Below are 55,036 nucleotides of genomic sequence, written 5' to 3'. Positions count from 1 at the left end.
CGAAGCGGTTGCCCTTCAGCGAATAGACGAAACCGTCCGGCGCCTCGTTTGCCCATTTGACGAAGGTCGGCTCCTTGAAGCTCGAATAATAGGTGCCGTTGACCTCGATGCTCGGCACTTGCCGGCTGGCGTAGTTCAGTTGCTTGGCCTTCGACAACTTGTCCGGATAGAAGGACGTGTCCCAGGGCTCGAAGGTCCAGCCGCCCATGCCGGCGCGGATTGTTCCGGATTTGCTCATCGTCGTCCTCCCAGATTTCTAAAGCGATCAGGCCGCTGTGGGCCTGTCGACGGGTTTGGCCATGTCGACCAGTATCCACCCTGGCCGATAGGGATTGGGTCGGCGACCCGTTTCGTGAAAACCATAGGCGAGATAGAGCGCGATGTTCCGTTCCATCTTGGCGTTGGTGTAGAGCCGCACCTCCGGCACGCCCCACAGGCGCGCCTGTTCATCCGCGTGATCGAGCAGCGCGATGCCGAGTTTTTTGCCCTGAAAAGCAGGGGAAACGGCGACGCTGAAGATCATGGCGTGGTCAGGATTGCGTTCCAGTGTGATCAGCCCGGCAAGTACGCCGCCGCTCTCCAGCAGCCAGACCTCGCCCTGGGCAATGCGCGGCGCGTAGTCCTCGGTAACCGGGATCGGTGGTGCGTCGAGTATGGCGTTATAGGGCGCATAGGCCGCTTGCGTCAGCGCGACGACCGCGGCGAGATCTTCGAGATGGGCCAGCCTCACGCCAAAGCGGCTCTGGACCGTGATGAGACCATCCTTGCCCATCACTCCGCCGCTTCGCGCTTGCCTCCGGGGCGCCGCTCCAGAAGTTCCTTGAGGAACTGGCCAGTGTAACTGCGCTTTTCCCGCACGATGGCTTCCGGCGTGCCGGAGGCCACAAGTTCGCCACCGCCGTCACCGCCCTCGGGGCCGAGGTCAAGCACCCAGTCGGCGGTTTTGATCACCTCGAGATTGTGCTCGATGACGACCACCGTGTTGCCCTGGTCTACCAGTTCGTGCAGCACTTCCAACAGTTTGGCGACGTCGTGGAAATGCAGGCCGGTGGTCGGCTCGTCGAGGATGTAGAGCGTCTTGCCGGTCGCCTTGCGCGACAGTTCCTTGGCCAGCTTGATTCGCTGCGCCTCGCCGCCCGACAGCGTCGTCGCCTGCTGGCCGATATGGATGTAGCCGAGGCCAACCTGCTTCAACGTCTCGAGCTTGTCGCGCACGCCGGGCACGGCGGCGAAGAAATCGACGCCTTCCTCGACGGTCATGTCGAGCACGTCGGCGATCGACTTGCCCTTGAACAGGACGTCGAGCGTCTCGCGATTGTAGCGCTTGCCGTGGCAGACGTCGCAGGTGACGTAGACGTCGGGCAAGAAGTGCATCTCGATCTTGATGACGCCGTCGCCCTGGCAGGCCTCGCAGCGGCCGCCCTTAACGTTGAAGGAGAAGCGCCCGGGCTGATAGCCGCGCGCCTTGGCTTCCGGCAGGCCCGCGAACCAGTCGCGGATCGGCGTGAAGGCGCCGGTGTAGGTGGCGGGGTTCGAACGCGGCGTGCGCCCGATCGGCGACTGGTCGATGTCGATGACCTTGTCGAGGAATTCGAGCCCTTCGATGCGGTCATGCTCGGCCGGATGCTCGCGCGAACCCATGATGCGGCGCGAGGCCGCCTTGAACAGCGTCTCGATCAGGAAGGTCGACTTGCCGCCGCCCGACACGCCGGTGACGGCGGTGAAGGTGCCGAGCGGGATTTCGGCGGTGACGTTCTTGAGATTGTTGCCGCGTGCGCCGACGATCTTCAGCCGCCGGTTCTTCTTGGCCTCGCGCCGAATGGCTGGCGTCGCCACCTCCAACGCACCCGACAGATATTTGCCGGTGATCGAATTGGGATTGGCCATCACCTGCTGAGGCGTGCCCTGGGCGATGATTTCGCCGCCATGGATGCCGGCGGCCGGACCCATGTCTACGACATAGTCGGCATGCAGGATGGCGTCCTCGTCATGCTCGACGACGATCACCGTGTTGCCGATGTCGCGCAGGTGCTTCAGCGTATCCAGCAGCCGCGTGTTGTCGCGCTGGTGCAGGCCGATCGACGGCTCGTCCAGCACGTAGAGCACACCGGTCAGGCCCGAGCCGATCTGCGAGGCCAGCCGGATACGCTGGCTTTCGCCGCCCGACAGCGTGCCGGAATTGCGCGACAGCGTGAGATAGTCGAGCCCGACATCGTTGAGGAAGCGCAGGCGCTCGCGGATTTCCTTCAAGACGCGGACAGCGATCTCGTTCTGCTTGTCGTTGAGCTGCGCCGGCAGGTCGGTGAACCACTTGTCGGCGTTGCGGATAGACTGTTCGGTGACTTCGCCGATGTGCTTGCCGGCGATCTTCACCGCCAGCGCTTCCGGCTTCAGCCGGTAGCCCTTGCAGACCGGGCAGGGCGTTGCCGACATGAAGCGCTCGATCTCCTCGCGCATCCAGGCGGATTCAGTCTCCTTCCAGCGCCGTTCGAGATTGGGGATGACGCCCTCGAAGGTCTTCGTCGTCTTGTAGGAGCGCAGGCCATCATCATACTGGAAGGTGATTTCGCGTTCGCCGGTGCCGCGCAGGATCGCTTCCTGGGCCTGCGCGGAAAGATCCTTGAACTTGTCGCCGAGCTTGAAGTTGTAGGCTTTTCCCAATGCTTCGAGCGTCTGCGAGTAATAGGGCGAGGTCGATTTCGCCCACGGGCTGACGGCACCGTCGCGCAGCGACACGTTCTCGTCCGGCACCACGAGATTGGGGTCGATGGCGCGCTGGCTGCCGAGACCGTCGCAGGTCGGGCAGGCGCCGAACGGGTTGTTGAAGGAGAACAGCCTGGGCTCGATCTCGGGGATGGTGAAGCCGGACACCGGGCAAGCAAATTTTTCCGAGAACAGGATGCGCTCATGCGTCTCGTTCTTGGATTTGTTGACCGAATCCTCGCCGGTCTGGCTGGCATCGAGCGGCTTGTCGGCGAACTCGGCGACCGCCAGCCCCTCTGCGAGCTTCAGCGCCGTCTCGATGGAATCGGCAAGCCTCGTGGCAAGATCGCCGCGCACGACGATGCGGTCGACGACGACATCGATGTCGTGCTTGTACTTCTTGTCGAGCGCCGGCACTTCAGCGATTTCATAGAAGACGCCATCGACCTTGACGCGCTGGAACCCCTTCTTCTGCAGCTCCAGCAGTTCCTTGCGGTACTCGCCCTTGCGGCCGCGCACGATCGGCGCCAGCAGGAACAGCCGTGTGCCTTCCTCGACCGCCAGCACCCGGTCGACCATCTGGCTGACCGTCTGGCTCTCGATCGGCAGGCCGGTGGCCGGCGAATAGGGCACGCCGACGCGCGCGAACAGAAGCCGCATATAGTCGTAGATCTCGGTGACAGTGCCGACCGTCGAGCGCGGGTTCTTCGAGGTCGTCTTCTGCTCGATAGAGATGGCCGGCGACAGACCGTCAATCTGGTCGACGTCCGGCTTCTGCATCATTTCGAGGAATTGCCGGGCATAGGCCGAGAGGCTCTCGACATAGCGGCGCTGGCCTTCGGCATAGATAGTGTCGAAGGCGAGCGACGATTTGCCGGACCCCGACAGCCCGGTCATGACGATCAGGCTGTCACGCGGCAAATCGAGATCGACATTCTTCAGATTGTGTTCGCGCGCCCCGCGAATGGAAAGGTATTTATGGTCGGCCATGTCAGGTCGCCGCCTCAGATCTGGAATTTGTGGGATCGGCGGGTTTCCCCGGCCATCCCCTATGTAGGTATTTTTGCCGCCACGTCGAGAGACGCCACAATTCTCGACAGAAGTCGTTTAACCGCCTTTCGCAGGAAGGGGCAAGCGGAAAGAACAAAGGCCGAACACGCTCCTGACAAAGCTGTGCGGAAACTGACCCTGACGTAACCTCCCGGCGATCACATTTTCCGTAACCGGCTATTGATGGTTGACGCGGCCGGCTCACGGGAGCAGTCTCCTCAGGTCAGCGAAGCCGGCCGTCTATCGATGGCCTCGCCGCCCCAAGGCGGCCTGCGAGACGCCGCAGGCATTTGCGATTTGCGCTTCGCGACGGCAATGTCGCAACGGACAAAAGGAGCGGAGCATGACGCCACCGGACAGTCCCCCAGGGCTCCACGTCTCGTTGGAGCCGCGGCAGGCATAAGTGCCAGGGTATAGCGTTTGCGCCACCCGACAGACCGTGACCTGCCATATCCCCCAAAATCAGAGACGTTAGTCGGATCGTCGGCTGAATGCCGCGAAGCATCCGAATTCCAACGCCGGCAGTACACTCCCGGCAAAAATGGATTTGAGATCCAGAAAAGCCCCGTCCGTTTGCCCAGGCACGGCGGGGCTGTTCTTTTGTGCGGGCTCGATTTGGCAGGCTTGTGCTTTTGCCTATCTGGGCGGCTTGATCCCGCCAACGCCGACATCGACGGTGATGCTGCCGGAAATCCTGACATCGGTATTGCCGATCTTGAACTGGCCGTTGCCGCTGCTGGGGAACGCGTCGTCGGGTTCGGGCACCGGGGCCGGCTTGGCGATGCGATAGTCGCCGGTCACGCCGGGCAGGGCACCCTTTTGCACCGACGACGAGGCGTCGTCGGCAAGCGCCGGGCTGGAGGCAAGGCAGACGATGGCGAGCGCCATGGCGGCGGTGACACGGCGCGATGTCCTGGATCGATGAGTGTCGGTCATCTCCCTGTTATAGGGACCTGCCGCCACCGGAACCAGACCGGTATCGTCAAATCTTCGACAGCGGCAGGAATTCGACTTGGCCTTCACGCCGCTTGGGCTTCACGCCGCCTTTTTGCGGGTATCGAAGACATGGTCGACAATGCCCCATGCCTGAGCCTCGCGCGCTGTCATGAAATGGTCGCGGTCAAGCGTGCGTTCGACCTCCTCGTAAGTGCGGCCACAATGCTGGGCGTAGAGTTCGGTCATGTGGCGTTTGGTCTGGCTGATCCGCTCGGCATGGCGCTGGATGTCGGAAGCCTGGCCCTGGAAGCCGCCGAGCGGCTGATGCAGCAGGATGGTGGCGTTGGGCAGCGCGATGCGGCGCCCCGGCGTGCCCGCCATAAGCAGGAACGATCCCATCGAGGCCGCGAATCCCATGCACACGGTCGACACCGGGCAACTGATATACTGCATAGTGTCGTAGATGGCGAAGCCGCTGGTCACCACGCCGCCCGGAGAGTTGATGTAGAGCGAGATTTCCTTGTCGGGATTGTCCGATTCCAGCGACAAGAGCTGCGCGCAGACCAGCGCCGAGACGTCGTCGTTGATCTCGCCATTGATGAAGACGATGCGCTCGCGCAGCAGCCGCGAGAAAATGTCGAAGGCGCGTTCGCCGCGGCTCGATTGCTCGATCACCATCGGCACCAGACTGGCAACACCGCTCATTTTTCTTCTCCGATTTCCCGTGTTCAGGCCGCGCGCAGCAGAAGATGCGGCGTGTTGTTGGCGACGATGGGCTTTCCGGCTCCGTGCAGCGAAAGCCGGCAGCCGGCGCCCGCCATGGCAACAGCCGGCATCGCCTTGCGGGCAAAGCCGTCATGGACGATGCGCAGATGCGTGCCACCGGAAACGGTGCGGGCAAGCGTGAAGGTGACGATGCTGTCGAGCGGATCCCGCCGCGCGGCGTCCCTCGACTGCTCCCGCCAGGAATAGCGCAGCAGGCGCTCGGGCTCGGCGTCGAGGATCTCGCATTCGATCGCCGCGTCGGATCCGGCGAAGGCAAAGCGGCTGCCGGCCTGTGGCCGGATGTCATTGGGCATCATCCAGGCGGCGAGCAGTTCCGGCACGGTCAAAGCCCGCCACACCTTTTCAGGCGGCTCGGCAAGGTCATATTCGAATTCGAGCGCATCTGCCGCGACTTCGCTTTGGTCGTTCATTGATCCATGTCCTTCAAGACCGTCTTCAGCTTTTCGATGCGTTCCGGCCAGAACGTCCGGTAGCGTTCAATCCAGGAGAGCAGTGGGGCAAGCCCCCGCGGATCGGCGCGGTAATAGGCGTTGCGGCCGGCCCGCCGCTCGACCACGAGGCCGGCGCCACGCAGCACCGCCAGATGCTGCGACACGGCCGGCTGCGACACCGTCAGGCCGTTGCGCAGTTCCGACACGCTCATCTCGCTGGTCGCGAGGCGCTCGAAGACGGCGCGGCGCGTCGGGTCGGCCAGGGCGCGGAAAATTTCTGCTTCGATCATGACAAAAGCATAAGTCGATACTTATCGATTTGGCAAGCGCTGTTTTGAAACCCATATCAAGGCCTTGGCCATTGCTGCCATTCCTTGACAATCAGCAGCGGTCCATATAGGAACGAAAAGGGAACAAAAACCTTGTGGGAAAAGCCAGCCTTGGCAGGCGGCTGACGTCGGTAACCTGTAAGGTGCTGCGACAAAAATTTGTTTCGGATGAGCGCGGAGAAATATCATGGCGGGTAGCGTCAACAAGGTCATTCTGGTCGGCAATCTCGGCGCCGACCCTGAAATCCGCCGCCTGAATTCGGGCGAGCCGGTCGTCAATATCCGCATCGCCACGTCGGAAAGCTGGCGCGACAAGAATTCCGGCGAGCGCAAGGAAAAGACCGAGTGGCACAACGTGGTGATCTTCAATGAGGGCATCGCCAAGGTGGCGGAGCAGTATCTGAAGAAGGGCATGAAGGTCTATGTCGAGGGCCAGTTGCAGACCCGCAAATGGCAGGACCAGACCGGCGCCGACAAATACACGACGGAAGTCGTGCTGCAGAAATTCCGTGGCGAGCTGCAGATGCTCGACGCGCGCGGCCAAGGTGAGGGCGGCCAGGTCGGGAGCTATTCCGGCGGTGGCAACAGCCGTGGGTCGGATTTCGGTCAGTCGAGCCCGAACGAAGGGTTCAACCGTGGCGGCGGTGGTGGCGGTGCTCCCCGGGGCGGTGGTGGCGGCGGTTCGTCGCGCGAACTGGACGACGAAATTCCGTTCTGATCGGAAGCCGTACCAAACGGCTAACGCTTGTGCTTGATGTGCCCCGAGGGTCCGGCATGGACTTTCGGGGTTTTGCGTTGTTGATTTGGGATCGAAGGACTGAAAGGGCGTGGCGATGAAGGCACGGGTAAAATGGGTCGAGGAGCGCACCTTCGTCGGCGAGTCGGGTAGCGGCCACGAGCTCGTGCTGGGCACGGCGTCCAGCCCGGAAGGCAAGACGCCGGGACCGAGCCCGATGGAGCTGGTGCTGATCGGCACCGGCGGCTGCTCGGCTTATGATGTTGTTCATATCCTGGAAAAAGGCCGCGAGGCGGTCGAGGACTGCGTGGTCGAACTCGACGCCGACCGGGCCGAAATCGACCCGAAAGTGTTCACCCGCATCCATATGCATTTCATCGTCAAGGGCCGCGCGCTGTCGCGCGACAAGGTCAAGCGCGCGATCGACCTCTCGATCGACAAATATTGCTCTGCCTCGGCCATGATGGCCAAGACGGCCGTGCTTACGCATGATTTCGAGATCGTCGATACGACGGCGAAGTAGGGCAATAGGGATACGGCTCAACCAGCCATCAGCGCCTTGATACCATCGGCCACGAACTGCACCGCCAGCGCCGCCAGGATGACGCCGAGCAGCCGAGTCAGGATCGAGCGGCCGGTCTGCCCGAGGATGCGGTCGATGCGTTCCGACAGCACGAACACCAGATAGGTGATGACGAGGCAGACGAAGATGATGCCGACCAGCGCCGCCTGGGCGGCAAAGCCTTCAAAATGTCCCGACAGCAGCACGGTCGCCGAAATCGCACCGGGGCCGGCGATCAGCGGGATCGCCAGCGGGAAGGCGGCGATGTTGTGGATCATGTCCTTGGTGATGGCGACGTCGCCGATCTTCTCCTTGCGGTCCTGACGACGTTCGAACACCATTTCGAAGGCGATGAAGAACAAGAGAAAGCCGCCGGCGACGCGGAAGGCGGGCAGGGTGATGCCGAACACCGACAGGATCGAAGCGCCGGCCACCGCGAACAGCGCCATCACCAGGAAGCCGATGACCGAGGCGCGCACCGACACCTGCTGGCGTTCCTCCCGGTTCATGCCGCGTGTCACGGCTAGGAACAGCGGCGCCAGCCCGGGCGGATCAATGGTCACGAGAACGGTGACGAAGGCGTTGAACAGGCTGTCGAAACTCGGCATCGCTGACCCCCTCCCACCGGGCTTTGCCCGTATTAGAGCGGCTCAGCGTTTCGTGGAAACGCGGACCCGCTTTATCTCCTTTTTTTGACGCAATTCCGGCGGAAAACCGTTTCACACTTTTCTTGGAATTGGTTGGGGACATTGGTAAAGCAAAGCCCGGCCGGTGGGAACTGTCAGCGGTGTGAATGCCTGGTTCCCTTTTTATGCTGGCGGGACAGCGCCACTCTCGGTCCTGCCGGATAGAGGGGGCGCGAAGGATCGCCATCGATTATTTCGAGCGACTTTTCGAAGACTCATCGAGCTTCATTCTCGCGCTGCGCCAGGAATTCGACTTCGAGGTGCCAGTCCGCGCCGTCCTGCGAGCGCTCGCCGAGCCACCGGAAGGAATTTTCGGTGATGCGCGAAAAGCTCCAGCGCACCGAGGCGCCGGTGCCGTCGGCGCCGACCTGCACGATGGTGTCGCCTTCGGCGCGGCCGAGCTGGCGGCTGAAATACTGGTTGCGCGGGTCGCTCCAGAAGATGTGCCAGGCGTCCGTGCCGGGGTCGTAGACCCTGAGCGTCGTGCCGTAAAAAGTCCATTTGCCCAGCGACAGCGAGGGGCCGGCGTCACGCGCGGGCAGGATCCAGACATCCTGGATGGCGCGGCCCTCCAACACCCAGCCGAAATGCACCTCGCCGCGGCCGGTCAGCACCGTGCCGTCTTCGAGATGGCGCGCGGCGTCAAACGTCCAGGCGCCGACGAAGCGGCCGTAAAGGTCCAGTTTTTCAGCGAGCCCTTCGATCGGTCCGGGACTGTGCAAGGCTTCGGCAAATGAGGATTGGTCGAACATGGCTGCGGCCTCTTCTTGTCAGGAGACCGCGAGGAATAGGCCCTGGCAGGGTTTTGGGCTTGGGAAAAATTGCTATATTTCGGCCATGACGGCGACCGCGAATACGCTTGCATCGGGACCTGGCTGGCACGTGGCGGATGTGATCTGCACGGCCAGCGCCGGCGATCGGCCGGTCGAGGAAGAGCATCGGGATTTCTGCGTCGCGGCCGTCACCAGCGGCACGTTCCGCTACCGCGCCCGGCAAGGCACGGCAATGCTGGCGCCTGGCAGTCTCCTGCTCGGCAATTCCGGCACATGCTATGAGTGCGGGCACGAGCATGGCAGCGGCGACCGTTGCCTCTCTTTCCATTTCGGGCCTGCCTATATGGACCGGATCGTGGCCGATGTACCGGGCGCCAGGACACTCACTTTCGCGGCCCCACGCCTGCCGCCGTCGCCGGCACTGGCGCCGTTGCTGGCCGAGGCGGAAGCCGCGCGCGAGATTGGCGACGCGGATGCGTTCGAGGAACTCGGCCTGCGCATCGCGGGGGTCGCCGTGTCCATGGTGTCCGGCGTCACCGATGTCAGGCCAGGCCCGAGCCGCCGCGATCAGCAACGGGTTGCCGATGCGGTACGGCGGATCGAACTGGACGCCGAGGCTGCGATCTCGCTTTCAGCCCTGGCGGACGGTACCGCGACCAGCCCCTATCATTTCCTGCGCGCCTTCCGGCAGGTCGTCGGCATGACGCCCTATCAATACCTGCTCAGGACCCGGTTGCACCGCGCTGCGGTGCGCTTGCGCATGTCGAACGATGCCATTTCGGCAATTGCTTTCGAGGCCGGTTTCAACGATCTGTCGACCTTCAACCGCCGGTTTCGGCGGGTCATGGGCGAGACACCGGGCCGGTATCGTGCCAGACGCGCGGGCTGCAGCTGAAAAGTTGCCCCGCCGGCATCAGTCCATGGTCGGACCACACCAGCCGGGCAGATAGTCCGCGTCCTTGCCCTTGGCCAGCACGAGCGCATCCTTCATCGCCTTTTCGAAATTTTTCGCCACCGCAGCCTTGTCGATGCGCCGGCGCAAAAAATCCGCCCACAGGAATTCGCTGAACGGGGTGGTGTCCTTGGCGTAGCCACCCAGCCGGCGCAGTTCGCCAGCCATACTCCGGTAAGGGTCGTCGACGAGGCCGCCGATGGTCTTCGGCAGGGCCGTATAGTCGCGGCGTTGACCATTTTCATCGAATGGGTGCATCCAGCCGCGGTTGTCGAGCATGAAGAGGAACGCGTCCTTGTCCAGCGCTGACAGGTCACTGATCACCGTCACGAGCACATTCTCGATACCTTCGTCGAGCAAAGCGCGGGCAAGATGATGGTGATCGGTGACGTAGTTGCGATTTTTGGGACCCAACACGACCGGGATCATGTGCTTGCCCAGAAACGCGCCTGTCTTGGCGGCGCTCTGCGAGCGGATCAACTGGCGTTTGATCTCCACCTCGCGCATGCCGACGGTAATCTGCGTCGGCCGCAGTTCCTCGACCGGAACCGGGGTCACCAGCGGCTCTCTCAGGACGATCATGACGCACTCTCCTGGTTTTCCGGCGGGCCGGAATGCAGAGCCCTGATGGCGGCATCGACACTGTGAAAGATCCGCTGCGGGCCGACGAGATCGATGATGCCGAACCGCGCAAGGGCTGCCTGGGCACGCACCGATTCCATCCGAGCAATGGCGAATATTGCGCCCGCATTGCGGCAATGGGTGATGGTTTCGATCAAAGCCTGGGCGGCGGTGTAGTCGATCTCGACAATGTTACTGGCCTCCAGCACGACGAGTTTCACATCGCCCTGGCCGGCGTCGACCAGATCACAAAAGCCGCGCTTGAAACGGTCGGCATTGACGAAGGACAGCGGCGCCTGGAACGCGGCGACCAGCACGCCGGGAAGTTGTTCGCCAGCGCTCGGCTTGGCCGGCGGCCACCAGACCGAGGTTCCCGGCACTTGTTCCAGTTCGATCGGCAGCGTCCGGGTCGCGCTCCAGATCCCATGCAGCAGCGACAGGCCGATGCCTATAGCCACGCCGGTTTCAATGGGCAGCACGACGATGGCCGCCATGGTGATCAGAATCAACGCGAATTCGACCGGCGCCTGCCGGTAGACGCTGGCGAAAACCTTCCAGCGCAGAATGTGCTGGGCGACGAACATCAGAACCCCGGCAAGGGCGGCCTGCGGAACATCGGCGAGCAGACCGCCGCCAAAGGCACCCAGCGCCAGAACGATCGCCGCGGCGATGAGGCCGGAGAGTTGCGAGCGGCCGCCCGACTGGGAGACGATCGCCGTGCGCGGCGGGCTGGCGTTGACCGCGAAGGCGCCGAACAGGCTGGACGCGATGCTGCCGGCGCCGACACCGACGAAATCCCTGTTAACGTCAGGCGCGTCGCCCCGCGGGGCGAAGGAACGGGAGGTGGCGGCCGTCTGCACCATGACGACGATGGCGATCAGCAAGGCCAATGGAACCAGCGCCTGCACGTCGTCGAGACCGGCCAGCGGCGAGCCTGCCCGCGGCAGGCCGTTCGGCAAGGCGCCAAGCACCTCGACGCCACGATCCTTGAGGCCGAAGACGGCGACCGCTGCCGTGGCAAGCACCATGCCGATCAGCGCGCCCGGGATGCGGGCGCTGATGCGCTCGGAAAACAACACGATCGCGAATACCCCAAGGCCGAGCGCCAGGCTCCAGGGGTTGGTGAGATGGAGGCTGCCGGCGATCTCGCCGATGCGCCGCACGGTTTCGCCGCTTTCGGCGGGCAGGCCGAGCAGTCCGGGCAGTTGCGAAACGATGATGTGGACGGCGATGCCGGCCAGAAAGCCCGTGGTGACCGGCACGGAGAGCAGGTCGGCAATCCAGCCAAGGCGAAAGACACCGCTCAGCATCACGATCAGCCCAACCATCAGCGCCAGCGTGGTGGCCAGCGCCAGATAATGCGCCGAGCCAGCGGTGGCGAGCAGCGCCAAGCTGCCGGCGAACAGAGGCGTGATGGTCGAATCCGCGCCGGCCGAAAGGTGGCGAAGAAGCCGATCTCGGGCGCAAAGCCACCGAGCCTGGCCGTTGCCATCTGCTCGGGAATGGCGATGGCGGCCAATGTTATGCCCGCGATCAGATCGCCATTGAGATCCCGCGGCGTCCAGCCAACCAGCGCCCGCAAAGGCAGCCACGAGCTCCAGTTGATCGCGCTCACGGCTTTTGTCCGAGGAAGTTGGTCCATTGCCGGCTTTTGCCTTGGTGGCGGCGAAAAGCATCGTGGCCATATCGTCGCAATCAGTGGTATCCTTTTGAAATTACCACTAAAAATGACACTGGAAAAGTGCCGCGGACATTGGAGTTTCGCCCTTGCATCCTATATAAGCACCAAGTGATTCCTGATTAGATTGTGATCCGATTTGACCGACCAAAAGACACCGCGCGGCGCCGACGGCGGACCCACCGGCATCGAGCCGATCTCCATCATCGAGGAGATGCAGCGTTCCTATCTCGATTACGCCATGAGCGTGATCGTCAGCCGTGCGCTGCCCGACGTGCGCGACGGCCTGAAGCCGGTGCACCGCCGCATTCTCTACGCCGCCCATGAGAGCGGCTACCACTGGAACCGCAAATATGTGAAGTCGGCACGTCCTGTCGCCGACGTGATGGGTAAATACCATCCGCATGGCGATGCCTCGATCTATGACGCCTTGGTGCGCATGGCGCAGGACTGGTCGCTGCGCGTGCCGCTGATCGACGGGCAAGGCAATTTCGGTTCCATCGATGGCGATCCGCCGGCGGCGATGCGCTACACCGAATCGCGCCTGACCAAGGTCGCGCACGAGCTGTTGGAGGATATCGACAAGGACACCGTCGATTTCCAGGACACCTACGATGCTTCGGACACCGAGCCGAAGGTTCTGCCGGCGCGCTTTCCCAATCTGCTGGTCAACGGCTCGGGCGGCATCGCGGTCGGCATGGCCACCAACATCCCGCCGCACAATCTCGGTGAAGTCTGCAACGCCGCCATCGCCGTCATCGACAATCCAGCGATCGACTTGCCGGCGCTGATGGAGATCATTCCGGGTCCCGATTTCCCGACCGGCGGCATCGTGCTTGGCCGTTCCGGCATCTACAGCGCCTATTCGACCGGGCGCGGCTCCGTCGTCATGCGCGGCAAGGTCAATATCGAACAGCGCGGCAACGACCGCGAATCGATCATCATCACCGAGGTTCCCTACCAGGTGAACAAGGCCTCGATGATCGAGAAGATGGCCGAACTGGTGCGCGACAAGCGTATCGAGGGCATTTCCGACATCCGCGACGAAAGCGATCGCCAGGGCTACCGGGTCGTGGTTGAGCTGAAGCGCGACGCCGTCGCCGACGTGGTCCTCAACCAGCTTTACCGTTTCACGCCGCTGCAGACATCCTTTGGCGCCAATATGGTGGCGCTCAATGGCGGCAAGCCGGAGTTGCTGACGCTCACAGACATGCTGAAGGCGTTCGTCACCTTCCGCGAAGAAGTGATCAGCCGGCGGACAAAGTTCCTGCTGCGCAAGGCGCGCGACCGCGCCCATGTTCTGGTTGGCCTCGCCATCGCCGTCGCCAATATCGACGAGGTGATCAAGCTCATCCGCACCGCGCCGGATCCGCAGACGGCGCGCGAGCAGTTGATGGAGCGGCGCTGGCCCTCCGGCGATGTCGAATCGCTGATCCTGCTGATCGACGATCCGCGCCATCGCATCAATGAGGACGGCACCTACAATCTGTCCGAGGAACAGGCGCGCGCCATCCTCGAACTGCGCCTGCAGCGCCTGACCGCGCTTGGCCGCGACGAAATCGCCGATGAGTTGAACACGATCGGCGACGAGATCAAGGACTACCTCGACATCCTGTCGTCCCGCGCCCGAATCCAGCAGATCGTCAAGGACGAGCTCGCCGCCGTGCGCGACGAGTTCGGCACGCCACGCCGCACCGAGCTCACCGACGGTGGCGCGGACATGGAAGACGAGGACCTGATCCAGCGCGAGGACATGGTCGTGACGGTGAGCCATTCCGGCTACATCAAGCGCGTGCCGCTGTCGCTCTACCGGGCACAGCGCCGCGGCGGCAAGGGCCGCTCCGGAATGTCAACCAAGGAAGAGGATTTCGTCACAAGGCTGTTCGTCGCCAACACGCATACGCCGGTGCTGTTCTTCTCCTCGCACGGCATCGTCTACAAGGAAAAGGTCTGGCGCCTGCCGATCGGCAACCCGCAGTCGCGAGGTAAGGCGCTGATCAACATGCTGCCGCTGGAGCAGGGCGAGCGCATCACCACCATCATGCCGCTGCCCGAGGACGAGACCAGCTGGGGCGATCTCGACGTGATGTTCGCCACGACGCGCGGCACCGTGCGCCGCAACAAACTGTCCGACTTCGTCCAGGTCAATCGCAACGGCAAGATCGCCATGAAGCTGGAGGAGGAGGGCGACGAGATCCTCGGCGTCGAGACCTGCACCGACAATGACGACGTGCTTTTGACGGCGAGCTCAGGCCAGTGCATTCGCTTCTCGGTCGGCGACGTGCGTGTCTTCCAGAGCCGTAACTCCGTCGGCGTGCGCGGCATCACCATGGCCGAGACCGACCGCATCATCTCCATGTCGGTGATCGAGAACGTCGACGCGCCGCCGGCCGAACGCGCCGCCTATCTCAAGCGGGCCGCGGCCGAACGGCGTCTTGCCGCGGGCATCGCGGCCGGCGAGGAAGAAGAGATCGCGCTGACCAATGAAGAGGTCGGCGAGGAGACGGAGCTTTCCGACGAGCGCTACGAATTCCTCAAGGCGCATGAACAGTATGTGCTGACGGTGACCGAATATGGCTACGGCAAGCGCTCTTCGTCCTACGATTTCCGGCTGACCGGACGCGGCGGCAAGGGCATTCGCGCCACCGACGTCTCGAAGACGGCCGAGATCGGCCGTCTGGTGGCGACCTTCCCGGTCGGCAATGACGATCAGATCATGCTGGTGTCGGACGGCGGCACCGTCATCCGGGTGCCTGTCAACGGCATCCGCTTCGCCAGCCGCGCCACCAAGGGCGTGACCATCTTCAACACGGCTGAAGGTGAAAAGGTGGTTTCGGTCGAGCGGATTTCGGAGCCGCAATCGGACGAGGAAGTGGAAGAGGCCGTCGAGAGTGGCACTGAATCCGATCCGACGACTGATGCCGGCCCGGATAGCGCCGAATAATCCTGTGCCAGACATAGCAACGCCGGCCTAATGGCCGGCGCGGCAGCAATGCGAGACTGACTTAGTAGTGACGATACGGCTTGCGCGGGCCGAAGCCTTCGAAGCGCTTGGTGTTTGCCTTGACGCGGATGCGCTGTGCCTCCTGATGCAGCCCGAATACTGTGGCGATCAGCATGGCGACGGTCATTGCGGTGGCGAGCATGTAGATCAGCATATGCGTGTTCTCCTGCGCCTTACAACGGATAGGTGGGATTTTGGTTTCATCTTATTAAGGTGCAACCTAGTGAACGCTGCGTGAAGGCTTCGTGATCAGCGTGTTCATCTGTCGTTCATGTGCCGGAAAAGGTTCACGGCCCCGCGTGCCAATCGGATTTGCCTTTGTGAGAAAGGCTCGCTAGAAGCTGCGCCATGACCGAACGCATCGCCCTTTATGCCGGCTCTTTCGACCCGCTGACCAATGGCCATCTCGATGTGCTGAAGGCGTCACTGGCGGTTGCCGACATCGTTTATGCCGCGATCGGCATTCATCCCGGCAAGAAACCGCTGTTTTCCTTCGAGGAACGGGTGAAGCTGATTGAAGCCGCGACCAAGGCGGAATTTGGCAGCGATGGCGCCCGCATCAAGGTTGTCGCCTTTGATGGATTGGTCATCGACGCCGCCAGGAGAGAGGGCGCCTCGATCATGATCCGCGGCCTGCGCGACGGGACCGACCTCGACTACGAGATGCAGATGGCCGGCATGAACGAGACCATGGCGCCGGAGTTGCAGACCGTTTTTCTCCCCGCCAGCCCGTCGGTGCGCACCATTACCGCCACACTTGTGCGCCAGATAGCCTCGATGGGTGGCGACATCCGCCCCTTCGTGCCGGCTGCCGTTGCCGGCGCGCTCACCGCCAAATTCGCGAAATAGAAATTCCGGAGACCTTCCATGCAGCTGAAGAAGCTTGCCTCGTTCCTCGTCGTGCTTGCCGGTCTCGTGACCGCATCGGTGTCGGCCCATGCCGCCGATCCGGAAAACACCATGATCATCACGCTGAAGGGCGGCGACGTCACCATTGCGTTGCGCCCTGATCTGGCACCCAAACATGTCGCGCAGATCAAGAAGCTCGTGCGTGATCATGCCTATGACAATGTCGCCTTCCACCGCGTCATCGGCGGCTTCATGGCGCAGACCGGCGACGTCAAATTCGGCAACATGGAGAAGGGATTTAACGCCCAGGCCGTCGGCACCGGCGGCTCGGACCTGCCTGATCTGCCGGCCGAATTCTCGCAGACCGAGCACTACAAGCGCGGCGTGGTCGGCATGGCCCGTTCGCAGGATCCGAACTCCGCCAATTCGCAGTTCTTCATCATGTTCGCACCGGCACCGCCGCTCGATGGCCAGTACACCATCATCGGCAATGTCGTCAGCGGCATGGACCTGGTGGACAAGATCAAGAAGGGCGACGAGGCGGACAATGGCACGGTCACCGATCCCGACCGGATGATCAAGGTGCGCATCGCCGCCGACAAATAGTTCCATTTTACAAAAGGATATCTGACATGGCTGAGATCAAGGACCGCGAGAACGCGCTCATCATGGAAACGACCAAGGGCAAGGTCGTCATCGAACTGTTTCCCGATTTGGCCCCCGGCCATGTCGCCCGCATCAAGGAACTGGCAAGGGAAGGCGCCTATGACGGCGTGGTCTTCCACCGCGTCATTGAGGGCTTCATGGCGCAGACCGGCGACGTCAAGTTCGGCAATTCGAGCAAGCCCTCCTTCGCGCCGTCGCGCGCGGGCATGGGCGGCTCGGAAAAGCCCGACCTAAAGGCTGAATTCTCCAACGCCAATCACGGCCGCGGCACCTGCTCGATGGCCCGTTCGCAGAACCCGAACTCGGCCAACTCGCAGTTCTTCATCTGCTTCGACGATGCAGCCTTCCTCAACCGCCAATACACGGTCTGGGGCCAGGTCATCGAAGGCATGGACAATGTCGACAAGATCAAGCGCGGCGAGCCGGTGCAGGATCCCGACAAGATCGTGTCGCTGAAGGTCGCGGCGGACGTCAAGTAAGGCGAAACGACAATGATGGGCGTCGTCTGGTCGCTTCTCGGCATCCTGTCCGGCGCCTTCATTGCCATTCAGGCGCCGATCAACTCGCAGCTGGCGCGCGGCCTGGGTCTCCCGGTCGCGGCGGCCGCGTTTTCGTTCCTGTCGGGCGCGATCGTGCTTGGCATCATCTCGGTCACCGTGGTGAAGCTGCAAGGCATTTCGCTTGACTGGAAGGCCCCGGCGCCGTGGCTGTTCGTCGCCGGCGGCATGCTCGGCGGCTTCTATGTCACGCTCTCCACCATCCTGACGCCGCGCATCGGCGCCGCCGCGCTGATGGCATTCCTGGTGGCTGGTCAATTGCTCGCCGGCATGCTCATCGACCGCGTCGGCTTCCTTGGCGTCGCGGTGCGTGAAATCTCGCTCGGCCGCATCGCCGGGGCAGTACTGCTCTTGGCCGGAGCGCTGCTCGTCCGGTTGTTTTGAGCCCCGATGCGCGTCGACCTCTTCGACTTCGACCTGCCGGAGGAGCGCATCGCGCTTCGCCCGGCGGAACCGCGCGACAGCGCCAGGATGCTAGTGGTCAAGCCGGGCGAAGGGCTGGAAGGCCGGACCGTCGGCGACCTGCCATCCTTGCTCCGTGCCGGCGACGTGCTGGTCTTCAACGACACCAAGGTCATCCCCGCACAGCTCAAGGGCATCAGGCGGCGTGGCGAGGCAGAGGCGCAGGTCGAGGCCACGCTGCACATGCGCGTGGCGCCGGATCGATGGCTGGCGTTCATGCGGCCGGGCAAGCGTATCGCCGCCGGCGACCGCATCCATTTCGGCCATGACGGCAATTCCTGTTTCCTCGGCCAGCTCGACGCGACTGTGATCGAGAAGGGCGAGGGCGGCGAAGCGTTGCTTGGCTTCGACCTAGCGGGGCCTTTCCTCGATGAGGCGCTGCACGCCGTCGGCCACATCCCGCTGCCGCCCTATATCGCCTCGAAGCGCGATGACGACGAGCGCGATCGCGCCGATTACCAGACCATCTATGCCCGGGAAGAAGGCGCGGTTGCGGCGCCCACCGCCGGCCTGCATTTCACGCCGGAGCTTTTTGCCGCGCTCGACGCCAAGGGGGTCGAGCGCCATTTCGTCACGCTGCATGTCGGCGCCGGTACGTTCCTGCCGGTGAAGGCGGACGACACCGCCGACCACAAGATGCACGCCGAGATCGGCTCGGTCAGCGAAGCGACAGCCAGGGCGCTCAACGCGGCCAAGGCGAGGGGCGGGCGCATCATTGCCGTCGGCACGACGTCGCTGCGCCTGCTTGAGAGCGCGGCGCGTGAAGACGGTACGCTGGCTGCCTGGTCCGGCCCCACCGATATCTTCATCACGCCCGGCTACCGTTTTCGCACCGCCGACATGCTGATGACCAATTTCCATCTGCCGCGCTCGACATTGTTCATGCTGGTCTCGGCCTTCAGCGGCCTCGACACGATGCGAGCGGCCTATGCGCACGCCATCGAGAGCGGCTACAGGTTCTATTCCTATGGAGACGCCAGTCTTCTGTTCAGGGAGAAGAACGATGGACGATGATCTGCAAACCCTCGATCGCGAAAGCCTTGTCGCGGAAGTGAAAAAGCTGCGCGCCGGCATCCGCGCCCACCGCGATACTTCGGGCCATGATCTTTGCTGGCATCACCCCGACCTGTGGGACCTGCTGCCTGAAAAGACCGAGCCGGCGATCGCCGTGCCGCCCTGGCCAAAATTCATGCGCGGCTGCATCCAATACCGCCAGTCGCTCGACAGGCAGGCGCCGGATGCCCCGGTCCACGACAAGGAATTCAATGGCTGAGACGTTCACCTTCAAGGTTCTGGCGACCGACGGCAAGGCGCGGCGTGGCCTGATCGACATGCCGCGCGGCGAAATCCGCACGCCGGCCTTCATGCCGGTCGGCACCGGCGGCACGGTCAAGGCCATGTATATGGACCAGGTGCGCGGCGTCGGCGCCGACATCATCCTGGGCAACACCTATCACCTGATGTTGCGCCCCGGCGCCGAGCGCGTGGCGCGGCTTGGCGGGCTGCACGAATTCGCCCGCTGGCCGCATCCGATCCTGACCGACAGTGGCGGTTTCCAGGTGATGTCGCTGTCTAAGTTGAGGAAGCTGACGGAAAAGGGCGTCACCTTCCGCTCGCATATCGACGGCGCCGCCTATGAGATGTCGCCGGAACGGTCGATCGAGATCCAGGGACTTCTCGATTCCGACATCCAGATGCAGCTCGACGAATGCACGGCGCTGCCGGCCGAATTGAAAGAGATCGAGCGCGCCATGGAACTGTCGCTGCGCTGGGCCGAGCGCTGCAAGATGGCGTTCGGCGACCAGCCGGGCAAGGCGATGTTCGGTATCGTGCAGGGCGGTGACAATGCAACACTCAGGGTGCGTTCGGCGCAGGCATTGGGCGCGATGAACCTCAAGGGCTACGCGGTTGGCGGCCTGGCTGTCGGCGAACCGCAAGCCGTGATGCTCGACATGCTCGACATCACCTGTCCCGAACTGCCCGCGGACAAGCCGCGCTATCTCATGGGCGTCGGCACGCCGGACGATATCTTGAAATCAGTGGCGCGCGGCATCGACATGTTCGACTGCGTGATGCCGACGCGGGCTGGCCGGCACGGCCTTGCCTATACCAGGCGCGGCAAGGTCAATCTGCGCAACGCCCGGCATGCCGACGATCCGCGCCCGCTCGACGAAGAGAGTGATTGCCCCGCCGCACGCGATTATTCGCGCGCCTATCTACACCATCTCGTGCGTTCGCAGGAGGCGCTGGGCGCGATGCTGCTGACCTGGAACAATCTGTCCTATTATCAGAAGTTGATGCAGGACATCCGGGCCGCAATCGAAGCCGGCGCCTTCGAGGCGCGTGGAGCCGAGATCGCCGAGGGCTGGGCCAGGGGCGATATCCCGGCGCTGTAACGCCCCGGTGCCGTAGCCGTTCAGGTGCTGAGCGAGTTCGATGCCCGCAAGCTGCAGCCGGTGATTTGGAATGTGCCGTCAGGCTGCTGCTGCAGCGTATAGACCGCCTCATAATCCTTGCCGTCGGGGCCCACGATCAGCACCTGCTGGACGATCGAACCGGGACCAGTCTGCTCGACCTTGCCGAAAGAGTAGGACTGTGGCTTGCGCACCGGCGGGTAGCCGTTGGTCACCATGTTCATGAAGGCATCGACGGTCGGGAAAACCTGCTTCACGTTCGGAGCGGCGAAGCTGTATGCCTTGGCGCCGTCATTGGCGATGAGCGCCTTCAATTGACCGTCGATGACGGCCTGGCCAGCCTGAACCTCGGCATCTCCGGCAAATGCCGGGGAAGCCAGCATGAGCGAAACGAACGCGAATGCGAAAATGCCGCGGCGCATGGCCTGTCTCCAACGTCCCTCGAACCGCCTCCAGAAACGTTTTTCAGGAGACATCGTAACATACGCGCGAGGGCGCTTCACGGTTTCAGCGGCCGCCGATATTCGTACTCGTCGTGCCGGATTCCTTATGCTTAAGCTTCCTTTAAGACCGGGCGCCCATCGTACATTCGGGGAAGGAGCGTGCAGTGGGACACATGATTTTCACGCATCCGGTTGGTAGACGCCTGTTGCTGAAAGGTGCCGCCAGTCTTGTCGCCCTGGCTCCGCTGCCGGCCTGGGCGAGGGCGGCGCCGACTGTCACCGAGGTGGCCTTCGATCCGGCGATCCCGGCACTGGGCAATCCCGAGGGCGATGTGACCATCGCCGAATTCGTCGATTATCAATGCCCTATCTGCAAGCTGGTCTTTGTCGAGCTGAAGAAGCTGATGGCCGAGGATGGCGGCATCCGGCTGGTGATGAAGGACTGGCCGATCTTTGGCGATGTCTCGCGCAATGCCGCAAGGATGGCTTTGTCGGCCGGCGACCACTATGCAGCCGCGGTGGATGCGCTGATGGCCAATGAGCGTGGGCTTTCCGAGCGTCGCACCGACGATATTCTCGGATCTGTCGGCGTCGATGTTGCAAAGGCGCGCACCGGTCTCGCCGGCCACCAGCCGCGGATCGATGCCTTGCTGTCGCGCAACGACGCCCAGGCCGCGGGGTTCAGGCTGCAGGGTACGCCGGCATTGGTGATCGGTGGCAGGCTGTTCAAGCGCGGCATGCCGGTTGCGGAGCTGCGCGAGGCCGTGGCCAGGGCTCGCGCCGGCTAAGTGCGGATTCCAACGCTTGAAAGCCCGCCTCCAGTCTGCCAGAAGGGCCGCTTGGACCTGGAAGTTTAGCGGGACGAAGCCATGAAGGCGTTTTTCGTGCAGATCAAATGCGAGTTGGGCAAATCCTATGAGGTTGCCAGCGCGCTTGCCGACGCCGAGATCGCCTCGGAAATCTACTCCACCGCCGGCAACTACGATCTGCTCGCCAAATTCTATGTCGACGATGAGGAAGACGTCGGCCATTTCGTCAATGAGAAGGTGCAGATTCTCCCCGGCATCAAGGACACGTTCACCGTCGTCACCTTCCGCGCCTTCTAGCAGCTCGAGGCGCTTGCCCGGGCACGAGGCAAAGGCTGATCAAGCGCTTGTTGCGGCTGCCTTAATTTTAGGCAGCCGCAACATACTGATCGTCCGCTTACCCCAAATCATCGATTGCGCTTGATTTTCTCGGGCGACGCCAGTGAAATGGCGTCACAGGGGAGTATGCGATTGGCAGCGTTCGATGAAATGCTTCCGGAGGTATCCGGACTGAGAAGACCGTATTCGGCTTACGATCGCTGGCTGAAGGAGCAGGATCCAGCCAGGCTTACCGAGAAGATGCAGGACGCCGAACGCGTCTTCCGCAAGACCGGCATCACCTTCGCCGTCTATGGCGAGCAGGAAGCCTCCGAACGGCTGATCCCATTCGATATCGTCCCACGCATCATTTCAGGCAATGAGTGGCGCAGGCTGACGCAAGGCATCGAGCAGCGCGTGCAGGCTCTGAACGCCTTCCTCGACGACATCTACCATCGCCAGGAAATCCTGCGCGCCGGCCGCGTCCCCCGGGACCTGATCGCCAAAAACGAGGCTTTCCTGCCGGAGATGATCGGCGTGCGGCCGCCGGCCGGCGTCTACACCCACATCATCGGCGTCGATATCGTGCGCATCAGCGAGGACGAATTCTACGTTCTGGAAGACAATGCGCGCACCCCGTCCGGTGTCTCCTACATGCTGGAGAACCGCGAAACGATGATGCAGCTCTTTCCCGAGCTGTTCCAAAAGATCAAGGTGCGACCGGTGGAGAACTACCCGCAGCTGCTGCGCCAGTCGCTGGCGGCGGTTCGCCCGCAGAGTACGAAGGGCGCGCCGACCATCGCCGTGCTGACACCCGGCAGCTTCAATTCCGCCTATTTCGAACACGCTTTCCTGGCCGACCAGATGGGTGTGCAACTGGTGGAGGGCCAGGATCTGCGGGTCGTCGACGGCCATGTCGCGATGCGCACCACCGAAGGCTACAAGCAGATCGACGTGCTTTACCGCCGCGTCGATGATTCCTTCCTCGACCCGCTGACCTTCCGGCCGGATTCGGCTCTTGGCATACCCGGCATCATGGATGTCTACCGCGCCGGCAACATCACTATTGCCAACGCGCCGGGAACCGGCATTGCCGACGACAAGGCGATCTATTCCTACATGCCCGAGATCGTCGAATTCTATACCGGCCGCAAGGCAATCCTCGGCAACATCCCGACCTGGCGCTGTTCGGAGCCGGACAGCCTGAAATACGTGCTCGAACACATCCACGAACTGGTGATCAAGGAAGTCCATGGCTCGGGCGGCTACGGCATGCTGGTCGGGCCGGCGGCGACCAAGAAGGAATGCCAGGATTTTGCCAAGAAGCTGCAGGCCAAACCGTCTAATTACATCGCCCAGCCGACGCTTGCCCTCTCAACCTGCCCGATCCTGACTGAAAAGGGCCTGGCGCCGCGTCACGTCGACTTGCGGCCTTATGTTCTGGTTTCCGACCGCATCCAGATCGTACCTGGTGGGCTGACGCGCGTCGCGCTCAAGGAAGGCTCGCTGGTCGTCAATTCCTCGCAAGGCGGCGGCACCAAGGATACCTGGGTGCTGGATGATTGAGATGAGTGAGTAGGGACTAGTCAGTCGTGAGGCAAAGAGGGACGAAATGCCATATTCTATTGAGATTCAAGCGCTTGCGATTTCCTACTCACTATTCCCTGCTCACTAGCCCGAAAGGCCTGACATGCTTCTAGGCCGCACCGCCAACGGGCTCTACTGGATGAACCGCTACATCGAGCGGGCGGAAAACATGGCTCGGCTGGTCGATGCCGGCCTGCGCATGGCGCTGACCCGCACCCAAAGCGCGTCGGAGGAATGGAACTCGGTCCTGCTGAGTGCCGGCTCCGATGCCACCTTCACGCAGAAATACCAGGACTACACCGCCTCCAATGTCTCCGATTTCCTGCTACGCGACACCTCGAACCCGTCGAGCACGATGTCGTCGATCGAGACGGCCCGCAACAATGCCCGCATGGTGCGCACCGCGCTGACACGCGAAACGTGGGAAAGCATCAATGAAGCCTGGATGGCGTTGAAGCGGATGCTGGCGAGGCCGATCGACGAGCGCGACCTGCCAAGCGTGCTCGACGCCATCAAGCGCGAGACGGCGCTGATCCGTGGCTCGTTCTACGGCACCATGCTGCGCAACGAGATCTTCGATTTCTCGCAGCTCGGCACCTATGTCGAGCGCGCAGACAACACGGCGCGTATCCTCGACGTGAAATACTATGTGCTTTTGCCGTCGATCTCCTGGGTCGGCTCCAGCCTCGACAATTACCAGTGGGAATCGATCCTGCGCTCGGTGTCGGCGCATCGCTCCTATCGCTGGGTCTACGATGCCGACTACAAGCCGACCAACATCGCCGACTACCTGATCCTCAACGTCCGCATGCCGCGATCGCTGACCTTCTGCTATCGCTTCCTGGCGGAACATCTGAAATTTCTCTCCGATGACTATGGCGAGCGCCATGCCTGCCACGCGACGGCGGAGAAAACGCAGGCGATGCTGAGGGCGGGGTCGATCAAGGACATATTCGACGCCGGCCTGCATGAGTTCCTGGCCGGGTTCATTCGCGATAACACCAGGCTCGGCGACGAGATCGCGCAGGACTACAGGTTTTATTGAGCATGATTGAACGTGGACACCGCTTTTCGCTAGAGATCATGCACGCGAACGGAAGATAGCCATGCGGCTGAAAATCACCCACCGAACCGAATACCGCTACGACGCGCCGGTGCAATATCTGCTCCAGCGGCTTCGTCTGCTGCCCGTGAGCGAGCCGACGCAGACCGTGCTGTCCTGGGCGCTAAAGGTCGAAGGCGCGCGCGAGGAGGTGCGATTTACCGACCACTACGGCAACGATACCAGGCTGTTGAGCGTCGAGGGTGACCACGACTTCATCACGGTCGAGGCGTCGGGCGAGGTGGTGACGCGCGATACGTCGGGTGTTTGCGGGCCGCATCAGGGCTTCGCGCCACTCTGGTTGTTCGCGCAGGAGACCGCCTTGACCACCATAGGCGACGGCATCCGTGCCCTTGCCGAGGCGGTCGGCAAGGGCACGGACCTTGAAAGACTGCATCGGCTGATGGCCGCCATCGGCGAGCGCGTCGCCTACACGCCAGGAACCACCAATGCGACGACGTCTGCCGAGCAAGCCTTGGTGCTGAAAACCGGGGTCTGCCAGGACCATAGCCACGTCTTTGCCGCCGCGGCGCGTGCGATGGGGTTTCCGGCCCGCTATGTCAGCGGCTATTTGATGATGGATGCGGCTGTCGAGCAGGCGGCAAGTCACGCCTGGGCGGAAGCGCATGTTCCGGGCCTCGGCTGGGTTGCCTTCGATCCCGCCAACGGTATTTCTCCCGACGAACGCTATGTGAAGGTGGCCACCGGCCGCGACTATCGCGACGCTTCGCCGGTGTCGGGAATTCGACTGGGACAGGCGGAAGAACTGCTTGCGGTCACGGTCACGGTAGAGCAGTAATCCCCCAGGATTACCGCTTCAAGAGATTCCATGACCTATTGCGTCGGCCTCAAGATCGATCGCGGGCTCGTGTTCATGTCGGACACGCGCACGAATGCCGGCATGGATTCGATCTCGACCTTCAAGAAGATGCATGTCTGGGAGCAGCCGGGCGAGCGCGTCATCGTGCTGATGTCGGCCGGCAATCTGGCGACGACGCAAGCTGTGGTCAGCCTGCTCGACGAGCGTACCAAGGCGGTGACCGACCGTCACGAGAAGCTGCTCGAAACGCCGTCCATGTACCAGACGGTGCGGCTGGTCGGCGACACGGTGAAAGAGGTGATCGAGCAATCGTCGCCCGCCGGCGAAAAGGCTGATTCCTATTTCAACGCCTCCTTCATCCTGGGCGGGCAGATCAAGGGCAGCCCGCCGCGCCTGTTCATGATCTACCCCGAAGGCAATTTCATCGAGTCGACCGACGACACGCCGTTCTTCCAGATCGGTGAGACCAAATATGGCAAGCCGATCATCATCCGCGCCTATGAGCGCACGATGAGCCTGGCCGAGACGGTGAAGCTGCTTCTGGTGTCGTTCGATTCCACGTTGAAATCCAACCTTTCGGTTGGCCTGCCGCTCGACCTGCTCTTCCTGGAGCAGGATGCCTTCAAGGTCGGGCTGAAGAAGCGGATCGGGCAGGACGATCCTTATTACCGCACGATCTCCGACGGATGGTCGAATGCGCTGAAGACGGCCTTCGCCAGCCTGCCGGATTTCCCTGGCTAGGAGGCCGCGGAGTCCGCGGCTGTTTTCAAAAGCCGGGCGATGGGTGCTGGCGTGGCGATCATGCGGGGAGGGCAGGATGAACAACGACGATTTCCGGCAATGGTCGCATCGCGCCGCCGAGTGGGGCGCCGACTACCGCAACAATCAGCGTGAGCGGCCGGTGCGGCCACGGGTCGAGCCGGGCGACATTTTCAGGAGCATTGAAGCGTCGCCACCCGAAGACCCGGAACCGATGGACAGGATCTTCGCCGACTTCGAAGCCAAGATCGTACCGGGCATGACCCATTGGCAGCATCCGCGCTTCTTCGCCTATTTTCCAGCCAACGCGGCGCCGGTCTCGGTGGTGGCGGAGTATCTGGTGTCGGCGATGGCCGCGCAATGCATGCTCTGGCAGACATCGCCGGCCGCAACCGAGCTCGAAACCCGCACAGTGGACTGGATGCGCCAGGCGCTCGGCCTGCCGGAAGGCTTTTCCGGCGTCATCCAGGATTCGGCCTCGTCGGCGACGCTCAATGCGGTGCTGACCATGCGCGAGCGGGGGCTGGACTGGCAGGGCAACAAAAAGGGACTGGCCGGGCAGCGGCGGTTGCGCGTCTATTGCTCGGATCAGGTGCACACTTCGATCGATCGGGCGATCTGGGTATCAGGCATAGGCGAGGACAATCTCGTGCGCATTCCGGTCGCCGGCCGTTTTCGCGCCATGGATACGGCGGCTCTCGAAGCGGCCATCATCGCCGACCGGAAAGCCGGCATGCTGCCCGCAGGCATCATCGCCAGCGTCGGCGGCACCAGCACCGGCGGCACGGACGATATCGCAGCGGTCGCGACGGTGGCGGGGCGGCATGGGCTCTACCTGCATGTGGATGCCGCCTGGGCCGGGTCGGCGATGATCTGCCCGGAGTTTCGCCATTTCTGGGCCGGCGCCGAGCTGGCGGATTCGATCGTCTTCAACCCCCACAAATGGCTGGGCGCGCAATTCGACTGCTCGATACAGTTCATTCGCCAGCCAGAGGACCTCGTTCGCACACTGGCCATAAAGCCCGAATTCCTCAAGACACATGGCCGCGACGGCATCATCAATTACTCCGAATGGTCGGTGCCGCTCGGCCGACGCTTCCGCGCCCTGAAACTTTGGTTCCTGCTGCGTGCCCACGGGCTGGAGAATCTGCGCGCCATGATCCGCAACCATGTCGCCTGGAGCGAAGGCCTGGCCGCGCGCATCGCCGCCGAGCCGGATTTCGAGATCGTCACCGAGCCGATGCTGTCGCTGTTTTCATTCCGCCATGCCGCTCCCACCGGCACCGAGCCCGACGGTCACAATCTTCGCCTGGTCAATGCCATCAACGATGACGGCCGCATCTACCTGACGCAGACCAGTGTGAATGGCCGCGTCGCCATCCGCTTCCAGGTCGGCCAGTTCGAGGCAACCGCCGCCGATGTCGATTCGGCTTTTGCCGTCATCACCGAAATCGCGCGTAGCCTGACCTGAACCGGGCTTGTAAAGTTGTGCCGGAGTTTGCCTTTGCAATCATGTGATTTCCATTAGCCGGCTTATACCCTTTCATCGTTTTCGTTTTCAGTTATAATCAAGAAAAACGAAAAGGGGAGGTTGTGAAATGTATCTGTCGCCGCGCCATGCCGAAATCATCCAGATGGCCAAGGACAATGGCCGTGTGCTGGTCGACGATCTGGCGACCCATTTCAACGTGACGCCGCAGACCATTCGCAAGGATCTCAACGATCTCTGCGACCAGCGCCTGCTTTCGCGCATCCACGGCGGCGCTTTGTTCCCGTCCGGCATCGAGAACATGGAGTATGAGGCAAGGCGCAAGATCGCGGCCGACGAGAAGGAAGCGATCGGCCGCGCGGCGGCCAGGCTTATCCCCGACAACGCCTCGCTGTTCATCAACATCGGCACCACGACGGAAGCCGTCAGCAAGGCATTGCTCGACCACAACGGTCTGATGGTCATCACCAATAACATCAATGTTGCCAATAGGATGCGCATATATCCGTCGATCGAGGTGGTGATCGCGGGCGGGGTTGTGCGTGGTTCCGACGGCGGCGTCGTCGGCGAGGCGGCGGTCGATTTCATCAGGCAGTTCAAGGTCGATTATGCTGTCATCGGCGCCTCGGCTATCGATCATGATGGCGCGTTGCTCGATTTCGATTTTCGCGAGGTGAAGGTGGCGCAAGCGATCATCGCCAATGCAAGGCATGTCATCCTGGTGTCCGACCAGACCAAATTCGAGCGTACGGCGCCGGTGCGGATCGGCCATCTGTCCCAGGTAAACACCTTCATCACCGACCGCTGCGACATTGCCTCGGTGCGCAGGATCTGCCAGGAGGCCGAGGTTCAACTGATCGAGACGTCGCTCGGCTAAGCGCTTTCACGGCTGTTTCACGGGCTTGTGATATTTCGTTTGACATTCGTTATGAGTTCGAAATAATTCCGCCACGGTTTCGCAAAAGACAAAAATGGTGCAATGCGAAATCGTGGAGGAACTGGTGGACGCATCTTCAATCCGTGACATCTTCGTCATAGGCGGTGGCATCAACGGCTGTGGCATTGCCCGGGATGCCGTTGGGCGCGGGTTTTCGGTCTTTCTGGCCGAGATGAACGATCTCGCCAGCGGAACTTCATCCGGCTCGACCAAGCTCATTCATGGCGGCCTGCGCTATCTCGAATTCTACGAATTCCGTCTGGTGCGCGAAGCGCTGATGGAGCGCGAGGTGCTTTGGAAGAACGCGCCGCACATCATCTGGCCGATGCGTTTCGTGCTGCCCTACGCCAAGGGCCTGCGCCCGGCCTGGCTGATCCGGCTTGGCCTGTTTCTCTACGATCACATTGGCGGGCGCAAATTGCTGCCGGCGACCAGGACGCTCGACATGACGAGCGATCCGGCCGGCAAGCCTTTGAAACCTTTGTTCAAAAAGGCTTTCGAATATTCCGACGGCTGGGTCAACGACGCGCGTCTGGTGGCGCTCAACGCACGTGATGCCGCCGATCGCGGCGCAACGATCCGCACCCGTACCAAGGTGGTCGGCGCGCGCCGCGAAAACGGCCTTTGGGCAATCAGGATCGAGGATCTGCGGACCGGCGAGACCGAAGAAGTCAAGGCGCGGCTGCTGGTCAACGCGGCGGGGCCCTGGGTCGATCACGTGCTGTCCGGCGTCGTCGGGCTGAACGACGTGCACAATGTGCGCCTGGTGCAGGGCAGCCACATCGTCATCGCCAAGAAGTTCGACGATCCGCGCGCCTATTTCTTCCAGAACAGGGATGGCCGCATCATCTTCGCCATTCCCTACGAGGACGAGTTCACGCTGATTGGCACCACAGATCAGGATTATCCCGGCGATCCGCATGATGTGAAGATCAGCGACACCGAGATCGACTATCTCTGCGCCGCGGCCAGCGAGTATTTCGCGGTTCCCGTCAAGCGCTCGGATATCGTCTGGACCTATTCGGCCGTGCGCCCGCTCTACGATGACGGCGCCTCCAAGGCGCAGGAGGCGACCCGCGACTATGTGCTGAAGGCCGATGGCGGCGAAGGCGCCGCGCCGATCGTCAATGCCTTCGGCGGCAAGATCACCACCTATCGCCGGCTTTCGGAATCGATGCTGGAGAAGATCGAGGGTTTTCTTGGTAAGCGCGGCAAGCCGTGGACATCGAACGCACCGCTGCCTGGCGGAGATTTTCCGGCCACCGGTTTCGACGCGCAGGTGGCGAAGCTCAAGGGTGTCTATCCCTTCCTCGACCAGCGCCTCGCCCGTCGGCTGACCCGGCTTTACGGGACGCGCGCCCAGGTGCTGCTCGGCCTTGCCAAGTCGATTGCCGACCTCGGCCGCAATTTCGGTGGCGACCTCTTCGAGGTCGAGGTGCGCTATCTCGTTGAAAACGAATGGGCTGTCACGGCGGAAGATGTGCTGTGGCGCCGGACCAAGCGCGGCCTGCATCTTGCGCGTGAGCAGGTTGCCGCCCTGGATGAATTCATGCGCGGCATCAGCCGGCGGCACGTCGCGGCCGCCGAATGAAGAGGGTCTCGAGCTGATGCGGAAGGCCTGGGAGGAGGCGTCATGCTGGAACTGAGAAACGTCACCAAGGCGGTCGGCGCGGCCGAGCATATCCGCGACGTGTCGCTGACGCTCCAGCATGGATCGCTCAACGTCCTGCTGGGGCCGACCCTGTCGGGCAAGACCAGCCTGATGCGGCTGATGGCCGGCCTCGACGTGCCCACCTCCGGTTCGGTCTGGTTCGACGGCCAGAACGTTACCGGGACGCCGGTGCAGAAGCGCAAGATCGCCATGGTCTACCAGCAGTTCATCAATTATCCGGCGATGACAGTCTATGAGAACATCGCCTCGCCCTTGCGCGTGGCCGGCATCGAACAGGCCAAGATCGACAGCCAGGTGCGCGAAGCGGCGGCACTTCTCAAGCTGACGCCCTATCTCGACCGCACGCCGCTCAGCCTGTCGGGCGGCCAGCAGCAGCGCACGGCGCTGGCGCGCGCCATCGTCAAGAATGCCAGCCTGGTGTTGCTCGACGAGCCGCTGGCCAATCTCGACTATAAATTGCGCGAGGAATTGCGGGCCGAACTGCCGAGGATCTTCGCCGCCGCGGGCACCATCTTCGTCTACGCCACCACAGAACCGCACGAAGCGTTGCTGCTCGGTGGCAACACGGCGACGCTGTCGGAAGGCCGGATCACCCAGTTCGGCCCGACCATCGATGTCTTCCGCAGGCCGGTCGACCTGGTGACGGCCAGGACCTTCGCCGATCCGCCGCTCAACACCATCGTGCTGGCCAAGAAGGGCCCGGACTTCCTGCTCGAGGGCGGCGTCAAGCTGCCGGTGCCCGTGGAACTCGCCGGCATCGCCGATACGAACTACACGATCGGCTTCCAACCGCATCACCTCTCGCTCGAACGGCCCAATGCCTTGGCCGTGCCGGTGCGAGCCAAGGTCACCATCACCGAAATTACCGGGTCGGAAAGTTTCATTCATCTGGATTTCGCCGATGCGCGCTGGGTCATGCTGACCCATGGCATCCGCGATTTCGAAACCGACGCGGTGGTCGAGGTGTTCATCGATCCGCGTCACGTCATGGTCTTCGACGAGCACGGCCGGGCCATGACCGCGCCGAAGCTGGCGGCTTGAGGAGGGCGATATGGCACGCATCGACGTCAACCATGTCAGGCATTCCTACCTGCCGAACCCGCAAAAGGATGCCGATTTCGCGCTGCGCGAAGTGCACCACATTTTCGAGGATGGCGGCGCCTATGCGCTGCTGGGGCCGTCCGGCTGCGGCAAGACCACGCTGCTCAACATCATTTCAGGCCTGCTCCATCCCTCGCATGGCCAGCTGCTGTTCAACGGCAGGGACGTGACCAATTTGTCGACGCAGGAGCGCAACATCGCGCAGGTGTTCCAGTTCCCGGTCATCTACGACACCATGACCGTTTACGACAATCTGGCCTTCCCGCTGCGCAATCGCGGCGTGCCGGAAGCCGATGTCGACCGCAAGGTGCGCGAGACGCTGGAGATGATCGATCTGGCATCGTGGGCCAAGAAGAAGGCGAGGGGCCTGACCGCCGACCAGAAACAGAAGATTTCGCTCGGCCGCGGGCTGGTGCGTTCCGACGTCAACGCCATCCTGTTCGACGAACCGCTGACGGTCATCGACCCGCATATGAAATGGGTGCTGCGTTCGCAATTGAAACAGCTTCATCGGCGCTTCGGCTACACCATGGTCTATGTCACGCACGACCAGACCGAGGCACTGACCTTCGCCGACCAGGTGGTGGTCATGTATGATGGCGGCATCGTCCAGATCGGCACCCCGGCGGAATTGTTCGAGCGTCCGCGCCACACCTTCGTCGGCTATTTCATCGGCTCGCCCGGCATGAATGTCATGCCGGTGGCGATCGACGGCAAAACCGCGACGCTCGGTTCACAGCGGATCGAGCTGCCGGGCGCGCCCAAGGCGGGCGGTGGCGCGATCGAGCTTGGCATCCGGCCGGAATATGTGCGTCTTGGCCGCGACGGCATGGCCGTTTCGATCAGCAAGGTCGAGGATGTCGGCCGACACAAGGTGGTGCGCGCCAAGCTGGAGGGCCGCGACATCGCGGCGGTCATCGGCGAGGACGAGACAGTGCCGGCCGAACCGAAGGTGCGGTTCGATCCGGCCGGCATCAACATCTATGCCGATTCCTGGCTAGTTGACATGGGGCGTGTCGAGATGGGGGTGGCATAGATGGACAAGACCTGGAACAACAAAGCCTGGTTCCTGGTGCTGCCGGTGCTGGTGCTGGTGGCGTTCACCGCCGTCATCCCGCTGATGACGGTCGTCAACTATTCGGTTCAGGACACGTTCGGCAACAACGTCTTCTTCTGGGCGGGCACCGAGTGGTTCGAGGAACTGCTTTCATCCAGCCGCTTCTGGGAAGCGATGGTTCGCAACCTGGTCTTTTCCTTCATCATCCTGGCGATCGAGGTGCCGCTCGGCATCTTCATCGCGCTCAACATGCCGAAAAAGGGCTGGGGCGTACCGGTCTGCCTGGTGTTGATGTCGCTGCCGCTGCTGATCCCGTGGAACGTCGTCGGCACCATCTGGCAGGTGTTCGGGCGCAACGATATCGGCCTGCTCGGCTACTACGTCAACGCGCTCGGCATCGACTACAACTACGTGCAGGATCCGTTCGACGCCTGGGTCACGATCATCGTCATGGATGTCTGGCACTGGACCAGCCTGGTTGTGCTGCTCTGCTATGCCGGCCTGGTCTCGATCCCCGACGCGTTCTATCAGGCGGCCAAGATCGACGGCGCGTCGCGCTGGGCTGTCTTTCGCTACATCCAACTGCCGAAGATGCAGCGCGTGCTTTTGATCGCCGTGCTGCTGCGCTTCATGGACAGCTTCATGATCTACACCGAACCTTTCGTCGTTACGGGTGGCGGTCCGGGCAATTCGACGACGTTCCTGTCGATCGACCTCGTCAAGACGGCGCTCGGCCAGTTCGACCTTGGTCCGGCGGCGGCAATGTCGCTGGTCTACTTCCTCATCATCCTGTTGTTGTCGTGGGTGTTCTACACCGTGATGACCAACTACGACGCGGAGCGTTGAGATGGCAGGCGCCAATGAACGCACCGAACGCAACGCGATGAACGGCACGGCCGCTTCGGAGGGGCTCGCCAGTTCGCTGTCGCAGAGCGAACTCGACAGGCGCATGCGCCGCCGCGGCGAGGAATCGCGCTGGTGGTGGATCGTGCCGACGCTCTACATCATCGTGCTGTTGCTGCCGATCTACTGGCTCATCAACATGAGCTTCAAGACCAATGCCGAGATCGTCAACTCGCTGACGCTCTACCCGCATGCGCCGACAATCGCCAACTACGTCACTATCTTCACGCAGAAGGCCTGGTATTCCGGCTACGTCAACTCGATCACCTATGTCGTTATGAACATGGTGATTTCGGTCACCGTGGCGCTGCCGGCGGCTTATGCCTTCTCGCGCTATCGCTTCCTTGGCGACAAGCATCTGTTCTTCTGGCTGCTGACCAACCGCATGGCGCCGCCGGCGGTGTTCGCCCTGCCGTTCTTTCAGCTCTATTCGGCCTTCGGCCTGATCGACACGCACATCGCGGTGGCGCTGGCGCACTGCCTGTTCAACGTGCCGCTGGCGGTGTGGATTCTCGAAGGTTTCATGTCGGGCGTGCCGAAGGAAATCGACGAAACCGCCTATATCGACGGTTATTCGTTCCCGCGCTTCTTCATCAAGATCTTCATGCCGCTGATCGCCAGCGGCATCGGTGTCGCCTGCTTCTTCTGTTTCATGTTCTCGTGGGTCGAGCTCTTGATCGCGCGGACGTTGACCACGACCGACGCCAAGCCGATCGCGGCAACGATGACCCGCACCGTGTCAGCCTCGGGCATGGATTGGGGGCTGCTCGCCGCCGCCGGCGTGCTGACGCTGATCCCGGGTGCGCTCGTGATCTGGTTCGTCAGAAACTACATCGCCAAGGGCTTCGCCCTGGGGAGGGTATGATCCATGAACCTCGATTTCTCCTGGATGGCGTGGACCTGGCCGACGGCGGCGTTCTTCAGCGTCATCGCGCTGCTTTTGCTCGGCATGGGTATCTGGGAATACGCTTCGCCCGGTGGGAACCCGCGTATCGGCGTGCTGCGCTTCGAGACGACGCGCGGCGACCGCCTCTTCGTTTCGCTGCTTGGCAGCGCCTTTATCCATCTCGCTTGGCTGGGTCTGGTTGGGCCCAGCCTGTGGTGGGCTCTCGCTCTCTCCGTGGTCTACGCCATTGGCGTGTTCCGCTACGTATAGAGGGGGAAACTGATGGGGCGGCCGCGTATCGGCGGACGCTCCAGATCGCACTTGAAACCTTTTTAGAAACTTGGAGGAGACACAATGCGACGGCAATTTTTAACGTCAACGACTGCCCTTGTCCTTTTGCTCGGCGCGGGCCACGCCTATGCCGGAATGGATGAAGCAAAGACCTTTCTCGACAAGGAGATAGGCGATCTGTCGACGCTTTCGCGCGCCGACCAGGAAAAGGAAATGCAGTGGTTCATCGACGCCGCCAAGCCGTTCGCCGGCATGGAGATCAAGGTGGTTTCGGAAACGCTGACGACACACCAGTATGAATCGCAGGTGCTCGCGCCGGCGTTTGCCGCCATCACCGGCATCAAGGTCACACACGACGTCATCCAGGAAGGCGACGTCGTCGAGAAGATCCAGACCCAGATGCAGACCGGCCAGAACCTCTATGACGGCTGGGTCAACGATTCCGACCTGATCGGCACCCACTGGCGCTACCAGCAGGTGCGCAACCTGACCGACTGGATGGCTGGTGAAGGCAAGGACGTCACCAATCCGGGCCTCGACCTGGCGGACTTCGTCGGCTCCTCCTTCACCACGGCGCCGGACAAGAAGCTCTATCAGCTCCCCGACCAACAGTTCGCCAACCTCTACTGGTTCCGTTACGACTGGTTCAACGACGAGAAGAACAAGGCCGACTTCAAGGCCAAGTACGGTTACGACCTCGGCGTGCCGGTCAACTGGTCGGCCTATGAGGATATCGCCGAGTTCTTCACCGGCCGCGACGTCGACGGCAAGAAAGTCTATGGCCACATGGACTACGGCAAGAAGGACCCGTCGCTGGGCTGGCGGTTCACCGACGCGTGGCTGTCGATGGCCGGCAATGGCGACAAGGGCCTGCCCAACGGGCTGCCGGTCGACGAATGGGGCATCAAGGTCAACGAGAAATCGCAGCCGGTCGGCTCCTGCACGGCGCGCGGCGGCGACACCAACGGCCCGGCCGCGGTCTATTCGATCCAGAAATACCTGGACTGGCTGAAGGCCTACGCGCCGCAGGAAGCGCAGGGCATGACCTTCTCCGAATCGGGCCCGGTTCCGGCGCAGGGCAACATCGCCCAGCAGATCTTCTGGTACACCGCCTTCACCGCCGACATGGTGAAGCCTGGCCTGCCGGTCATGAACGACGATGGCACGCCGAAGTGGCGCATGGCCCCATCGCCGCATGGCGTCTACTGGAAGGACGGCATGAAGCTCGGCTACCAGGACGTCGGGTCGTGGACGCTGATGAAGTCGACGCCCGAAGACCGGGCGAAGGCGGCCTGGCTCTATGCCCAGTTCGTGACATCGAAGACCGTGGACGTGAAGAAGAGCCATGTCGGCCTGACCTTCATCCGCGACTCCACGATCCACGACAAGAGCTTCACCGAACGCGCACCGAAGCTCGGCGGCCTGATCGAGTTCTATCGTTCGCCGGCCCGTGTGCAGTGGTCGCCGACCGGCACCAACGTGCCTGACTATCCGAAGCTGGCACAACTCTGGTGGCAGGCGATCGGCGATGCGTCGTCGGGCGCCAAGAGCGCGCAGGAAGCGATGGACTCGCTCTGCGCCGAGCAGGAAAAGGTCATGGGCCGCATCGAGAAGTCCGGCGTCCAGGGTGACATCGGGCCGAAGCTCGCGGAGGAACATGATCTCGCTTACTGGAATGCCGACGCGGTCAAGGCCGGCAATCTCGCGCCTCAGCTGAAGATCGAGAACGAAAAGGAAAAGCCGCAGACCATCAACTATGACGAGCTGGTCAAGAGCTGGCAGAAGTAAGACGGTCTATGCGGGCTTTCGCGCCCTTGTGAAACAGGGAGACGGCGCGTTGCCGTCTCCCTTCTTGTATCAAGGCGGAGGACGTTGGAATGAGCGGTTTTGTGCTGGCCATCGACCAGGGAACGACATCGACCCGGGCGATCCTGTTCGACAAGGACATGACAGTCGCCGGCAGCGGGCAGAAGGAATTCACCCAGCACTATCCGGCCTCCGGCTGGGTCGAGCACGACCCGGAAGAGATCTGGGCAAGCGTCGTGACGACGGTGAAGGCCGCACTGAAAAAGGCCGGCTGTACGGCTGCCGATGTCGTGGCCATCGGCATCACCAACCAGCGCGAGACCATCGTCATCTGGGATAGGGCGACGGGCAAACCGATTCACAACGCGATTGTCTGGCAAGATCGGCGCACCGCGCCGCTTTGCCAGAAGCTCAAGAAACAAGGGCTGGAAAAGAAATTCACGCACAAGACCGGCCTGCTGCTCGATCCCTATTTTTCGGGCACCAAGATCGCCTGGATGCTGGACAAGGTGAAAGGCGCAAGGAAGCGGGCCGAGAAGGGCGAATTGCTGGCCGGCACCATCGACAGTTTTCTGATCTGGCGGCTGACCGGCGGCAAGGTGCACGCCACCGATGCCACCAACGCGTCCCGCACGCTCGTCTACAACATCGCCGAGAATGCCTGGGACGACGAACTGCTTTCCATCCTGCGCATTCCAGCCGCGATGTTGCCCGAAGTCAAGGATTGCGCCGATGAATATGGAATCACAGAGAAAAGCCTCTTTGGCGCCGAGATCAGAATCCTCGGCGTCGCCGGCGACCAGCATGCCGCAACCATCGGGCAGGCCTGCTTCGAGCCGGGTATGATGAAATCCACCTACGGCACAGGCTGTTTTGCGCTGCTCAACACCGGCAGCGATCTGGTGCGCTCGAAGAACCGGCTGCTGACGACCATCGCCTATCGGTTGAACGGCAAGACCACCTACGCGCTGGAAGGCTCGATCTTCATTGCCGGGGCCGCCGTGCAATGGCTGCGCGATGGCATCAAGGTGATCGGCAAGGCCGAACAGAGCGGCAGGCTGGCGGCGGAGGCCGATCCGACCCAGAATGTCTATCTGGTGCCGGCTTTTGTCGGGCTCGGCGCGCCGCATTGGGACGCCGGGGCGAGGGGCGCGATCTTCGGGTTGACCCGCAATTCCGGCCCGGCGGAGTTCGCCCGAGCCGCTCTGGAATCTGTCGCTTATCAGACCCGCGACCTGCTGGATGCGATGCGCAAGGACTGGAAGGGCGCCTCCGCCAAGACCGTGCTCAGGGTCGATGGCGGCATGGTGGCGTCGGACTGGACCATGCAGAGACTGGCCGACATTCTCGACGCGCCGGTCGATCGGCCGACCATCCTGGAGACGACCGCGCTGGGAGCGGCCTGGCTCGCCGGTTCGAGAGCCGGCGTGTGGCCGAAGGCGCGAGAATTCGCAAAAAGCTGGGCGCTGGAGCGGCGCTTTCAGCCGGAGATGGACGCTTCCAGCCGTGCGGCGAAACTGTCGGGCTGGCGCGATGCCGTGCGCAGGACACTGAGCACCTAAAAAGGCCCGCGCCATTTTGGCGCGGGCCTTCTACTCACAAGCATACGCTACTCATACGCCACTCACACTATCCGTGGATCAGTACGGCGAGCGGCACTCCTGGCGCGGCCCATTGTACGGCTGGAAGGTGTTGTCCGATGCCCGGTAGCTCTTGTAGCGGTCGTAGCACCACTGGACGTGCGAGTTGCCTTCATAGACACGATTGCTCTCGCTGTTGACGATCGCACCGGTGATCAATGCGCCAGTCGCGAAAGCGGCAAGCGGGAACCAGTAATCGCCATGGCGGCGGTAACCGCGACGGTATTCACGATAGCCGCGATGGCCGTTCCAATAACTTCCACCATCATAGTTTCGCGCAAAGTTACGATTGCGGTTGAAGTTGCGGTTGCTGAAGTTTCGATTGCCGTGGCGGTTGTTCATCCAGGGCTTGTAGTCGACGTTCTGTGCATCGCTAGAAGCTGATGACGTCTGCGGCACAAACATCTGGGCTGCTTCTGCCGGCATGGCGGCCGCCGCGGCAAAAGATATTGATAGCGTGGTCGCCAGTATACCCGTTGCGAGCTTGTTCATGGTCTTCTCCTTCGAAAGGATGATTGACGTCCCTTGTGGCGAGGTAACGAGCGATCTTACCGATGGTTCCTCATGAACCGCCAAGTTGCTGATTTGTAATGTTTCTCGGTTGGGTCGGCAGCCCATTGAAAAGTTCTGCCGGCTGCTCGGGGGATTTGGAGCCTTCGGGGCGTCTTATCAGGCGAAGTGACCATGCTTGAAACAGCTGGCCTTTTGACGCTCTTTTCCGGTTGACCGGTCGCGGCACTCTCCCTATGTTCCGCGCAATTTCGAGGGCGGCCTTTTCGAGCCCGCGGGAGCGCGTAGCTCAGCCGGTAGAGCAACTGACTTTTAATCAGTAGGTCATGGGTTCGAATCCCATCGCGCTCACCATCGTCAAATGTCTTGCCAGCGCTTTTGATTTGTCCGTGTATCTTGTCGCGCTCAACGACTGTTCAGATGCTTCATGACAGATGCACGTCCAAAACGGCGGCTTTCTTGGCGATCAGCCCTTCCAGATCCGCGTCGGATCGCTTCGTGCCCGTCCGTTCGCGCAGCAACGAGATCACGGCGCTCATCGAAAGCTGCGCCGTGCGATCGCTCAGGATGGCGTCCACCGCGCCGGCAACATCGGGGGTCTCGGTCGGTGCTCGCATAATCGGTTCCTTTCTGTTCAGGTCGGCGTCGGCGCCGTTGGCCGGTCCCCTTACGCCGCGGTCGAAGATGACGGCCAAGCCGTTCTTCACAGCGAGGGAGGCGACCATGTCGTCGAGGTCGTGATCGGAAAGCGCTGGCTCCGAAGGATCAGGTTTCAGGGTTCTGCGGATCACTCGGGCAGCCTGGTCCGTGGACACAAAGCCGAAATGCCGTTTTCTGGCCTCGACATATTGCTCGATGATCATACTCAGACGCCGGGCTGCGATATCCCTGGGTTCCTGCATCTGGGCCTCCTTCGACCGCCGTAAGCGCAAGGTCGGCGGCACCAACAGGAAATAGGGCGGCTGCGTCGAGCCAAACAGGGGACGGATCGATCATTCGTCGCACTTTCCAATGATTCCGGAACGATCCCGGCCCTGATGCATTTTGGCTCTATGACCAGCTTATTGAGGGACGCCGGGACATGAAGATCGCCCATGTCGCGCCGCTGTACGAATCGGTGCCGCCAAGACTGTACGGGGGTACCGAGCGCATCATCTCATACCTTACCGAAGCGCTCGTCGACCTCGGCCACGAGGTGACCTTGTTCGCCAGCGGCGATACGAAGACCTCGGCCAAGCTCGTGCCGTGCCGCGAAAGGGCGCTTCGTCTCGATCCTCGCCCGCTGAAGTCGGAGATCGCGGCGCATCTGTCCATGCTCGACGAGGTGAGGAAACGCGCCGACGACTTCGACGTCGTTCATTTCCATCTCAGCCATTTCCTCCATTTCCCGTTTTTCCGCAATATGCCGCAACGCACGGTGACGACCCCGCATGGCAGGCTGGATTACGTGGATCTCGCGCAGGCCTATGACCGGTTTCCGCGGTTCCCCATGATTTCCATATCCCGCAGCCAGCGGGCGCGGTTCGCGTCCGCCAATTGGCTTGCGACAATCCATCACGGGTTGCCGGTTGGGCTTTATGAGCCCGATTTCGAAGCGGGCTCGGACGGGACCTACCTTGCGTTTCTCGGCCGAATGTCGCGCGACAAGCGGCCGGATAGGGCGATCGAGATTGCCCGCCGCACCGGCCTGAAACTGAAGCTCGCCGCCAAGGTCGGCGATGGCGACCGCGCCTATTTCGAGGAAGTCGTGCAGCCGCTCATCGATGGCGACCGGGTCGAATATGTCGGCGAGATCGGCGAGGACCAGAAGGCCAGGTTCTTGGGCAATGCGGCCGCCTTGCTGTTCCCCATCGATTGGCCCGAACCCTTCGGGCTTGCGGTGATCGAGGCCATGGCCTGCGGAACCCCGGTCATGGCCTGGAGTTGCGGCGCCATGCCCGAGATCATCGATCATGGGGCCACCGGCTTTGTCGTCGAGACCATCGAGGATGCCGTCGCCTCGATGCCTGCTCTCCTGCAACTCGACAGGCGAAGAATAAGAACCGCCTTCGAAAGGCGGTTTTCGGCCGACAGAATGGCCAGGGATTATGTCGCGGCTTATTCGCGGCTGAGCGATGGTCTCGAAGAAAGCAGAGCTTCGTAGACCTTCACCCGTTCGGAAACCAACACGGGACAATCTTCTTGACCATTACCCAACTCGACGAGCGCAAGCTCGATCCTGCAATCGCACTGGCTTCACTCGACGAAACCGCGCCCCGGGAGCCGCATCGGCTTTACGCCCTCAAGCACGGTGACTGCTTTGCCGTCGCCGATGCCTATGGCGACATACGCGGCGCCGGCGACGGCTTCTTCCGTGACGACACGCGGATGCTCTCCGAATTTCGCCTGACCGTCGGCGGACGGTCGCTCTCATTGCTTGGCGCATCGCTTAGCCAGGACAACGTCCTGTTCACGAGCAATCTGACCAACCTGCCGATCGAGAGTGCCGCTGGCCGACAGATTCCGCAAGGTGCCCTTCATATCGAGCGGGTCAGACTGCTGTGGCAGGAAAGACTGTATGAACGCATAACGCTCTCCAACTACAGCCGGGAGCATTCGACCGTCCTTCTGTCGCTGCGCTTCGGTGTCGATTTTCGCGACATGTTCGAGGTTCGGGGTTCGACGCGTCCCAAGCGAGGAACTGCCCACACGGCCGAGATCGATCGGAACTCGGTCTTGCTGCGCTACGAAGGCTTGGACAAGGTGGTGCGTACATCCGCGATGTCGTTTTCGCAGACGCCCGATCAATTGACCTCCGAGCGGGCGGATTTCTTCATCGCGATCACCAAGCGCAGCAGCCAGACGCTTTACGTGGAAGTGGGCGGCGAGACGACAGACCGGCCCGAAAGCGGCCGGTTCCGGGCCGCCGCCGCCCGTGCCCGTTTCGGCATGCGCGCCAAGCGGCGGCATGGCGCGACGCTGCACAGTTCGGGCCGTGTTTTCAATGATTGGATGGAACGCGCCCGCGCGGACGTGGCGTTGCTCACGACGGAATTGGCGACCGGCCCTTACCCCTATGCCGGCATTCCATGGTTTTCCACCGCCTTCGGCCGGGACGGGGTGATTTCCGCCTTGCAGATGCTTTGGCTCAATCCAGGCCTGGCCCGCGGCGTGCTTGCGTTTCTCGCCCAGCACCAGGCGACCGAGACCTCTCTCTTCAGCGATTCCGAACCCGGCAAGATCATGCACGAGACGCGCAAGGGCGAGATGGCGGCGCTCAGCGAACTGCCGTTCGGCCGCTACTATGGCGGTGTCGACACGACGCCTCTCTACATCCATCTCGCCTGCGCCTATGCCGACCGCACGGGAGACACGGCTTTCATCGACAGCCTTTGGCCATCGCTGTGCGCGGCGGCCGAGTGGATCGAAACAGCGAGCCGTCCCACAGGGTTCCTCACCTACCAGCGCGCCGCGGAGTCAGGGCTTGCCAACCAGGGGTGGAAGGACAGTTTCGATTCCGTCTTCCATGCCGACGGCCGCATTCCAAAAGGACCGATAGCGCTGGTCGAGGTCCAGGGCTACGTCTTCGCGGCGTTCCAGGGATTGGCAAAGCTTGCGCGGTTGCGCGGCGAAGAGGAGCGGGCGCAGGATTGGGAAGTGCGCGCGGATGCCATTCGCCAACACGTCGAACGGCACTTCTGGATCGAAGACCTCGGCTATTATGCACTGGCGATCGATGGCGATGGCCAGCCCTGCAAGGTGCGCACGTCCAATGCCGGTCACCTGCTCTATGTCGGCCTTCCCAGTCCGGATCGCGCACGCATGGTCGCCGACCAGTTGCTGTCGGCTTCGTTCCATTCCGGCTGGGGACTGAGAACGCTGGCTGACGACGCGATCTTCTTCAATCCGATGTCCTATCATAACGGGTCGATCTGGCCGCACGACACCGCGATCTGCGCGGCCGGACTGGCACGATATGGGATCCGCGACAGCGTGGTGCGGTTGATGAGCGGAACCTTCGAATCCGCGGTTCACTTCAACATGCGGCTGCCCGAACTGTTCTGTGGTTTCACGCGCGCGGCCGGCGAAGCGCCGATCGCCTATCCGGTGGCCTGCCTGCCGCAGGCCTGGTCCGCGGGCTCCGCCTTCATGCTCATGCAGGCCTGCCTGGGCCTCCAGATCGACGGCCGGACCAACGAAATTCACGTGACCCAGCCGCGCTTGCCGATCGGTATCGACAACCTCGTCCTTCGCCATCTCTCGGTAGGAGATGTGGCGGTGGATCTGACGTTTCAACGCGTGGGAGATCGTGTCGGCGCCTTCCTCGCCGATGCGCATGAGGGTCTGGTCCCTCTGGTGGTCAGGAGCTGAAAAATCGGAACCATCATGGGTCCGGAACGTTGGACTGCCATGCCAAGGATGCTGGAGTTCCTGTCGGTGGATTTGCCGCATCGCATTGAAAGGTAATCAATTCGAAATGCCCGACAACAGTTCGTATCTGGTCGTTTCTTCAGCTGCAACGTGGCTCTTCATCATCGCAATTGTCGTCATCCTATGCATCGCTTTTGCCTTGGCGGTTTCGCGGGCGAATCGGGCCAGAAACGCCAAGCGCACTCGCCTCGAAGCAGGGCTCGCCCGCAGTCCGCTGCCGGAATTCGAAAAGAACGGGCAATCCGCGACCGCCGCGCTCGTCCAATGGTCGCCGGAAACCTTGCGTCACATTCTGGCGAGGGAACTTCCGGACGCGCAGGTGATCGTGGTCTCGAACCGTGAACCCTATATCCACAACCGCAACGGGGACGAAATCCAGCTGGTCGTGCCCGCCAGCGGCTTGGTCTCGGCCCTGGAGCCGATTACGCGCGCCTGTGCCGGCACATGGATCGCCTATGGGGGCGGCTCGGCCGATGCACTTGTCGTCGATGAAAATGACCGCGTCGAGGTGCCGCCGGAAAATCCTTCCTATACGTTGCGCCGCGTCTGGCTGAGCGAGGAAGAACTGCAGGGCTATTACCTGGGCTTTGCCAATGAAGGGCTCTGGCCGCTGTGCCACATTGCCTTCACCAGGCCGACCTTCCGCGCTTCGGACTGGGAGGCCTACGAGGCGGTCAATCGCAAGTTCGCGGAGACGGTTGTCGCCGAGGCCCGCAACGAACGGCCGATCGTTCTAGTCCAGGACTATCATTTCGCGTTGTTGCCGCGGATGATCCGGGAGCGCCTGCCGGAAGCGATCATCATTACCTTCTGGCACATTCCATGGCCGAACTCCGAGGTCTTCAGCATCTGCCCGTGGCGCGAGAAGATTCTCGAAGGGCTGCTTGGCAGTTCAATCGTCGGCTTCCACACCCAGTTTCATTGCAACAACTTCATCGACAGCGTCGACCGCTTCCTGGAGAGCAGGATCGAGCGCGAGGATTCCGCGATCTCCTATGGCGGCCAGATCAGCCTGGTTCATGCCTATCCGATTTCGATCGAATGGGACCCGGCGCGACAGGCCAAGCTGCCCGATGTGGCGCAATGCCGCCGGCTTGTTCGTGAGAAATTCGGGCTGGCGGATGATGTCAGGCTGTGCGTTGGCGTCGAACGTCTCGACTACACCAAGGGCATCCTTGATCGCTTTACCGCACTCGATGAGCTGCTGACGCTTCATCCGGAATGGATTGGCAAGGTCGCCTTCCTGCAGATCGCGGCCCCCAGCCGCGGAAGCTTGCCCGCATATCAACAGCTGCACGAAGAATGTCTGCGCCAAGCCGAGGACCTCAACCGGCGCTATGGCCGTGACGGCTACACTCCCGTCCTCATGGTGACGGAGCATCATTCGCAGGATCAGGTCTACGAAATCTACCGGGCGGCCGACGTGTGCATGGTCACAAGCCTGCATGACGGCATGAACCTTGTGGCCAAGGAGTTTGTCGCGGCGCGCGATGACGAACAAGGTGTCCTCCTGCTGAGCATGTTCGCCGGCGCCTCGAAGGAATTGCTGGAGGCGCTGATCGTCAACCCCTACGACGCCACGATGATGGGGGACGCCTTGTTGCAGGCTTTGACGATGTCGGCGGATGAGCAGCGGCAGCGCATGCAAAGGATGCGTGAGATCGTTCGCGAGAACAATGTCTATCGGTGGGCAGGCAGCATGCTTCTCGATGCCGCGCGCTTGCGCAAACGCGTTGCGGTCGATCGCGCCGTCGGCGCGGCCCCGACGTCATCAGGCAATGTGATATCGCTGCTTGATCGCAGACGCGTGGCGGCACTGTGATGTCGTCCTTGCCAAAACTGTCCGCGCCTGAAGTCCCCAAAGGGCCGTGGTGCCTTTTCCTGGATATTGACGGCACGCTTCTGGAACATGCCGCGCATCCCGACGCGGTGGTTGTCAGCGATCAGTTGCGTAAGCTGTTGGCGGGGCTCGAATTGCAATTGGACGGAGCCCTGGCGTTCATCACGGGACGGTCGATCGCCGCGGTCGACCATCTCTTCCAGCCCCTAAGATTGCGCGCCGCCGGGCTCTATGGGCTTGAGCACAGGCTCACGCGTGACGGTCCGGTGGAGGCGGCTGGCGAGCCGGCCGACATTGCCGCGCTTGCTGAGGAAGTCGAAGCGGAACTGGCCAGCGCGGACGTCTATATCGAGCGCAAGGGTCCGATCCTGGCAATCCACACACGCGCGGCGCCGCACTTGTTGCAGCGCGCGACGCAACTGGTCGAACAGGCGCTGGAGAGGTTGCCCGTGGGATATCGGGTGCTGGCGGGTAATGCCGGCGTTGAACTGATGCCGCTGGAGGCAGCGAAGGGCGCGGCAATCAGGCGTTTTTTGGATCTGCCGGCTTTCGAGGGGAGGCGGCCAGTGTTTCTGGGCGACGACACGTCCGACGAGAATGGGTTCGAGGCCGTCAATGAGATGGAAGGCATTTCGATCCGCATCAAACCGCGCGGGACGACAGCAGCGCGATACGCGCTTGCCGGCGTGGACGAGGCCTTGGCCTGGCTGGATGCGGTAAGCCTCGCCCAGGTCCGCTGAGGCGGCTCAGCCTTCCCCGAAAACAAGAGAAACATTGCCGCCGGCGTGACGCTCGAGGCGGCCGGCGAGATCAAGTTCCAGGAGCACCATGAAGACCTGGGCCGGGTGCAGACCGGTGTGGCGAATGATTTCATCGACTGGCACGGGTGTCGGCCCCAGTGTCTCGATCACCTTGGCGCGGTCGCTCTCGCCCGGTGGCGGGGTGGCTGAAAAGTCAGGCGGATCTTCAAACGGCGGCACCTCGGGCGCGCGCATTCCGGTCAGCGGCGCGATCGCCCGGGAAATGTCTGAAGCTTCCGTCACCAGCGTGGCGCCGTCCTTGAGCAGGCCATTGGTTCCGGCGGCGCGCGGATCGAGCGGGGAACCGGGCACCGCGAAGACCAGCCGGCCCATCTCGCCGGCAAGCCTGGCGCTGATCAGCGAACCTGAGCGCTGCGCTGCTTCAATCACGACCAATCCAAGCGCAGCACCGGCGACAAGGCGGTTGCGGCGCGGAAAATCCTGGGCGCGCGGCTGCCAGCCGAACGGCATTTCCGACAGGATGGCGCCGCGCTCGGCAATGTCATCGCACAGGCCGGCATTTTCGGGCGGGTAGGGCAGGTCGAGCCCGCCGGCGAGCACTCCGACCGTACCGGTCGAGAGGCTGCCCTGATGCGCCGCCGTATCGATGCCACGTGCCAGGCCGGAGATGATTCCGTAGCCGTCCCTTCCGAGATCGGCGGCCAGCATGCGCGCCATCTTGATGCCGGCAAGCGACGCGTTGCGCGCGCCGACGATCGCGACCCCAGGCAACCGGAACACCGCGGCATTGCCCTTGATCGCCAGCAGCGGCGGCGGATTGTCCATGCTGCGCAGCAACGGCGGATAGTCTGCCTCGCCAATGCCGACAAAGCGTGCACCGATCCGTCGTGCGGCTTCCATCTCGGCCTCGGCTTCGGCAATGGAAGGGATGCGCACGATCCGGTTGGCGCCGCCGGAGATCATCAGTTCCGGCAGCATTTCCAATGCGACTTCCGCCGAACCGAAGCGGTTGATCAAGTCGCGAAAGGAGGCCGGGCCGACATTCGGAGTACGGATCAGCCGTAGCCAGCTCAGCCGCTGGCGATCGCTGAGACGCGGCGCTGCGGCCGGTTCGCTCACCCCTTGGCTCCGATCTTGCCCTCGGTGCCGGCAAGCAGCCGCGAGATGTTGGCTCTATGCTTGATGAAAACAATGATGCTCATGACCACGAACAGGGCGGCAATCTGGGGTGTGCTCATGAAATAGAGGGCGATCGGGACGACGACGGCCGCGACCAGCGCCGCCAGCGAGGAGAAGCGAAACAAGAAAGCCACCGCCAGCCAGACGACGGCGAAGATCAGTGCCACCTGCCAGGCGAGGCCGATCAGCACACCGAGATAGGTGGCGACGCCCTTGCCGCCTTTGAAGCCCAGCCAGACAGGGAAGAGGTGACCGAGAAAGGCGCCAAGGCCGGCCCAGACCGCCGTCTCGGGCGCGAAATGGCCGGCGATCAAAACGGCAGCGGTGCCTTTCAGCGCGTCGAGCAGCAAGGTCGCGGCGGCAAGCCCCTTGTTGCCGGTGCGCAGCACGTTGGTGGCGCCGATATTGCCGGAACCGAGCTTGCGCACGTCGCCGAGGCCGGCAGCGCGGGTGAGCAGCAGACCGAACGGAATCGAGCCCAGCAGATAGCCGAAAACCAGTGCCAGGATCAGGCCGTAAGTCATTGGTTCCCCCGCATTTCCCCCAACCATCCCCGACGTGACATGGCCACTGCCGGTTCAGGATGAAAACACTGTGCGGCCCGCCACCAGCGTTTGCAAGACCTTGCCTTGCAGCCGCGCCCCTTCGAAACAGGTGTTCTTCGAGCGCGAACGAATGCCGCTTTCACTGACGATCCAGGGTTCGTCCAGATCGACAAGCGCTAGGTCCGCAATGGCACCCGGCTTCAGCGTGCCGCCTGGCAATCCAAAAAGCCTCGCCGGCGCGGTGGACAAGGTTTCGATCAGCCTGAGCAACGGCACATCGCCATTGTGGTAGAGGCGCAAGGCCGCGCCCAGCAGGGTTTCGAGGCCGATGGCTCCTGCTGCCGCGTCGGCGAAGGGCAGGCGTTTGGTGTCGACATCCTGCGGATCATGCGAGGAGACGATGATGTCGACCGTTCCGTCCTTCACCGCCTCGATGATAGCCAGCCGGTCTTCCTCGGCCCGCAGCGGCGGCGTCAGGCGAAAGAAGGTGCGATACTCGCCGACGTCGTTTTCGTTGAGCGACAGATTGTGGATCGAGACGCCCGACGTCACCGCCGCGCCATCGGCCTTCGCCCGCGCCATGGCGCTTGCGGCCATCGCCGTCGAGATCTTCGCCGCATGGTATGAACCGCGCGTCAGCCGCGCCAGCGCAAGGTCTCGCTCGAGCGGGATGGATTCGGCTTCACGCGGAATGCCGGAAAGGCCGAGCCAACTGGCGTACAGGCCTTCATTCATGACGCCCGACGAGCCGAGGTCGGCATCCTGCGTTTCGTGGACGATGGTGGCGCCGAAGTCGCGGGCATAGGTCAGCGCGCGGCGCATCACCAATGCGCTCGATATGGTATGCCGGCCATCGGTGAAGGCGACGGCGCCTGCCTCGCGCAGCAGGCCGAACTCCGTCATCTCGCGGCCGTGGAGGCCCTTGGTGATGGCGGCGGCCGGAAAGATGTTGACGACAGCCGTATCCTTGGCTGTGCGCAGCACGAATTCGACCAGCGCCACATTGTCGATCACCGGGTCGGTGTCGGGCATCATGACGATCGACGTCACCCCGCCGGCGGCCGCGGCGATGCTTGCCGAAGCGATGGTTTCGCGATGCTCGCCGCCCGGTTCGCCGATGAAGACGCGGCCATCGATCAAACCCGGGATGATCGCCTTGCCGGCGCAGTCGATTGCCGTGGCGCCGTCGGGGGCGCCCTGGTTCAGCGCCGCCTTGCCCGCGGCAACGATTTTCTTGCCATCGACGATGACGGAGCCGACTTCGTCGACCCCGCGCGAAGGGTCGACGATGCGGGCGCGTTCAAAGACCGTGATGCTCATGCGCCGCGGCCCTCTTGATTACGGCCCTCTTGATTACGACGCGGATCGAGCAGCGCTTCCATCACCGCCATGCGCACGGCGACGCCCATCTCCACCTGTTCCTGGATGACGCTTTGCGGGCCGTCGGCGATTTCGGAGGCGATCTCGACCCCCCGGTTCATCGGGCCAGGATGCATGACCAGAGCATCGTCCTTGGCCGCCTTGAGCTTTTCGGCATCGAGGCCGAAATAGCGGAAATATTCGCGCACCGACGGCACGAAGGCGCCTTCCATGCGCTCGCGCTGCAAGCGCAACATCATCACCACATCCGCGTCCTTGAGGCCTTCCGCCATCGATCGGCAAACGATCACGCCCATCCTGTCGATGCCCGACGGCAGCAGCGTCGAGGGCGCCACCACCCGCACCTGTGCGCCAAGTGCGTTGAGCAGCATGATGTTGGAGCGCGCCACGCGCGAATGCAGGATATCGCCGCAGATCGCCACGATCAGCTTCGACAGCGGACCCTTGGCGCGGCGAATGGTGAGCGCGTCGAGCAGCGCCTGTGTCGGGTGTTCATGGGCGCCGTCGCCGGCATTGACCACCGAGCAACCGACTTTCTGCGCCAGAAGGGCCGCGGCGCCCGCCGACTGGTGGCGGATGATCAATATGTCGGGCCGCATGGCGTTCAGTGTCATCGCGGTGTCGATGAGCGTTTCGCCCTTCTTCACCGAAGAACTCGCCACCGACATGTTCATGACATCGGCGCCAAGCCGCTTTCCGGCCAGCTCGAACGAGGACTGCGTGCGGGTCGAGGCTTCGTAGAAGAGGTTGATCTGGGTTCGGCCGCGCAGCGTCGAGGTCTTTTTCTCGGACTGCCGCGAGATCGCGACCGCCCGATCCGCCCTGTCGAGCAACAGCTCGATGTCGGCGGGCGAAAGATCGCTGATGCCCAGAAGATGGCGGTGAGGATAGAGTGGCAGGGACGAAGCGTCGGTCATCTCAAGGGGCTGCTATAGGGTGCGGATTTCGCGCCCGCAAGCGCCTGCCTCGGATTGGGGCCGTTCTCCTCAATTTTTTCGTGTAGATAGCCGATTAAACCGGCCGGTATTTTCATCGCGCGCGCGGCAACGCTTGGCTATATCTAGCCGATGGCCTTGGATTCGTGGCTTTCGGACGATAAGGGCCTTTCTACCGATAGAGGATTGGGCGTGACCGACGACGTAACGAACCAGCCGCCGCCGCTGACCGGCGGCAACGCCTGGCGAGGCGATCCGTTGCTGATCCAGCTTGCCGAGCGCTTTTCCGATCCGGTGCGCAAGGATCTCGACGGGCTTGGCCGTTTCGTGCTCACGCAGGAAGCGCAGGAACTGGCGCGCCTGGCCAATGTCGAGACGCCGAAACTCAGGACGCATGATCGCCAGGGACGGCGTATCGACCTGGTCGAATTCCATCCTGCCTACCACGCCTTGATGCGCCGCTCGGTGGCCAACGGGCTGCACTCCTCGGTCTGGGAAAATGGCGACGCCGAGATCGGCCGCCGCCATCAGGTGCGGGCCGCCCGTTTCTACCTGACGGCGGAACTCGAGACCGGGCACCTGTGCCCCATCACCATGACCAGCGCCTCGCTGGCAGCGCTGATGGCCAGCCCAAAGCTGTTTCGTGAATGGGCGCCGCGGGTGACGACGCGCAAATACGACCAGGGCCAGAAGCCGCCGGTCGAGAAGACCGGACTGACGCTCGGCATGGGCATGACCGAGAAACAGGGCGGCACCGATGTGCGCGCCAATGTGACAAGGGCGGAACGTGTCGGCAACGGCTTCTATCGCCTGACGGGACACAAATGGTTCATGTCGGCGCCGATGTCGGATGCCTTCCTGGTGCTGGCGCAGGCGCCGGAGGGACTGTCCTGTTTCCTGGTGCCACGTGTGCTCGGCGACGGGTCGGGCAATGGCTTTCGCTTCCAGCGGCTGAAGGACAAGCTCGGCAACCGCTCCAACGCGTCTTCCGAGGTGGAATTCGTCAACGCCATCGGCGAGATGGTCGGCGAGCCCGGCGCCGGCGTGAAGACGATCATGGACATGGTGACGCTGACGCGCCTCGACTGCGCGGTGGCGTCCTCGGCGATCATGCGGGCGGGGCTGGCCGAGGCGATCCATCATGCCCGCCATCGCCAGGTGTTCGGCTCGACCCTGATCGAACAGCCTTTGATGCAGCGCGTGCTGGCCGACATGGCGCTCGATGTCGCCGCTGCGACCGCCCTGTCATTCCGGCTGGCCCGTTCCTTCGACGAGGCGGCGAGCGATCGCGGCGAGGCGGCATTCGCCCGCGCCATGACGCCGGTCGTCAAATACTGGGTTTGCAAGATCGCGCCGCCGCTGCTCTACGAGGCGATGGAGTGCCTCGGTGGCAATGGTTATGTCGAGGAAGCGCCGCTCGCCCGCTACTACCGCGAAGCGCCCGTCAACGCGATCTGGGAAGGATCGGGCAATGTGATGGCGCTCGATGTGCTGCGCGTGCTTGGCCGCGCGCCGGGCCTCTTCGAAGAAGTGCTGGCCGGCATCGACCGTGACCTTGGCGCCGGCGGGCGCGGCACGATTGGCGTTTTGAAGGCGGCCATGCAGGTGGCTTCGACGGACGAGGGCTCGGCTCGGCTGCTGACGGAACAACTGGCGCTGTCGGCCGCGGCCGCCGAGTTGCGCCGGCTGGGGGCAGGGCGAATTGCCGATGCCTTCGTGGAGACGCGGCTCGCCGGCCAATGGCGCAACACCTACGGCATGCTCGATGCCCGTCACGACGCCCGCATGATCATCGATACGCTCTACCCACCGGTGAACTGACCGCGACGCCATCCATTTTCGAGGCGCGTCGATGGAGCCTTCACCGGGCCTGTCGTCGCCGTTAACCTTAACAAATGGTTTCGATTGCGACGGCGAAGCGCAAAGCCCACTGTCATTCCTGGCGAAACAGGAATCACGATGCGACACGTATTGACCTCCTTTCTGTCGGTGCACTGGGCGATCGTTTTCGCCCTGTTGGCGCTCGTCTGCATCGACGGAAACCGAGGTGTGGCGGCGGCGCTTGGCTTACTCGGTGTGACCGCCGAGGGCGCGCGCGCCGTCAATCTGGAGAACATTGTCGTGGTCGCTCCGCTGGCGACCGCATTGCTGGTCGTGGCAGTGCTGTTCTTCTGGGCCTTTGTCGATTCGCTGATCAGCGACGCGTCCAGCCCGGGCGCCGACAGCGTCGTTCGCATCGCCTTTATCTCTGCTTCAGGCTTAATGTCGGTGATCCTGATCGGCGGCGCGGCACAGGGTATCAACGGCCTGTTCATGGTGGTGGCCGTGCAATTGGCCGCACTTCTGGCCTCCTATGTCGCGATGCTCGCCGAACGGCGTTCGGTAGCCGCGTTGGATGAGGACGATTTCCACGCCACGGCGCACAACATGGCAAAAGCCGCGGCGCATAACTCACTGCTATCCCTGATATCGGGCCGTGCCGGGCCGGCCAGGAAGGGAGGCCGCTGATGCGCTACATCTTCGCGTTGTGGGCGGCGCCGATGGCGCTGTTCTGGGGCTGGTTCTACCTGTCGCTCAACGACATGAATTTCGGCTACGTGATGCTGACGCGCCAGCTGCACGACTTCGTGTTCCAGCTCTACGGGCAGATGCTCGGCATCGATCCCGCCATCATCCCGGGCATGGTGGCGAAGGCCTGCGTGTTCGACGGCCTGCTGCTGATGGCGATATGGGCGTTTCGCAGGCGCCGCGAGATCTTCGGCTGGATCAGGCGGCGCTGGACGGGTCCGATTCCGTTCGAGCGGCTGCATCGAGCGACTGAAGCCGGTCCAAAACTCCCTGCAGAATAAAGGCGGCCGCCGCCGAATCGATCTTGCCGGCGCGTTTGGCGCGCGAGAAATCCATCTCGATCAGCGTCCGTTCGGCCGCGACGGTCGATAGCCGCTCATCCCAGAACACGAAGGGCAGGTCGCTTAGCTGCGCCATGTTGCGCACGAAGGCGCGCGATTTCTGTGCGCGCGGACCTTCCGACCCATCCATGTTGATCGGCAATCCGATCGCCACCGCACCGACATTCTCCTTCTTCAGCAACGCCAAAAGGACGGCGGCGTCGAGCGAGAATTTCCTCCGCATGATGACCGGACGCGGATGAGCGAAGGAGAAACCCCGGTCGGAAACCGCGACGCCGATCGTCTTGTCGCCGAGATCGAGCCCCGCCAGGGTCGTGCCGTTGGCGAGCCGTGCCGGTAGTTGCTCAATCGTGATGACAGCCAACGGATTTCCTTCATCTTTTCGGCGGCACGCATCTTTCCGCATGCGTGGCCGACACTATACCCTTTGATCTCGATACCCTTTGATCTCAGGGCTATCGGCGTTCTATCCTGCGGCAAGGCAAAAATCGAGGAAATGCATTCATGAAACTGACCTGGTACGGCCACTCGGCCTTCCGCATCGAAACCGGTGACGCGAAGGTCCTCATTGACCCCTATCTGATTGGCAACCCGTCCTGGACAGGCGGATGGGAAGGACCGGCCGAAGGGATCACGCATGTCCTGCTGACCCATGGACACAGCGATCATATCAGCGGAGCCGTCGAAGTGCTTGGCAAGAGCGGCGCGCAACTGGTCGCCAATTTCGAGATCTGCATGTACCTGGTCGGCAAGGGCATCAGCGGCGATAAGATCAATCCCGGCAACATCGGCGGCACCGTCGATTGCGGCGGCTTCACCACCACCTTCGTCCAGGCGCTGCACTCCTCCTCGTTTGGCGAAGACGGCGGCAAGAACGTCTATCTCGGCAATCCCGGTGGGCTGGTTCTGCATTTCCCGGAAGACAGGACGCTCTACCACATGGGCGATACCGACATCTTTTCCGACATGGCGCTGATCAACGAATTGCACGAGCCGAAGATCGGCATCGTGCCGATCGGCGACCGCTTCACCATGGGCGGCGCCGTGGCGGCCCTTGCCTGCCGCCGCTTCTTCAAGTTCGACACGGTCATCCCTTGCCATTTCGGCACGTTTCCGATGATCGATCCGACGCCGGAGAAGTTCGAAGCCGGCATGGAAGGGTCCGGCGTCAAGGTGGCCTTGCCGCGGCTCGGTCAGACGATTACCATCTAGAAACGGTCAAAGCGGAACAAATCCATGGCGTTGGGGCGATCTCTTTGCGTATCGATGTTTGTCGCGGCGTCGCCCGCGCTTGCCGCCGATGACTTCATCGAGGGCGTCTATCTCCAGTCGGAGGAACTTTGCGCGCAAGCCAAGAAGGATACGCTGCAGACGCTGATCGATGCCGGCAATATCGTTCTTTCGAAGAATGGCCTGCAAGGCGTGGAATACAATTGCGAGTTCCTGCAGATCAGCAAGGCGACACGCTCGCCAAGCTGGGCGGTGACGGCCATCTGCCAGGAGCCAGGCTATGTCTTTCCCGATGTCCTGTCGGTGACGCAGATGAACCCGACGCAGGTCGATCTCGTGTCGGTCCGGCCCATCGACGATGAAAGCGAGGCGAGCGGCAACAGCGGCAGCTATTATCTGTGCGAGGGCATTGCCCCGCCGTGAAGCTGTTTGCCCGATTGTCGGCCGGCGCATGTTGCGCGCCGCGCGCCGCGCCGCTATAGCCCGGACTGGTTTTCCCGAGGCAAGTCCATGTCCGTTGATGTCAAGACAGTGAAGCGCGTCGCGCATCTCGCCCGCATCGCCGTGAGCGAGGAGGATGCCGAACGCATGACCGGCGAGTTGAACGCCATACTGGGCTTCGTCGAGCAGCTGAACGAGGTCGATGTTTCCGGCGTCGAGCCGATGACGTCGGTGACGCCGATGGAGATGAAGAAGCGCGGCGATGTCGTCACCGACGGCAACAAGGCGGCCGACATCGTCGCCAACGCGCCGGCGACCGACGAGAATTTCTTCCTCGTGCCGAAGGTCGTGGAGTAAGGCGCCGATGGCAATCGAGATCGCCGTCGAAACACCGCTGCAGGACGACGTGCGCGGCCTGGTCAAGGAACTCAACGAGACCTTGCTGGAATTGACGCCGGCGGAGCACTGCTATCATCTTACGGTCGAGCAGATGGCGGGCCAGGACACCACCGTTTTCATCGCCCGCGATGAGGGCATCGCCATCGGCTGCGGGGCGCTGAAGCGCCATGGCGACGCCGTTGGCGAGGTCAAGCGCATGTACACGCGGCCTTCGCATCGTGGCCGCAAGATCGGCGCCAGGATCGTCGAGCTGGTCGAGGCGCTGGCGAGGCGGGAAGGGCTGAAGCGGCTGGTGCTGGAGACCGGCGATCGCCATCCTGCCGCCTGGGCCGTCTATGAACGTGCCGGGTTCTCGCGCTGCGGGCCGGTGCTGGATTATCCCGATTCCGAGTGGTCGGTGTTTTACGAAAAGAGCCTTTGATGAGCGACCTGACCCGACTGACGATTTCGCAGGCCCGCGCCAAGCTGCGCGCCAAGGAAATCACCGCGACCGAGCTGACGGAAAGCTACCTCTCGGCTATCGACCGCGCCAATCCGGCGCTCAATGCCTATGTCGCGGTAACCGGCGATAAGGCGCGCGACATGGCCAAGGCATCAGACACCAGGCTGGCCAAGGGCGAGGGCGGCGCGCTGGAAGGCATTCCGCTCGGGATCAAGGACCTGTTCGGCACCGAGGGCGTCCATA

The 55,036-nt window shown here is 62.6% G+C and carries 58 protein-coding genes, 1 tRNA gene and 1 pseudogene (2 of these 60 only partly in view); 40 read left to right on the top strand and 20 right to left on the bottom strand.

The annotated features are described in order from the left end of the window. The 7 genes from FJ948_RS01495 to FJ948_RS01465 all read right to left on the bottom strand — a co-directional run. Positions 1 to 238, bottom strand: the 5' end (the start) of a protein-coding gene (locus FJ948_RS01495; RefSeq protein ID WP_140701445.1) for a DUF72 domain-containing protein. It extends 569 nt beyond the left edge of the window; the window shows 238 of its 807 coding nt (coding positions 1-238); its start codon is at positions 236 to 238; its stop codon lies beyond the left edge, outside the window. 27 nt (positions 239 to 265) lie between these two features. Further along, the gene (locus FJ948_RS01490) at positions 266 to 772 is read right to left on the bottom strand and encodes a GNAT family N-acetyltransferase (protein WP_140701444.1); all 507 of its coding nucleotides are present in this window, start codon (positions 770 to 772) and stop codon (positions 266 to 268) included. Continuing rightward, positions 772 to 3,693, bottom strand: coding sequence for an excinuclease ABC subunit UvrA (gene uvrA, locus FJ948_RS01485; RefSeq protein WP_140701443.1), 2,922 nt, complete (start codon positions 3,691 to 3,693; stop codon positions 772 to 774). The genes FJ948_RS01490 and uvrA overlap by 1 nt, the downstream gene beginning before the upstream one ends. 696 nt (positions 3,694 to 4,389) lie before the next feature. After that, entirely contained in the window at positions 4,390 to 4,689 is a 300-nt protein-coding gene (locus FJ948_RS01480) for a hypothetical protein (protein ID WP_140701442.1), read from the bottom strand. Positions 4,690 to 4,788: 99 nt separating this feature from the next. Further along, complete coding sequence (locus tag FJ948_RS01475) at positions 4,789 to 5,394, bottom strand: ATP-dependent Clp protease proteolytic subunit (protein WP_140701441.1); 606 nt, start codon at positions 5,392 to 5,394, stop codon at positions 4,789 to 4,791. 23 nt (positions 5,395 to 5,417) lie between these two features. Further along, on the bottom strand, positions 5,418 to 5,885 hold the full coding sequence (locus tag FJ948_RS01470; RefSeq protein ID WP_140701440.1) for an SRPBCC domain-containing protein: 468 nt from the start codon (positions 5,883 to 5,885) through the stop codon (positions 5,418 to 5,420). Then, a complete protein-coding gene (locus FJ948_RS01465; RefSeq protein WP_140701439.1) occupies positions 5,882 to 6,196 on the bottom strand; it encodes a metalloregulator ArsR/SmtB family transcription factor in 315 nt (104 codons plus the stop codon). Before FJ948_RS01465 ends, FJ948_RS01470 begins: the two co-directional genes overlap by 4 nt. A 226-nt stretch (positions 6,197 to 6,422) precedes the next feature. Here FJ948_RS01465 and FJ948_RS01460 point away from each other — a divergent pair, with 226 nt between their 5' ends. Both FJ948_RS01460 and FJ948_RS01455 read left to right on the top strand, forming a co-directional pair. Then, positions 6,423 to 6,953 carry a single-stranded DNA-binding protein gene (locus FJ948_RS01460; RefSeq protein ID WP_140701438.1) on the top strand — a complete coding sequence of 177 codons (531 nt, stop codon included), beginning with the start codon at positions 6,423 to 6,425 and terminating at the stop codon, positions 6,951 to 6,953. 115 nt (positions 6,954 to 7,068) lie between these two features. Continuing rightward, positions 7,069 to 7,494 (top strand): OsmC family protein, encoded by a 426-nt coding sequence (locus FJ948_RS01455; RefSeq protein ID WP_140701437.1) that lies wholly within the window; start codon positions 7,069 to 7,071, stop codon positions 7,492 to 7,494. A 17-nt stretch (positions 7,495 to 7,511) separates the two neighbouring features. Here FJ948_RS01455 and FJ948_RS01450 read toward each other — a convergent pair whose 3' ends face one another. Both FJ948_RS01450 and FJ948_RS01445 read right to left on the bottom strand, forming a co-directional pair. Beyond that, the gene (locus FJ948_RS01450) at positions 7,512 to 8,141 is read right to left on the bottom strand and encodes a MarC family protein (protein WP_140701436.1); all 630 of its coding nucleotides are present in this window, start codon (positions 8,139 to 8,141) and stop codon (positions 7,512 to 7,514) included. A 293-nt stretch (positions 8,142 to 8,434) separates the two neighbouring features. After that, on the bottom strand, positions 8,435 to 8,971 hold the full coding sequence (locus tag FJ948_RS01445) for a hypothetical protein (RefSeq protein ID WP_140701435.1): 537 nt from the start codon (positions 8,969 to 8,971) through the stop codon (positions 8,435 to 8,437). Positions 8,972 to 9,056: 85 nt separating this feature from the next. On the opposite strand from FJ948_RS01445, the gene FJ948_RS01440 reads away from it, so the two are divergent. Continuing rightward, a complete protein-coding gene (locus FJ948_RS01440; RefSeq protein ID WP_140701434.1) occupies positions 9,057 to 9,887 on the top strand; it encodes an AraC family transcriptional regulator in 831 nt (276 codons plus the stop codon). An 18-nt stretch (positions 9,888 to 9,905) separates the two neighbouring features. Here FJ948_RS01440 and FJ948_RS01435 read toward each other — a convergent pair whose 3' ends face one another. Together FJ948_RS01435 and FJ948_RS01430 are read right to left on the bottom strand one after the other, a co-directional pair. After that, positions 9,906 to 10,526: a ParB-like protein gene (locus FJ948_RS01435; RefSeq protein ID WP_140701433.1), complete on the bottom strand. Its 621-nt coding sequence runs from the start codon at positions 10,524 to 10,526 to the stop codon at positions 9,906 to 9,908. Continuing rightward, a pseudogene (locus FJ948_RS01430) lies at positions 10,523 to 12,207 on the bottom strand (SulP family inorganic anion transporter). Before FJ948_RS01430 ends, FJ948_RS01435 begins: the two are co-directional and overlap by 4 nt. 175 nt (positions 12,208 to 12,382) lie before the next feature. Here FJ948_RS01430 and gyrA point away from each other — a divergent pair. Beyond that, positions 12,383 to 15,187: a DNA gyrase subunit A gene (gene gyrA, locus FJ948_RS01425; RefSeq protein ID WP_140701432.1), complete on the top strand. Its 2,805-nt coding sequence runs from the start codon at positions 12,383 to 12,385 to the stop codon at positions 15,185 to 15,187. Positions 15,188 to 15,248: 61 nt separating this feature from the next. Here gyrA and FJ948_RS01420 read toward each other — a convergent pair whose 3' ends face one another. Next, complete coding sequence (locus FJ948_RS01420) at positions 15,249 to 15,401, bottom strand: hypothetical protein (RefSeq protein ID WP_081714296.1); 153 nt, start codon at positions 15,399 to 15,401, stop codon at positions 15,249 to 15,251. 194 nt (positions 15,402 to 15,595) lie between these two features. Between FJ948_RS01420 and coaD the strand changes: the two genes are divergently transcribed. The 7 genes from coaD (at position 15,596) to tgt (ending at position 20,177) form a co-directional block, all read left to right on the top strand. After that, positions 15,596 to 16,096, top strand: coding sequence for a pantetheine-phosphate adenylyltransferase (coaD, locus tag FJ948_RS01415; RefSeq protein WP_140701431.1), 501 nt, complete (start codon positions 15,596 to 15,598; stop codon positions 16,094 to 16,096). 111 nt (positions 16,097 to 16,207) lie between these two features. After that, the gene (locus tag FJ948_RS01410; RefSeq protein WP_246677453.1) at positions 16,208 to 16,702 is read left to right on the top strand and encodes a peptidylprolyl isomerase; all 495 of its coding nucleotides are present in this window, start codon (positions 16,208 to 16,210) and stop codon (positions 16,700 to 16,702) included. A 26-nt stretch (positions 16,703 to 16,728) separates the two neighbouring features. Then, positions 16,729 to 17,241: a peptidylprolyl isomerase gene (locus FJ948_RS01405; RefSeq protein ID WP_015317720.1), complete on the top strand. Its 513-nt coding sequence runs from the start codon at positions 16,729 to 16,731 to the stop codon at positions 17,239 to 17,241. A gap of 12 nt (positions 17,242 to 17,253) precedes the next feature. After that, positions 17,254 to 17,703 carry a DMT family transporter gene (locus tag FJ948_RS01400; protein ID WP_140701429.1) on the top strand — a complete coding sequence of 150 codons (450 nt, stop codon included), beginning with the start codon at positions 17,254 to 17,256 and terminating at the stop codon, positions 17,701 to 17,703. A gap of 6 nt (positions 17,704 to 17,709) precedes the next feature. After that, positions 17,710 to 18,795: a tRNA preQ1(34) S-adenosylmethionine ribosyltransferase-isomerase QueA gene (gene queA, locus FJ948_RS01395; RefSeq protein WP_140701428.1), complete on the top strand. Its 1,086-nt coding sequence runs from the start codon at positions 17,710 to 17,712 to the stop codon at positions 18,793 to 18,795. Further along, on the top strand, positions 18,785 to 19,054 hold the full coding sequence (locus FJ948_RS01390; RefSeq protein ID WP_135880445.1) for a hypothetical protein: 270 nt from the start codon (positions 18,785 to 18,787) through the stop codon (positions 19,052 to 19,054). The genes queA and FJ948_RS01390 overlap by 11 nt, the downstream gene beginning before the upstream one ends. After that, on the top strand, positions 19,047 to 20,177 hold the full coding sequence (tgt, locus tag FJ948_RS01385; RefSeq protein ID WP_140701427.1) for a tRNA guanosine(34) transglycosylase Tgt: 1,131 nt from the start codon (positions 19,047 to 19,049) through the stop codon (positions 20,175 to 20,177). The genes FJ948_RS01390 and tgt overlap by 8 nt, the downstream gene beginning before the upstream one ends. A 20-nt stretch (positions 20,178 to 20,197) precedes the next feature. Here tgt and FJ948_RS01380 read toward each other — a convergent pair whose 3' ends face one another. Then, positions 20,198 to 20,617, bottom strand: a complete 420-nt coding sequence (locus FJ948_RS01380; protein ID WP_140701426.1) for a DUF4864 domain-containing protein — start codon at positions 20,615 to 20,617, stop codon at positions 20,198 to 20,200. A gap of 194 nt (positions 20,618 to 20,811) precedes the next feature. Between FJ948_RS01380 and FJ948_RS01375 the strand changes: the two genes are divergently transcribed. The 16 genes from FJ948_RS01375 (at position 20,812) to glpK (ending at position 37,734) form a co-directional block, all read left to right on the top strand. Continuing rightward, on the top strand, positions 20,812 to 21,426 hold the full coding sequence (locus FJ948_RS01375) for a DsbA family protein (protein WP_140702182.1): 615 nt from the start codon (positions 20,812 to 20,814) through the stop codon (positions 21,424 to 21,426). 81 nt (positions 21,427 to 21,507) lie between these two features. Beyond that, positions 21,508 to 21,744 (top strand): Lrp/AsnC family transcriptional regulator, encoded by a 237-nt coding sequence (locus FJ948_RS01370; protein ID WP_010909609.1) that lies wholly within the window; start codon positions 21,508 to 21,510, stop codon positions 21,742 to 21,744. A 171-nt stretch (positions 21,745 to 21,915) separates the two neighbouring features. After that, positions 21,916 to 23,328, top strand: a complete 1,413-nt coding sequence (locus FJ948_RS01365) for a circularly permuted type 2 ATP-grasp protein (protein ID WP_181173531.1) — start codon at positions 21,916 to 21,918, stop codon at positions 23,326 to 23,328. Between the two features lie 124 nt (positions 23,329 to 23,452). Continuing rightward, the gene (locus tag FJ948_RS01360) at positions 23,453 to 24,394 is read left to right on the top strand and encodes an alpha-E domain-containing protein (RefSeq protein ID WP_140701424.1); all 942 of its coding nucleotides are present in this window, start codon (positions 23,453 to 23,455) and stop codon (positions 24,392 to 24,394) included. Between the two features lie 61 nt (positions 24,395 to 24,455). Further along, positions 24,456 to 25,250, top strand: a complete 795-nt coding sequence (locus tag FJ948_RS01355) for a transglutaminase family protein (protein ID WP_140701423.1) — start codon at positions 24,456 to 24,458, stop codon at positions 25,248 to 25,250. A 30-nt stretch (positions 25,251 to 25,280) separates the two neighbouring features. After that, positions 25,281 to 26,012 (top strand): peptidase, encoded by a 732-nt coding sequence (locus FJ948_RS01350; protein ID WP_140701422.1) that lies wholly within the window; start codon positions 25,281 to 25,283, stop codon positions 26,010 to 26,012. A gap of 76 nt (positions 26,013 to 26,088) precedes the next feature. After that, positions 26,089 to 27,501 carry an aspartate aminotransferase family protein gene (locus tag FJ948_RS01345; RefSeq protein WP_140701421.1) on the top strand — a complete coding sequence of 471 codons (1,413 nt, stop codon included), beginning with the start codon at positions 26,089 to 26,091 and terminating at the stop codon, positions 27,499 to 27,501. A 127-nt stretch (positions 27,502 to 27,628) separates the two neighbouring features. Then, positions 27,629 to 28,396, top strand: a complete 768-nt coding sequence (locus FJ948_RS01340; RefSeq protein ID WP_140701420.1) for a DeoR/GlpR family DNA-binding transcription regulator — start codon at positions 27,629 to 27,631, stop codon at positions 28,394 to 28,396. A gap of 124 nt (positions 28,397 to 28,520) precedes the next feature. Further along, positions 28,521 to 30,047: a glycerol-3-phosphate dehydrogenase gene (gene glpD / locus FJ948_RS01335; RefSeq protein ID WP_140701419.1), complete on the top strand. Its 1,527-nt coding sequence runs from the start codon at positions 28,521 to 28,523 to the stop codon at positions 30,045 to 30,047. A 42-nt stretch (positions 30,048 to 30,089) separates the two neighbouring features. Beyond that, positions 30,090 to 31,169 carry an ABC transporter ATP-binding protein gene (locus tag FJ948_RS01330; RefSeq protein WP_140701418.1) on the top strand — a complete coding sequence of 360 codons (1,080 nt, stop codon included), beginning with the start codon at positions 30,090 to 30,092 and terminating at the stop codon, positions 31,167 to 31,169. A gap of 10 nt (positions 31,170 to 31,179) precedes the next feature. Beyond that, positions 31,180 to 32,265 (top strand): ABC transporter ATP-binding protein, encoded by a 1,086-nt coding sequence (locus FJ948_RS01325; protein WP_140701417.1) that lies wholly within the window; start codon positions 31,180 to 31,182, stop codon positions 32,263 to 32,265. Further along, complete coding sequence (locus tag FJ948_RS01320; protein ID WP_140701416.1) at positions 32,266 to 33,132, top strand: sugar ABC transporter permease; 867 nt, start codon at positions 32,266 to 32,268, stop codon at positions 33,130 to 33,132. It begins immediately after the preceding gene. A gap of 1 nt (position 33,133) precedes the next feature. Beyond that, positions 33,134 to 34,054, top strand: coding sequence for a carbohydrate ABC transporter permease (locus FJ948_RS01315; RefSeq protein WP_140701415.1), 921 nt, complete (start codon positions 33,134 to 33,136; stop codon positions 34,052 to 34,054). A gap of 3 nt (positions 34,055 to 34,057) precedes the next feature. Beyond that, positions 34,058 to 34,345 (top strand): DUF2160 domain-containing protein, encoded by a 288-nt coding sequence (locus FJ948_RS01310; RefSeq protein WP_140701414.1) that lies wholly within the window; start codon positions 34,058 to 34,060, stop codon positions 34,343 to 34,345. 84 nt (positions 34,346 to 34,429) lie between these two features. Next, on the top strand, positions 34,430 to 36,154 hold the full coding sequence (locus FJ948_RS01305; RefSeq protein ID WP_140701413.1) for an ABC transporter substrate-binding protein: 1,725 nt from the start codon (positions 34,430 to 34,432) through the stop codon (positions 36,152 to 36,154). Positions 36,155 to 36,243: 89 nt separating this feature from the next. Then, positions 36,244 to 37,734 carry a glycerol kinase GlpK gene (glpK, locus tag FJ948_RS01300; RefSeq protein WP_140701412.1) on the top strand — a complete coding sequence of 497 codons (1,491 nt, stop codon included), beginning with the start codon at positions 36,244 to 36,246 and terminating at the stop codon, positions 37,732 to 37,734. Between the two features lie 78 nt (positions 37,735 to 37,812). On the opposite strand, the gene FJ948_RS01295 is transcribed toward glpK, so the two are convergent. Continuing rightward, on the bottom strand, positions 37,813 to 38,304 hold the full coding sequence (locus FJ948_RS01295) for a BA14K family protein (protein WP_140701411.1): 492 nt from the start codon (positions 38,302 to 38,304) through the stop codon (positions 37,813 to 37,815). A 296-nt stretch (positions 38,305 to 38,600) separates the two neighbouring features. Between FJ948_RS01295 and FJ948_RS01290 the strand changes: the two genes are divergently transcribed. After that, positions 38,601 to 38,676 (top strand) — tRNA-Lys (locus tag FJ948_RS01290). Positions 38,677 to 38,747: 71 nt separating this feature from the next. Here the strand turns inward: FJ948_RS01290 and FJ948_RS30200 are convergent. Beyond that, a complete protein-coding gene (locus FJ948_RS30200; protein ID WP_181173530.1) occupies positions 38,748 to 39,224 on the bottom strand; it encodes a hypothetical protein in 477 nt (158 codons plus the stop codon). Positions 39,225 to 39,403: 179 nt separating this feature from the next. On the opposite strand from FJ948_RS30200, the gene FJ948_RS01275 reads away from it, so the two are divergent. The 4 genes from FJ948_RS01275 to otsB all read left to right on the top strand — a co-directional run bounded on the left by FJ948_RS01275 (position 39,404) and on the right by otsB (position 45,312). Continuing rightward, positions 39,404 to 40,465, top strand: coding sequence for a glycosyltransferase family 4 protein (locus FJ948_RS01275; protein ID WP_140701410.1), 1,062 nt, complete (start codon positions 39,404 to 39,406; stop codon positions 40,463 to 40,465). 44 nt (positions 40,466 to 40,509) lie between these two features. Then, positions 40,510 to 42,672, top strand: a complete 2,163-nt coding sequence (locus FJ948_RS01270) for an amylo-alpha-1,6-glucosidase (protein ID WP_140702178.1) — start codon at positions 40,510 to 40,512, stop codon at positions 42,670 to 42,672. A 106-nt stretch (positions 42,673 to 42,778) separates the two neighbouring features. Continuing rightward, positions 42,779 to 44,554, top strand: coding sequence for a trehalose-6-phosphate synthase (locus FJ948_RS01265; RefSeq protein WP_140702176.1), 1,776 nt, complete (start codon positions 42,779 to 42,781; stop codon positions 44,552 to 44,554). Beyond that, positions 44,554 to 45,312 carry a trehalose-phosphatase gene (gene otsB, locus FJ948_RS01260; RefSeq protein ID WP_140701409.1) on the top strand — a complete coding sequence of 253 codons (759 nt, stop codon included), beginning with the start codon at positions 44,554 to 44,556 and terminating at the stop codon, positions 45,310 to 45,312. The genes FJ948_RS01265 and otsB overlap by 1 nt, the downstream gene beginning before the upstream one ends. Positions 45,313 to 45,318: 6 nt before the next feature. On the opposite strand, the gene dprA is transcribed toward otsB, so the two are convergent. Genes dprA through FJ948_RS01240 form a run of 4 tightly spaced genes read right to left on the bottom strand, consistent with a single transcriptional unit; the run spans position 45,319 to position 49,354 of the window. Then, complete coding sequence (gene dprA, locus FJ948_RS01255; RefSeq protein WP_140701408.1) at positions 45,319 to 46,452, bottom strand: DNA-processing protein DprA; 1,134 nt, start codon at positions 46,450 to 46,452, stop codon at positions 45,319 to 45,321. Next, positions 46,449 to 47,036: a glycerol-3-phosphate 1-O-acyltransferase PlsY gene (plsY, locus tag FJ948_RS01250; RefSeq protein ID WP_140701407.1), complete on the bottom strand. Its 588-nt coding sequence runs from the start codon at positions 47,034 to 47,036 to the stop codon at positions 46,449 to 46,451. Before plsY ends, dprA begins: the two co-directional genes overlap by 4 nt. 54 nt (positions 47,037 to 47,090) lie before the next feature. Next, the gene (locus tag FJ948_RS01245) at positions 47,091 to 48,377 is read right to left on the bottom strand and encodes a dihydroorotase (protein ID WP_140701406.1); all 1,287 of its coding nucleotides are present in this window, start codon (positions 48,375 to 48,377) and stop codon (positions 47,091 to 47,093) included. Further along, the gene (locus FJ948_RS01240; protein ID WP_140701405.1) at positions 48,374 to 49,354 is read right to left on the bottom strand and encodes an aspartate carbamoyltransferase catalytic subunit; all 981 of its coding nucleotides are present in this window, start codon (positions 49,352 to 49,354) and stop codon (positions 48,374 to 48,376) included. The genes FJ948_RS01245 and FJ948_RS01240 overlap by 4 nt, the downstream gene beginning before the upstream one ends. A gap of 210 nt (positions 49,355 to 49,564) precedes the next feature. On the opposite strand from FJ948_RS01240, the gene FJ948_RS01235 reads away from it, so the two are divergent. From FJ948_RS01235 to FJ948_RS01225, 3 genes are all read left to right on the top strand, one after another. Next, positions 49,565 to 51,193 carry a DNA alkylation response protein gene (locus FJ948_RS01235; protein ID WP_140701404.1) on the top strand — a complete coding sequence of 543 codons (1,629 nt, stop codon included), beginning with the start codon at positions 49,565 to 49,567 and terminating at the stop codon, positions 51,191 to 51,193. Positions 51,194 to 51,331: 138 nt separating this feature from the next. Further along, positions 51,332 to 51,880, top strand: a complete 549-nt coding sequence (locus FJ948_RS01230) for a hypothetical protein (RefSeq protein WP_140701403.1) — start codon at positions 51,332 to 51,334, stop codon at positions 51,878 to 51,880. Further along, the gene (locus FJ948_RS01225) at positions 51,880 to 52,221 is read left to right on the top strand and encodes a DUF6105 family protein (protein WP_140701402.1); all 342 of its coding nucleotides are present in this window, start codon (positions 51,880 to 51,882) and stop codon (positions 52,219 to 52,221) included. Before FJ948_RS01230 ends, FJ948_RS01225 begins: the two co-directional genes overlap by 1 nt. On the opposite strand, the gene ruvX is transcribed toward FJ948_RS01225, so the two are convergent. Next, positions 52,139 to 52,645 (bottom strand): Holliday junction resolvase RuvX, encoded by a 507-nt coding sequence (gene ruvX / locus FJ948_RS01220; RefSeq protein ID WP_140701401.1) that lies wholly within the window; start codon positions 52,643 to 52,645, stop codon positions 52,139 to 52,141. The two genes, FJ948_RS01225 and ruvX, sit on opposite strands and share 83 nt — an antisense overlap. A gap of 140 nt (positions 52,646 to 52,785) precedes the next feature. Between ruvX and FJ948_RS01215 the strand changes: the two genes are divergently transcribed. The 5 genes from FJ948_RS01215 to FJ948_RS01195 all read left to right on the top strand — a co-directional run. Further along, positions 52,786 to 53,493 carry a metal-dependent hydrolase gene (locus FJ948_RS01215; RefSeq protein WP_140701400.1) on the top strand — a complete coding sequence of 236 codons (708 nt, stop codon included), beginning with the start codon at positions 52,786 to 52,788 and terminating at the stop codon, positions 53,491 to 53,493. 24 nt (positions 53,494 to 53,517) lie between these two features. Continuing rightward, a complete protein-coding gene (locus FJ948_RS01210) occupies positions 53,518 to 53,934 on the top strand; it encodes a hypothetical protein (RefSeq protein ID WP_140701399.1) in 417 nt (138 codons plus the stop codon). Positions 53,935 to 54,021: 87 nt separating this feature from the next. Then, the gene (gene gatC, locus FJ948_RS01205) at positions 54,022 to 54,309 is read left to right on the top strand and encodes an Asp-tRNA(Asn)/Glu-tRNA(Gln) amidotransferase subunit GatC (protein ID WP_015317757.1); all 288 of its coding nucleotides are present in this window, start codon (positions 54,022 to 54,024) and stop codon (positions 54,307 to 54,309) included. 7 nt (positions 54,310 to 54,316) lie between these two features. After that, a complete protein-coding gene (locus FJ948_RS01200) occupies positions 54,317 to 54,772 on the top strand; it encodes a GNAT family N-acetyltransferase (protein ID WP_140701398.1) in 456 nt (151 codons plus the stop codon). Then, positions 54,772 to 55,036: the start of an amidase family protein gene (locus FJ948_RS01195; protein ID WP_140701397.1), read on the top strand. The gene runs 1,301 nt beyond the window's last position; only the first 265 of its 1,566 coding nucleotides appear in the window; the start codon lies at positions 54,772 to 54,774; the stop codon falls past the right edge of the window. Before FJ948_RS01200 ends, FJ948_RS01195 begins: the two co-directional genes overlap by 1 nt.

It is taken from the genome of Mesorhizobium sp. B2-3-12, from assembly GCF_006442205.1.
In the GTDB taxonomy this organism is placed as follows: Bacteria; Pseudomonadota; Alphaproteobacteria; order Rhizobiales; family Rhizobiaceae; genus Mesorhizobium.
Note: the sequence above shows the minus strand (reverse complement) of the source record. Positions and strands in the feature narration are given on the sequence as shown.

What these genes read in the sequence shown, in the direction of transcription:
- FJ948_RS01490 (WP_140701444.1), bottom strand. Translation starts at nt 772, where the DNA reads ATGGGCAAGGATGGTCTCATCACGGTCCAGAGCCGCTTTGGCGTGAGG.
- uvrA (WP_140701443.1), bottom strand. Translation starts at nt 3,693, where the DNA reads ATGGCCGACCATAAATACCTTTCCATTCGCGGGGCGCGCGAACACAAT.
- FJ948_RS01480 (WP_140701442.1), bottom strand. Translation starts at nt 4,689, where the DNA reads ATGACCGACACTCATCGATCCAGGACATCGCGCCGTGTCACCGCCGCC.
- FJ948_RS01475 (WP_140701441.1), bottom strand. Translation starts at nt 5,394, where the DNA reads ATGAGCGGTGTTGCCAGTCTGGTGCCGATGGTGATCGAGCAATCGAGC.
- FJ948_RS01470 (WP_140701440.1), bottom strand. Translation starts at nt 5,885, where the DNA reads ATGAACGACCAAAGCGAAGTCGCGGCAGATGCGCTCGAATTCGAATAT.
- FJ948_RS01465 (WP_140701439.1), bottom strand. Translation starts at nt 6,196, where the DNA reads ATGATCGAAGCAGAAATTTTCCGCGCCCTGGCCGACCCGACGCGCCGC.
- FJ948_RS01460 (WP_140701438.1), top strand. Translation starts at nt 6,423, where the DNA reads ATGGCGGGTAGCGTCAACAAGGTCATTCTGGTCGGCAATCTCGGCGCC.
- FJ948_RS01455 (WP_140701437.1), top strand. Translation starts at nt 7,069, where the DNA reads ATGAAGGCACGGGTAAAATGGGTCGAGGAGCGCACCTTCGTCGGCGAG.
- FJ948_RS01450 (WP_140701436.1), bottom strand. Translation starts at nt 8,141, where the DNA reads ATGCCGAGTTTCGACAGCCTGTTCAACGCCTTCGTCACCGTTCTCGTG.
- FJ948_RS01445 (WP_140701435.1), bottom strand. Translation starts at nt 8,971, where the DNA reads ATGTTCGACCAATCCTCATTTGCCGAAGCCTTGCACAGTCCCGGACCG.
- FJ948_RS01440 (WP_140701434.1), top strand. Translation starts at nt 9,057, where the DNA reads ATGACGGCGACCGCGAATACGCTTGCATCGGGACCTGGCTGGCACGTG.
- FJ948_RS01435 (WP_140701433.1), bottom strand. Translation starts at nt 10,526, where the DNA reads ATGATCGTCCTGAGAGAGCCGCTGGTGACCCCGGTTCCGGTCGAGGAA.
- FJ948_RS01420 (WP_081714296.1), bottom strand. Translation starts at nt 15,401, where the DNA reads ATGCTGATCTACATGCTCGCCACCGCAATGACCGTCGCCATGCTGATC.
- coaD (WP_140701431.1), top strand. Translation starts at nt 15,596, where the DNA reads ATGACCGAACGCATCGCCCTTTATGCCGGCTCTTTCGACCCGCTGACC.
- FJ948_RS01410 (WP_246677453.1), top strand. Translation starts at nt 16,208, where the DNA reads ATGATCATCACGCTGAAGGGCGGCGACGTCACCATTGCGTTGCGCCCT.
- FJ948_RS01405 (WP_015317720.1), top strand. Translation starts at nt 16,729, where the DNA reads ATGGCTGAGATCAAGGACCGCGAGAACGCGCTCATCATGGAAACGACC.
- FJ948_RS01400 (WP_140701429.1), top strand. Translation starts at nt 17,254, where the DNA reads ATGATGGGCGTCGTCTGGTCGCTTCTCGGCATCCTGTCCGGCGCCTTC.
- queA (WP_140701428.1), top strand. Translation starts at nt 17,710, where the DNA reads ATGCGCGTCGACCTCTTCGACTTCGACCTGCCGGAGGAGCGCATCGCG.
- FJ948_RS01390 (WP_135880445.1), top strand. Translation starts at nt 18,785, where the DNA reads ATGGACGATGATCTGCAAACCCTCGATCGCGAAAGCCTTGTCGCGGAA.
- tgt (WP_140701427.1), top strand. Translation starts at nt 19,047, where the DNA reads ATGGCTGAGACGTTCACCTTCAAGGTTCTGGCGACCGACGGCAAGGCG.
- FJ948_RS01380 (WP_140701426.1), bottom strand. Translation starts at nt 20,617, where the DNA reads ATGCGCCGCGGCATTTTCGCATTCGCGTTCGTTTCGCTCATGCTGGCT.
- FJ948_RS01375 (WP_140702182.1), top strand. Translation starts at nt 20,812, where the DNA reads ATGATTTTCACGCATCCGGTTGGTAGACGCCTGTTGCTGAAAGGTGCC.
- FJ948_RS01370 (WP_010909609.1), top strand. Translation starts at nt 21,508, where the DNA reads ATGAAGGCGTTTTTCGTGCAGATCAAATGCGAGTTGGGCAAATCCTAT.
- FJ948_RS01360 (WP_140701424.1), top strand. Translation starts at nt 23,453, where the DNA reads ATGCTTCTAGGCCGCACCGCCAACGGGCTCTACTGGATGAACCGCTAC.
- FJ948_RS01355 (WP_140701423.1), top strand. Translation starts at nt 24,456, where the DNA reads ATGCGGCTGAAAATCACCCACCGAACCGAATACCGCTACGACGCGCCG.
- FJ948_RS01350 (WP_140701422.1), top strand. Translation starts at nt 25,281, where the DNA reads ATGACCTATTGCGTCGGCCTCAAGATCGATCGCGGGCTCGTGTTCATG.
- FJ948_RS01345 (WP_140701421.1), top strand. Translation starts at nt 26,089, where the DNA reads ATGAACAACGACGATTTCCGGCAATGGTCGCATCGCGCCGCCGAGTGG.
- FJ948_RS01340 (WP_140701420.1), top strand. Translation starts at nt 27,629, where the DNA reads ATGTATCTGTCGCCGCGCCATGCCGAAATCATCCAGATGGCCAAGGAC.
- FJ948_RS01330 (WP_140701418.1), top strand. Translation starts at nt 30,090, where the DNA reads ATGCTGGAACTGAGAAACGTCACCAAGGCGGTCGGCGCGGCCGAGCAT.
- FJ948_RS01325 (WP_140701417.1), top strand. Translation starts at nt 31,180, where the DNA reads ATGGCACGCATCGACGTCAACCATGTCAGGCATTCCTACCTGCCGAAC.
- FJ948_RS01320 (WP_140701416.1), top strand. Translation starts at nt 32,266, where the DNA reads ATGGACAAGACCTGGAACAACAAAGCCTGGTTCCTGGTGCTGCCGGTG.
- FJ948_RS01315 (WP_140701415.1), top strand. Translation starts at nt 33,134, where the DNA reads ATGGCAGGCGCCAATGAACGCACCGAACGCAACGCGATGAACGGCACG.
- FJ948_RS01310 (WP_140701414.1), top strand. Translation starts at nt 34,058, where the DNA reads ATGAACCTCGATTTCTCCTGGATGGCGTGGACCTGGCCGACGGCGGCG.
- FJ948_RS01305 (WP_140701413.1), top strand. Translation starts at nt 34,430, where the DNA reads ATGCGACGGCAATTTTTAACGTCAACGACTGCCCTTGTCCTTTTGCTC.
- glpK (WP_140701412.1), top strand. Translation starts at nt 36,244, where the DNA reads ATGAGCGGTTTTGTGCTGGCCATCGACCAGGGAACGACATCGACCCGG.
- FJ948_RS01295 (WP_140701411.1), bottom strand. Translation starts at nt 38,304, where the DNA reads ATGAACAAGCTCGCAACGGGTATACTGGCGACCACGCTATCAATATCT.
- FJ948_RS30200 (WP_181173530.1), bottom strand. Translation starts at nt 39,224, where the DNA reads ATGCAGGAACCCAGGGATATCGCAGCCCGGCGTCTGAGTATGATCATC.
- FJ948_RS01275 (WP_140701410.1), top strand. Translation starts at nt 39,404, where the DNA reads ATGAAGATCGCCCATGTCGCGCCGCTGTACGAATCGGTGCCGCCAAGA.
- FJ948_RS01265 (WP_140702176.1), top strand. Translation starts at nt 42,779, where the DNA reads ATGCCCGACAACAGTTCGTATCTGGTCGTTTCTTCAGCTGCAACGTGG.
- otsB (WP_140701409.1), top strand. Translation starts at nt 44,554, where the DNA reads ATGTCGTCCTTGCCAAAACTGTCCGCGCCTGAAGTCCCCAAAGGGCCG.
- plsY (WP_140701407.1), bottom strand. Translation starts at nt 47,036, where the DNA reads ATGACTTACGGCCTGATCCTGGCACTGGTTTTCGGCTATCTGCTGGGC.
- FJ948_RS01245 (WP_140701406.1), bottom strand. Translation starts at nt 48,377, where the DNA reads ATGAGCATCACGGTCTTTGAACGCGCCCGCATCGTCGACCCTTCGCGC.
- FJ948_RS01240 (WP_140701405.1), bottom strand. Translation starts at nt 49,354, where the DNA reads ATGACCGACGCTTCGTCCCTGCCACTCTATCCTCACCGCCATCTTCTG.
- FJ948_RS01230 (WP_140701403.1), top strand. Translation starts at nt 51,332, where the DNA reads ATGCGACACGTATTGACCTCCTTTCTGTCGGTGCACTGGGCGATCGTT.
- FJ948_RS01225 (WP_140701402.1), top strand. Translation starts at nt 51,880, where the DNA reads ATGCGCTACATCTTCGCGTTGTGGGCGGCGCCGATGGCGCTGTTCTGG.
- FJ948_RS01215 (WP_140701400.1), top strand. Translation starts at nt 52,786, where the DNA reads ATGAAACTGACCTGGTACGGCCACTCGGCCTTCCGCATCGAAACCGGT.
- FJ948_RS01210 (WP_140701399.1), top strand. Translation starts at nt 53,518, where the DNA reads ATGGCGTTGGGGCGATCTCTTTGCGTATCGATGTTTGTCGCGGCGTCG.
- gatC (WP_015317757.1), top strand. Translation starts at nt 54,022, where the DNA reads ATGTCCGTTGATGTCAAGACAGTGAAGCGCGTCGCGCATCTCGCCCGC.
- FJ948_RS01200 (WP_140701398.1), top strand. Translation starts at nt 54,317, where the DNA reads ATGGCAATCGAGATCGCCGTCGAAACACCGCTGCAGGACGACGTGCGC.